A 57,671-nucleotide genomic window follows, 5' to 3' on the forward strand; every position below is an offset into this window, starting at 1 on the left:
ATTAATATATTTTAAATTATATTACATATTTGTATAAAATTAAAGACTGCTGACACTTTGTCAGCAGTCTGAAAAAAATCCAATAGATAATCTATTGGATTTTTATAAATATATTATATTAAATACTATAGAGCACCAATTCTCTTAAGTGTATCCGTAATATGTCTTCCTTCTTCAACACCTTCAATTATTCTTCTAGCTCTAACGCTATCTCCAATATTAACAACTTCAACATTCTTAGCTTGGAACTTTTCTTGTAATTCAGCCATTAATGGTGAGTATCCTCTCATTCCTAAACATACGAATCCATAATCGAATTCTATTTCTTCGTCTACGCCATCTTTGTTAACTATGAAGCTGCTATCTTTAATTTCTAATAATGAAGTTTCAACTCTTACATCTACTTCTTTCTTTTTAAGCATAGTCATGAAGTCAAGTTTAGTTATTACGTCCATTCCATTTCCTACAGCTGGCATTCTTTCAACTATAGTAACATTAGCACCTTTATGAGCGAAGTATTCAACTACATCTAGTCCAACAGCTCCTCCACCGATAACTCCTATCTTCTTTCCTTCTAAGTCCATTGCATTAAATTCTTTAATATTATTTATTAATCCAAATATTGATAATACTTTTGAATTTTCTTTATCAACTCTGTCATGTAATCCAGTTATTGGAGGTAATAATGGAGTTGATCCTGTAGCATTAACAATTACATCTGGTTTTAAGTTTTCTATTGCTTCAATAGTTGCAGTTGTATTTGTGAATAAATAAAGATTTCTCAATTTCTTAGCTCTATTAATTAAGTAATCTGGAAAATCATTAATTCTATCTTTAGCTGGTAATTTAGCTATTTCTCTAGCTAATCCACCTAAGTAAGGCTTAGCTTCAAATAAGAATGTAGTACATCCAACTTCAGCAGCTGTGCAAGCAGCTTCAAGTCCTGCTGTACCACCACCAATAACAACAACATTTACTGGTTTGTTAACTTTCATTGAAGTATGATTTTCTTCACCTAAAATAACTTCTGGGTTTATAGTACATCTTATTGGTCTGTTTAATCCTATTCTATGTCCGGCACATCCTATATTACAAGATATACATTTTCTTAATTCATCTTCTCTTCCGCTCTTAACTTTATTAACCCATTCTGGATCTGCTATAAGTCCACGTCCCATTGCTAATAAATCAGCATATCCTTCTGCTAATATCTTGTCCGCTACTTCTGGATTTCTAATATTTCCTGCTGTTATAACTGGCTTATTAAACTTTTCTTTGAAAGCCTTTGCCATATATGAACGCCATCCATCTTCTAAGTAGTTAGCATCTATTTGATATTGTAATGTATCATTAACTGCTGCTGAAACATTTAATATATCAATTTCATCAACAAGATATTCCATCATTTCTAGAGTATCTTCTAACTTATTACCACCTTCAATAAACTCATCTGCACTAAATCTAAAGCTTATTGGGAACATTGGTCCTACTGCTACTCTAACTCTTTCTAATACTAATTTAGCAAATCTTGTTCTATTTTCTAAACTTCCACCAAATTCATCAGTTCTCTTATTATATAGAGGAGATAAGAATTGACATAATAAGTATGAGTGTCCTCCGTGTATTTCTACTGCATCAAATCCAGCCATTTGGGCTCTTTTTGCTGCTTCTGCATACTTATCAGCTATTGCATATATTTCTTCTACAGTTAGAGGTCTTGGAATAGCTCCACCAGTTTTTGACGGTATATCTGAAGATGATACTGGAGTATTTCCCTCTATTCTTCCTGGTACAGCTGATGCTCCTGAATGGTTTATTTGTATAGCCACACAAGCACCTTGTCTATGTAATCTTTCTGTTAATCTATATAAATTCGGAATATATCTATCATGGTCTAATCTTATTTGAGTTGTACCGTTTGATCCCATTGGAAAATCAACACAAGCATTTTCTACTATGATTAATCCAGTTCCACCTTTAGCTCTTTTTTCATAATATTGAACATGCTCTTCAGTGAAATCACCCATAGCTCCACCATAATTTGTTCCCATAGGAGGCATAGCAATTCTGTTTCTAATAGTCATGTTTTTAACTGTTAGTGGCTTAAATATATTTTCGTATTTATTCATCTTCCATTCTCCCTACACTTAAATATTGATAAAGTTTTAACTTTTATATCTATAAAAATCATTAACTTAATTATAACCTTAAAATTTCTATAAATCTAATGAATGTTTTAATCATTTTTTATAGAAATAATCTATAATTAAATTTCATTAGATTTATATTTTTAATACCTTTATTAATCATTTATTTAAAAAGAGCCGTCTAAGACAGCCCTTCTTTAATGTAAAATGTATAATATAAATTACTTATTTCTTGTAATATAATCTTCTAAAGCTTCCATTGCAAGTACATATCCTTTTTCACCAAATCCACACATTTGACCGATGCAAGCTGGAGCTGTTTTAGATTCTTTTCTAAACTCTTCTCTAGCGTGTACATTTGATATATGAACTTCTACTGTTGGAATTCCAGTGTTACCTTTTATTGCATCATGTAAAGCTATGCTATAGTGTGTATATGCACCTGGGTTTATTACAACTCCATCAAACTTTTCAAAGTATGCTCTTTGTAAGAAGTCAATCATAGTTCCTTCGCAGTTACTTTGAAGAATAGTAACTTCATGTCCTCTCTTTTCCCCCTCTTCTTTTATATATTCACATATTTCAGTAAAGCTCTTTGATCCGTATATTCCTTTTTCTCTAACACCAATCATATTTATGTTTGGTCCATTAATAACCATGAATTTCATATCTTTTTCCTCCAAAACTTATTTAATAAAATCTTTTATCAAATATCTATTTATTATCTCCAAATAAGAATTCCTTCATATGTTCTATAGGCATTTCTTTACCAGTCCAACACTTAAATGCTTCCGCTCCTTGGAATAACATCATTCCAAGACCATTTATTGTTTTACATCCAACTTCTTCTGCTAATTCTAATAATCTAGTTTTTGCTGGTTGATATACAACGTCACTTACTATAAGATCTGGTCTTAACATATCTTTTTCTATATATGTTTGGCCTACATATGGTTTCATTCCCATTCCTGTTGCATTTGTAAATATTACAGAATCAGCAATTTCTCTTCTTAATACATCTTTGTCTTCTAGTCTATATAATTTAGCTTTACAATTTGTCTTTTCATTAATCTTCTTAACTGTTTCTTCTGCTCTTGCAAAGAATTCGTCATCTTGGTTAAATATTGAAAGTTCAGCTACTCCATCTAAAGCTGCTTGAATACATATTGCTGTAGCCGCCCCGCCAGCACCAACTATAGTCATCTTCTTACCGATAATATCAAATCCAGCATCTTTTAATGATGTCATATAACCAACCCCGTCAGTAATATGTCCTGTTAATACTCCATCATCATTTATAACTGTATTTACAGCTCCTGCAAGTTCAGCAGCTGGAGTTAACTTATCTAAATATTTATGAATTACAGTCTTATTTGGCATTGATACATTGCATCCTCTAGCTTGCATTGCTTTTAATCCTTTTACTGCATCCTCTAAACCGTCATTTCCAACTTCAAATGCAAGATAAGCATAATCTAATCCTAAATATTGAAATGCTTCATTATGCATCTTTGGTGAACTTGTATGTTTTATTGGTGTTGCTAATAATCCTATTAATGTAGTATAACCTGAAATACGTTTTTCCATTATATTCTCTCCTTTATATCTGGATATTCTATATATACCCAAACTTTATTTAAACTTCATTAGAATATTTTATTTCTTTCATAATATCTAAAACAAAAGGAACGTTAAATATTTAACACTTAATTTATTTTTATTATATTATAATAACTTATATTAATCCAATTGATTTTCACTGCATTATTTATAGATTAATTCTATATATATTTTAAATCACATTATTACTTTTTATAGATATACTAATAAACTTATGTTTCTTTCATTAATATAGTCTATACATTCACATTATCTTTATTCTTTTTTAACCAACTATAATATTTGTCTTTACACTCTGTAGAACAAAATTTGTTATCACTCCAGAAATCCACATAATTAGTTTCTTCATTACATACACTACATTTAAGTAAATCCTTACTTTTAATTAAATTATATTTCCTCATATTTTCATTATTAAACTTCATTTTTTCAGCCCCCATATTTATTTTTATTTATATTTTATCACTTTGCTTTGATCTTAGTAATAATATATAGAAATTTTCTATCAAATTTATAGATTTGTTTTATATATTACTGCTTTCTGCCATTAGTTTAATAGTTAAATTATTGACATATTTATTTATCTACTATATATTTATGCTGACGTTAAATAACTATATTTCACTAATACATTATTAAACACTTAATTTAAATATTAATTATTATTAGGAGATATTTTTATGAAATTTAATCTTACAAAGGAAAAAAGTGAATCTACTAAACTAGCCATAAAAATGGCTGTTTCGCTTGTACTTGCAGTAATAGTTGGTACACTTTTTATGTTATTAAGAGAATTTTTAATTAACAATGACAAGACTTCAATATGGAATTTTATAAATAGTCTTTTATTTCAAGATATATCTACTGAAGAGGGTAAAAATTCTATAGGTATTTTTTATATATTAGGTCAGTTATTTATTAATTGCCTTCAATTAATAATAATTCCAATGGTATTTTCATCAATTGCCCTTTCTATGTGCCATATTAGTGATACAAAAAAATTAGGAAGAATATCATCAAAAACCCTATTAGGTTTTTTAGCTACTTCTATATACTCTTTAATAATAGCATGTTTATTTGGATTTGTAGCTTATAATTTTGGACTATTTAGTGTGAATATTAATGCGGATATAGCTTCTTCATCAATTACTACTGGTGTTAGTAGTAATCCATTATTAGTTATTATAGATATGATACCAAACAATATTTCATCTACTTTATCTAATAATAGTATGGTGTTAGCAATAGTATTTTTAGCTGTAGTTGTTGGTCTATGTATTAATTCAGTTGGTGATAAAATATTGGTTTTAAAGAACTTACTTATAGATATTAATAATATTATTTCTGTTTTTTTAAATTTTATTATATCTAAATTTAGTCCAATTGCAGTATTTGTATTGATAACTAGAACTTTTGCTGTATATGGAATAAACCAACTTAGACCAGCTTTAATGTATATGGCTATAGTTTCCATATCATCAATATTTGTTTTCTTTACATGTTATCCTTTATTTATATATTCATTTACTAAGCTAAATCCTATGATATTTATAAAGAAATTTGCAAAAGTTGCTTTGCTAGGATTTTCTGCTGCCTCATCATCGGCAGCATTATCATTAAATGAAAAGACTACCGTTGAAGAGCTAGGAGCAAATAAAGATATATCTTCTTTTGTACTTCCATTAGGAATGACTATAAATATGAATGGTACTGCAATTATGCAAGTTATAGGAACTATTTTTATTGCAGCATCCTCAGGCTATAACTTAAATTTTCATAGTATATTATTAATAGCAGTTTTTGCACTTATAGCATCAATCGGTACTCCTTCAGCACCTGGATCATCAGCTATAATCCTATTCACAGTTTTAACGGGTATGGGCTTTAACAATAGTGCAACTTTAGTTGCTTATTCCTTAATTCTTGCCATAAACCGTCCAATGGATATGTTAGTAACTTGCTTAAATGTTGCTGGTGATTCTGCAACTGCTATAGTTGTTTCAAACTCTGAAGGATGTTTAAATAAAGACATATATATTAGTTAAAATATTACATAAAAAAAGCTATTGCATAATTACATGCATAGCTTTTTCTTTATTTAATTATCCAATTCTTATTTAGTAATTCTTTAATTATTTCTACTTTTTCTTTGCCTATGACATCTGATATTTCTTTCTCTAGTTCTTCCTTTAGGTCCTTACTTTTTTTACAATAATCTATTCCCTTATCTGTAAGTTGCATATACTTATTATTGCTTTCATTTATTACAAATTCTAAGTACCCTCTTACTTCTAATTTTTTTGCACATTTAAACATCGCTTGACGAGATATATTTGCCTGCCTAGCTACTTCTGCAATAGATATTTTTCCCATAGAAATCCTAGCTAAAAGAAATGCCTCTGTATGGGATATATCCTCTTCTTCGCTTGCTGCCCATCTATCTTCAACTTCACGCCTAAGAATAATATGTTTTTCACTTATTAAATCTATTATATTTAAATCCTTTTTCATTTCCTCACCTTACTATTTATTTTAATATATTGTACCACATATTTTATTATATTAAATTCTAACAACCTCATACCAACTCGTCAACTTAGTTGACTTTTTTTAAAATTATTGTTATACTTTGCAGGTCAACTTAGTTGACTATTTTTTATTTTTAGGAGGAAAATCTTTATTATGGGACAAACAAAATTTCAAAAATTTATTTTTACATTAATGATGTGCTTTTGCATGGTCCTCGGTATGACTATTTATAATATGCTTATAAACGATGGCTTTAGTAGCGACTTTTTTAACAATCTTATAAATGATTTTTGGCTTGGATTTTTTGTAGCACTTATACTAGATATATTTATCGTTGGAAAACTTGCAAAACCAATTGCATTAAAAATTGTTAAACCAAATGAAAATACAAAACCAATTAAAATAATATTGGCTATATCATGTTGTATGGTAGTTGGTATGGTATTATTCATGTCTATGTATGGTGCTATTGTTGCTGTTGGTTTTAATAGCACAGCTTTAAAAATTTATCCATTATGCATTGCTAGAAACTTTATAATGGCACTGCCACTTAACCTACTTATTGTATCCCCTTTAGTAAGAGTATCTTTTAATAAAATATTCCCTGTTTAATTACTTGACATTACTTTATCATAAATTTAAACTTAGAGTTAATTTTACTTATAAGAGAGGTTTGAAATTTATGAATTATACAATTAGTGAAGTCGCTAAAAAAATGAATCTTACTACTTATACACTTAGATATTATGATAAAGAAGGGTTACTTCCGTTTGTGGACAAGTCTACTAATGGAAGACGTATATTTAAAGACTCTGATATAGAATGGCTTACAATTATTGAATGTCTAAAATCATCTGGCATGCCAATAAAAGATATTAAAAATTTTATTGATTGGTGCATTGAGGGAGACAGCACATTACAGCAACGTTATGATATGTTTATTAAACAAAAACAAGCAATGGAAGAACGTATGGCAGAGCTTCAAAAAACTATGTCCATTATTGATTATAAGTGCTGGTACTATAAAACTTCATTAGATGCAGGTACTGAAAATATTCATAAAAGTACAAAATTAAGTAATATTAATACATATAAATAGATCTTTCTATTTTTTAGTATTTCCACTTGCTTCTTTTATAATTTATTTATTATAATCAATAAAACACCGAATAAAATATTATTTACTATTAACTTATAAATAATATTTTATTTGGTGCATCCTTTTTTACTTTATCTTATTGTATTCTTCGTCAGTAACTTCTTCAAGAGTAAGAGAAAAGTAATTATTCACTTATATTTACAACATAATTCTTAAATTTATTTTTTATTCTAGACGTATATTCTCCCTTATTCCATCCCATATAAATGCTCTTAAATCCTATATCATCTTTAATCTTAATCACAGAAATCTTATTTGTATTAATTGTAGGTGTATTCAAAACTATTGCAATACCCGCTCCAGCTGCAACTAATCCAGAAAGTATAGCACCTTCACTAGGTTCAGCTAGTACCTTAGGTGTATACCCTATTAAATCTGAGTATGATATCCTTTGGTCACAATATTTATCTTTATATGCTATAAAGTATTCATCTTTTAAATCCTTTAAATAAATTTCCTCTTTATTTGCTAAATGATGATTCTTAGGAACTATTAACACATACTCTACTTTCTTTACTAGAACATATTCTATTTTAGAATAGTATTTAAGAATTTCTATATCATCAAAAAACCCAAAGTCAATTCTTCCGTACTTTAAATCTTTAAAAATTTCCTCAGTAGGTTGATTATTAATATTAAATCTTACTTGCACATTATCGTTAAAGAAATTGCTTATTATAAATGGTATAAATGTTACTCCTATGCAATCAGTAGATGCTATTGAAATAACATTTTCGTTATTTTTCTTCATATTTTGAATCTTTTCTTTTCCCCTTTGAATTTCAATTAACGCTGAATCGGCATACTTTAAAAATGCCTCTCCAAACTTAGTTATTTTTATATTTCTTCCTTCCCTTTCAAAAAGCGAAACTTCTAATTCTTCTTCTAATTTTGAAATAGCTTTACTTAATGCTGGTTGAGTTACAGACAATATATTTGAAGCCGTTGTAAAATTTTTTGTTTCAGCTATTACTTTAAAATATTCTAGATGTTGTAAGTTCATTTTATCTTCTCCTTGTAATTACTGTATTTTAAATAGTTACAATCAATAACTTTTAGTTATATATTTATAATTTATTTTAATTAGACAAATAAATTAACATAGTGATACACTATCATTATTACATAAATAAATTATATTCAATAAGAAAAATATAATTTTTTTTTATATAAACATCAAACAAAACCATAGGAGGTATTTGTTGTGAATAATGTATCAAATCAATCAATAAAAGAATTAATTAAAACTAGACACTCGGTTAGAAATTATAATAGTACTCCATTATCTGAAGATGTAATAAATAAAATAGAGAATTATATTAAGAACTTACCAAATCCCTTCAATAAGGAAATACGAATAAAATTAATAAAAAGAGATTCAATTGGCAAAGATATAAAACTTGGAACCTATGGTGTTATTAAGGGTGCAAATTACTTTTTGGTATCAGCTTGTGAAAACGATGATTTATCTTTAATTTCATTAGGTTATTCTTTAGAAAAAGTTATCCTATATTGTACCTCTTTAGGACTAGGAAGTGTATGGCTTGGCGGGACTTTCAATAAAGGTGAATTTGCAAAGGCTATTACTCTAAAAGAAAATGAAATCTTACCTATAGTCTCACCTGTTGGTTATGAAGGTGGTAAAAAATCTGTTATAGCAACTTTATTTGGTAATAATACTAATAAACGAAAATTATATTCTGAACTATTCTTTAATAGAAGCTTTGATACTCCTCTTAATCCAAATGATTCTGATGAGTACTTAGAAGCACTTGAAATGCTAAGATTAGCTCCATCTGCAATGAATAAACAACCATGGAGAGTACTAAAAGAAGATAATACCTTGCACTTCTATATTACTTCTACTAAAGGTTTAACTAAAGTTGATATTGGAATAGCCCTTTGCCATTTTCATTTAGTAGCTATTGAAAATAATATAAATGGTGAATTTAAATCACTTATTTCTCAAAAAAATAAGACAAATAAGGATCTTACTTATATTACTTCTTGGACTAAATAACTATATTATTAAGGAGTGAATTTAAATGTTTAAAATAGATAGAAATAAATGTATAGCTTGTGAACAATGTATTAAAGATTGCCCTGCTAGTGTAATTTCTTTACAAGAAGGAAAAGCAGAAATTAATAATTCAAGTTGTATTAAATGTGGCCACTGTGTTGCAATATGCCCAGTAGAAGCAGTTTCAACTGATGATTATGATATGAATGAAGTAATCCCATATAATAAGGATACTTTCTCAATAAATTCTGATAATCTTTTAAACTTCATTAAATTTAGAAGAAGTGTGAGAAGATTTAAAAATAAAGAAATTGAAAAAGAAAAAATTATGAAAATAATAGACGCTGGAAGATATACTCAAACTTCAACTAATAGTCAAGATGTTTCATATACAATAGTTTCTGAAAAATTAAGTGAACTGAGAGATTTAGCATATAAAAGTTTAAAGAAAAAGGGCGAATATATATTAGAAAATTTAACACCTGAAACAGAATACTTAAAAAGATATGCTAATATGTGGCTATATAGCTACAATGAATATAAAAAAGACCCATTAAAAAATGATAGATTATTTTTTAATGCTCCATTAGCAATATTTGTTACTTCACCAACGCCAATAAATGGTGGTTTAGCTTCTTCAAATATGGAACTTATGATTGATTCCTTAGGACTTGGAACCTTCTTCAGTGGTTTCTTATTAGTTGCTGCCCAAGATAATAAAGAAATCTTAAATTTACTTCAAATAGAAGATGGCAAACAAATAATTTCTTGTTTAGTTATTGGTTATCCTGATGTAAAGTACCAAAGAACCCCTCCAAGAAAAGCTGCAAATATTAATTGGATATAATATCATAAAAAATAAAAAAGGTTGTATATTCATACAATATACAACCTTTTTTATATTAATTACCACTTACCGTTAGCCATATGTCCTGCAAGTTCTGCTTTACATCTTTGTTTTATAACCCAAGCTTCATTTTTTGCTTTTTCAAATCCATTTACACACTTTGGATCAAGGTTTATTTCTATACCTTCCTTAGCAAGCTTAGCAATCTTATCTGCTAATATAATCATTTCTGCATGTATACTATTAGTTCTATCTGAAGCATAGATTTTTTCAGCTTCTTCACTGCTAAGTTCAACAAATTTTTCTTTTCCTAAATTACATTTAGGACAAAATTCTGGTGCTTCCACTCCTTCATGAACATATCCACATATACTACATCTAAATAATTTTTTCATAATATTCTCTCCCTATATCTATAAAATTTATTTTTTCTATAATTACTATACATATATAATAACTCTAATAATATCTATTGTCAATTAATAATATTTATTATCAAATAATTATCTTTCTCATTTTATATTTAGTATATTGTAAAATTGAATTTACTTAACTATTTACGGATTTTAATCCATTTAAAATTATCTTCTCTGTTAATGTCGCCATATATTCAGGAGATTCATTAAGCCCATTTTTAAGCCAATAGTCTATTAACCCAATGGCTCCGTATAAAATAAAGGAATAATATTTATCAAAAAGGTCTTTATCATTTTTTTTGAAAATACTAGACCAACTACTATATCCTTTATCATATATTAAAGATACTATTTTTTTTATAAAATCCATATCTCCACTTTTACAAAGAACTACCATGCAAAAGTCGCTATTTTGAGCTATATAAGTAAATATATCTTTTAATATTGGTTTCGTCTCAATCTTATTTGGTAAAATCTCATGGGATAATATCATATCTTTAAATTCTTCAAAGAGTTCTTTTTCAATTTCCTCTAGCATATGAAAAACATCTTTATAATGTAAATAGAAAGTTCCCCTATTTATATCTGCTTCTTCACATAGCTCTTTTACTGTAATAGAATTCACACTTTTATCCTTCATAAGTTTTATTAAGCTTTTTTTTAATATTTCCTGAGTTTTTCTTACTCTCCTATCTTTATTAGCCATAAAAAAATCCCTTTCTGAACAATATTAATATTAAATGTTGATTAATGAACTAATTGAACAATATTGATTATTGTGTTCGGTATTTAATCTAATTATAATAAATATCAAATAAAAAAACAACACAGTGTTCAATAATTTTAGCTGATTATACTATTGGATACAAAATAAAATAGGAAGGTGATATTATGGATGACCTAAAACAAAATAAGTCTCAATTACTTAAAATTATCAAATTTATCGCAGTTATAGCAGTAATATTAATTCCTACGATTTATACTACTGTTTTCTTAGGGTCAATGTGGGATCCTTATGGAAACGTAGATAAACTACCTGTAGCTGTAGTAAATCTAGATAAAGCTTGTGATTACAATGGTGAAGAATTAGCTGTTGGAGATGAGCTCGTTAATAATCTTAAAGAGAATTCTTCACTTGATTTTAGCTTTGTAGACGAGAAAACCGCTCAGGAAGGATTAGATAATGGATCTTATTATATGGTAATTACAATTCCTGAAAATTTCTCTTATAATGCTACAACTCTTTTAGAGGATAACCCTCAAAAAATGGAATTGCAATATAAGATAAATCCAGGAAAAAACTATATTGCTTCTAAAATGAGTGAATCAGCTATTCAAAAAATTACAGCATCTATAGAAAATAGTGTTACTGAAGTTTATGCTAAAGCTGTGTTTGATGAGTTTACTTCTACAGGATCTAAGTTATTTGATGCTGCTGATGGTGCCTCTCAAATAAGTGATGGCTTATCATCTTTAAAAGAAGGTTCTGATACTATTAGTTCAAATCTAAAACTTTTATATGACAGTAGCTTAACCTTCACAGATGGAATAAATACATATGAAGCAGGAATTAATAATTATTTATCTGCTGTAGAAGAAATACAAACTGGTTCTAAAACCTTAAATACAGGAATTAGTACATTAAATGATAAAACTTCAACTCTTGCTGAAGGTGTAAATACCCTAAATAATGGTGCTAACAGTCTATATGCAGGTTTACAGAACTATACTTTAGGAGTTGCTTCATTAAAAGATGGTACTTCTCAACTTAATTCAAATTCTAATAATTTATTAACTGGTGCTAATACATTAAACTCTGGATTATCAGATTTACAAAAAGGAAGTGAAAATCTTCTTAGTGGACTAAATATTTTATCCTCTTCTATTGGCACTTCGGTAAATAGTGAGAATAGTAAAAACATCGAAACTTTAACTAATTCTTTAGACAGTCTAAATTCAGGTATTAATACTATTAATGATACTATTAAAAATAGTTCCAGTACTGATTTAACTTCTTCCTTCACAGGTTTAGGAGCAAATTTAACTAATGTAGGTAATTCAGTTCAAAATTCTTCAAACTATATTAGTGAAATTAATAATAAAATATCCTCAATTAAAGAGTCTAATTGGTTTAAGGCATTAGATCCTACAACTCAAGAAGATATTATAAAAGGTTTATCCGAACCTTTAAATAATTTAGGTACAGAATTAAATAATATAGCTACTGAAACTTCATCAGCTTCTAATAATTTAAATTCAGCTGTGAATGGAATATCTAATATATCTAACCAAGTAGAAGAAGTAAAAGCAGCTTTAGGAACTCTTGCTAAGAATTCAAACCTACTTCTTGAAAAAGCAAAATCTACTATAAGTAGTTTATATTCAGGCCTTGAAACTGTAAAAACTACTTTAGATAATCAAATAATACCTGGAGTTAAAACTATTAATTCTGGTATAACTTCTTTAAATAATGGTAGTGAAAAATTAGCTTCTGGAATTGAAACCTATACTTCTGGAGTTTCTAAGTTATATGATGGTGCTAATACATTAAATTCGAATTCTGAAGCCCTAGTAAATGGTTCAAAGAGTTTAGCAAATGGAACAACTACTTTAAATTCTTCAATTCCAACTTTAACAGATGGAATTGCTCAAATTGCTCAAGGATCAAATACTTTAACTCAAGGATTAGACACATTATCAGAAAATAATTCTTCATTAAAATCAGGAATTAGTACAATAAATTCAGCTTCTACATCTATTTCTGAAGGTGTATCAAAGCTTTATGATGGCTCATTAAAATTAAGTGATGGTGCTAATGAATTAAAAGATGGATCAGATACTTTAAAAGAAGCTCTTGAAGAAGGTGCAGAAGTTGCATCAAGCACTAAATTATCTGATGAATCAAGAGAAATGTTTGCTTCACCTGTAGAAGGTGTAGAATCATTTAATTCTTATATTGCTAATAATGGTAGTGCAATGTCAGCATATATGATGTGTGTAGGTTTATGGGTAGGCTGCCTAGCTTTATGTATCCTTTTCTCTACTGAAAAAGACCTTAAGAATGGAAAAGAAAATCCAAAAGCATTCTGGCCTAAGAAAGCATTAAAACTTTGCTGTATAGCAATTGTTCAGGCTGTTATTATGGTTAGCGCACTTATGCTATTTAACGGACTTGATCCAGCTTATTTAGGTAGAACATATTTAGTTGCAATATCTGCCTCATTATCATTTATGGCTATTGTTTACTTAATGAATCTACTTTTAGGTAAGGTAGGAAGCTTCATATTATTAGTATTTATGGTTTTACAATTAAGCGGTTCTGCAGGAACTTATCCAATAGAACTTTCAGATAATTTCTTTAAAGCTATTCACAATTATATGCCATTTACCTATGCTGTAGATGGATTTAGAAACGGAATATCTACAGGATTATCAATAGTTCCTCAAATAGCTGTTCTTTTAGGAATAGGTCTTGTTTGCTTAATACTTTCTATATTTGTAGTACTTAAGAAAAATAAAAATACTAAAACAAGCCTACCAGAATTACTAGATGCAGCAATATAAATTTTAAATCCTTTAAAATTTAAAAACTCCTATGTGTAACATAACTACACATAGGAGTTTTCTATAAATAAAATTTTGGTAATATTTTCTAATAAGTTCTCTTCCACATTGATTTACTAAACATAATAAGCATTGGATAAATTTCTAACCTACCAGCAAGCATACAGAATGATAGTACAATCTTACTTAAAGGTGAAAATCCTGAAAAGTTACCTGTTGGACCAACCATTTCAAAGCCTGGTCCTATATTGCTTATTGATGTTAATACAGCCGTTGATGTTGTAATTAAATCAAAACCATCAAAAGAAACAATTATAGTTCCAATAATGGTCATTACAGAATAGGCTCCTAAAAATAGAAACACACCCGATATTGTTTCCTCATCTACTACCTTACCATCCATTTTCACACTTTGTATTCTCTTTGGATGAAGTACCTTATCTATTCCACGTCTTATTGCCTTTAGCATTATTACTATTCTTGTTGTCTTTATTCCCCCACTAGTTGATCCAGCCATAGCTCCTGACATCATAAGAATTAATATTATAACCTTACTCAATGTTGGCCATAAATTAAAGTCTACTGTAGCATAACCTGTTGTTGTTATTATAGATACAACTTGGAAGGATGATTGTCTAATTGACTCTCCTATTTTCCCATTATTTAAGCTTAATATATTAATAGTGATAAAAACTATAGATACTCCAATCATCAATAAATAATATCTTAGTTCTTCGCTATTAAAGAAATTTTTAAAACTTCCTTTTAAAATTTGAAAATATAGGGCAAAATTAACTCCAAATAGTAACATAAATATTGTAATAATCCACTCAACTGCAGGACTATTAAAAGCTGCAACACTGGTATTCATATTAGAGAATCCACCAGTCCCAGCTGTTCCTAATGCATGTATTATAGCATCATAAAATGAGAGGCCTGCAAGCATTAATAATATTGTTTGTACTATAGTTAATATAAAATATATTATGTATAATATCTTTGCTGTTTCACTTATCTTTGGAACAATCTTACTAGGATTAGGCCCTGGACTTTCTGCCTTCAATAGATATATTGTATTAGACCCTAATGACGGTACTAAGGCCAATATAAATATTAAGAATCCCATTCCTCCTATCCAGTGCGTAAAGCTTCGCCAAAATAATATTCCTCTAGGTAGAGACTCAATCTCTGAAAGTAGAGTTGCTCCTGTTGTTGTAAAACCCGATACCGTTTCAAAAAATGAATCTACAAAAGATGGAATTGCTCCACTTATTACAAATGGTAAGGCTCCAAAAATTGATATTACAATCCATGATAATCCTACAGTAAAGGCTCCTTCCTTTGCATACATTTCCTTATCTCTAACTTTAATTCTACGTAAAACCAATGCTATAGGTAACATTAAAATTATAGTAAAAAGAAAAGCATTTGCATCTCCATCACCATAGTATAAGGCTACGCTAAATGGAATTATCATAAGCAACAATTCATATAATAATACATTTCCAATAAATCTTAAAACCACTTTATAATTCATTTAAACTACCACCTACGAAATATGTCATCAATTTGTAATAGCTTCTTATGCTTAGATACAATAATTACCCTATCGTTTACCTTTAAGCAATCATCACCTGTGGGAATAATAATCTTATTATCTCTAACAATTGTAGCTACTAGTGCATTTTCATTGAATTCTATATTCTTAAACTTCTCATTTATATTAGTTGTATCATTACCTACTATAAACTCTATCGCCTCAGCCTTATCATTACAAATTCTATATATATTTTCTATAAAACTTTTTTTCTTGTTTTTTAATGATCTTACATATTTCAATATTTTATAGGCAGTAACTAACTTTGGATTTACCATCGTATTTATTCCAACAGTTTTTCCTATATTTCTATAATTATCTCTTGTAATTTTTGTAATTACATTACTTACAGATCTATTGTTAGCTAAAATAGAGGCTATTATATTATCCTCATCCCTACCTGTTAATGTAATAAAACTATCCACTTCTACTAAACTTTCAGATAATAAAAGTTCTTCATCCATACCATCACCATTTATTACTATTGAGTTTGGTAAAAGCTCATTAAGCTCCTCACATACACTTAAATCTTTTTCTATTATTTTGCAGCTAACTCCTACATCATTTATTATCTTAGTAAGGTAATATGCTATCTTACCTCCACCTACTATCATAGCTCTCTTAACTTTTTTCTTATACTTCCCAAGCTTATTAAATAAGTTTTGAATATCTTTATGCTCACCTATTACATACACCCTATCATCTTTTTGGAAAATGTAATCCCCCTTAGGCATTATAAATTCATCATTTTTTTCTACACCACAGAAGAGCACATTTCCTCTAATAAAACCAATATCACTTATCTTCTTTCCTTCAAGCGCTGTATCCCCAACCTTAAATCCAACTAAATTTACCTTTCCATCAGAAAAATTATCAATACTACATACTGATGGATATTTAATAAGTTTAGCTATCTCTATAGCTGCAGCCTTTTCTGGATTTATTACTAAATCTATGCCAACAGCTTCAGTTAACAGTGTTATTTCTTCATCGTAACTTGGATTTCTTACCCTAGCTACTGTATATTTAGCACCTAACTTTTTTGATGCAAGAGAGCAAAGCATATTCAATTCATCACTATCTGTAACAGATATTAATAGGTCTGCCTCCCTTACTCCAGCCTCTTCAAGTACCTTTAAACTAGTTGCATTCCCCTTAACACACATTACATCAAGATTATTGTTTACATGCTCTAAAGCTAAATCCTTCTTATCTATAATGGTTACATTATCTCCATCAATAGATAGGTATTGAGCTAGAGTATACCCAACCTTACCAGCACCAACTATAATAACGTTCATTTCATATCTCCTTATAATTTCAATACAATCCTTTGTGCAATAAATCAATTATACAATACAAAAATTATTAATTCTATCTATAAAATATTTTTAAATATATACTTTTTTGTAATATTAAATAAGATTTTCCCTAAAAAATTTTTAACATAAATGAAGAAGGAGTATATTTAATAAATACTCCTTCTCCATAATTTATATAATCAACTAGACAATGCTTTATCTTAAGTTTTATTTAATATATTTATCTAAATTTTTTTATAGTTCTTCACCATTAGTTTCTATTACTTTCTTATACCAAAAAAAGCTCTTCTTTCTTGACCTATCTAAAGTACCTGTTCCATCATTATGTTTATCTACATAAATAAATCCATATCTTTTTTTCATTTCACCAGTTCCTGCACTTACAAGATCAATACATCCCCATGGAGTATATCCCCATAGTTCAACACCATCATCAATAGCTTCTTTCATTTGTTCAATATGAGCCTTTAAGTAATTAATTCTATAATCATCATTAATTGATCCATCATCTTCTATAGTATCAACAGCACCCAATCCATTTTCTACAACCATCATTGGAATTCTATATCTATTATATATTTTATTTAAAGTAATTCTTAACCCAACAGGATCTATTTGCCATCCCCAATCACTTGCTTCTAGGTAAGGATTTTTTAATCCCATACTTAAGTTTCCACCTGTAGTCTCAACATCTGTATTGTTGCTTACACAGTTTGACATATAATAACTAAATGTATAGAAGTCAACACATCCATCTTTTAATATTTCTAAATCTCCGTCTTCCATATTAATTTTTATATTATTTTCTCTGAAATAACGTTTTGCTGCACCTGAGTACTCTCCTCTTACTTGTACATCTCCACATAAATAGTTTGATAACTCCTCTTGTTGTTGAGCCATTAATACATCTTCTGGATTACAAGTATATGGGTATAAAGCTCCATAAGCTATCATACATCCAATTTTAAAATCCTTATTTATTGAATGCCCTAACTTAACAGCCTTTGCACTAGCAACAAACTGATGATGTAATGCTTGGAAGCACTCTTGTTTATGATCATTTTCATAATGTCCAAACTTTATTTCTCTTATTTCATCAAACATAACTCCAGCACCCATAAATGCAGCAGCTGGTCCATGTGTTAATATATTAATTTCATTAAATGTTAACCAATATTTAACTACATTCTTATATCTATTAAATATTGTTTCACAATATCTTAAATAGCAATCTATAGTTTCTCTACCTAACCACCCATTATATTTTTTAGTTAACCCAAATGGTGTTTCATAATGAGAAATAGTAACTAAAGGTTCTATATTATATTTTTTTAATTCAGCAAATACATTATCGTAGAACTTTAATCCTTCTTCATTTGGCTCTAATTCATCTCCATTTGGAAATATTCTTGTCCAGTTTATAGACATTCTAAATGTTTTAAATCCCATTTCTGCAAATAATGCAATATCTTCCTTATATCTATGATAAAAATCTATTCCAACATGACTTGGATAATATGTTCCTTCTTCTAATTCAGATGTTATTCTTCTAGCTGTTGTATGTGTTCCACCAGTTAACATATCTGATGTACTCAGCCCTTTTCCACCCTCTCTATATCCACCTTCAAATTGGTTGGCAGCTGTAGCTCCTCCCCATAAAAAATTTTCTGGAAATTTAACATTACTCATAATTTACCTCCATAATCATATAAATATCTATTTTAAAATTCCACCATTAGTTTCTATAACCTCTTTATACCAATAGAAACTCTTTTTCTTATATCTTTCTAATGTTCCAGTTCCATCATCATGACGATCTACATAAATGAACCCATATCTTTTTTTAAGTTGTGCAGTAGATGCACTTACTAGGTCAATACATCCCCAAGTAGTGTATCCCATAACTTCAACTCCATCTTCAATAGCTGCTGCTACTTGAACTAAATGATCATTTAGATATTGAATTCTATAATCATCATTTACTGTTTTATTTCCATTTTCATCAATAATTAATTCATCTACAGCTCCTAATCCATTTTCAACAATAAATAGTGGTTTTTGATATCTATCATATAAGAAGTTAAGAATATATCTTAATCCCTTTGGATCAATTTGCCATCCCCACTCAGATGCTGATAAGTATGGATTTGGTACACCTTGAATAAGGTTTCCTGCTCCAGCTTTCTTTTTTTCTTCATCTGCTGTAACACAAGAACTCATGTAGTAAGAGAAAGAAATAAAATCAACAGTATTCTTTAATATTTCTTCATCTCCATCTTCCATTCTTATTGATATTCCATTTTCTTTAAAGTATTTATTTAAATATTTTGGATACGAACCTCTTACATGAACATCCGCAAAATAAAGATTTTGTCTATCCTCTAACATTGTTTCAATAACATCATCAGGATTTGGTGTTAAGGGATAATTTGGTATAGCAATTATCATGCATCCGATTTTGAATTCTGGATTTATTTCATGACCTATTTTAACTGCTAAAGCACTTGCTACTAATTCATGATGAATTGCTTGATAAAGATCACTCTTGCTAAGTTTTGATTTATCAGTTAATATACCACCACTCATAAGAGGAGCATGTAATACTGAGTTTATTTCATTAAAAGTTAACCAGTACTTTACTTTGTCCTTATATCTTGTGAATACGGTTCTTACATAATTTTCATAAAAACCTATTAGTCTTCTATCTACCCATCCATCATATTTTTTTGCAAGATTTAATGGAGTCTCATAGTGAGATAATGTTACTAACGGCTCTATTCCATATTTAGCTAACTCATCAAATACTTTGTCATAGAATTCTAATCCCTTTTCATTTGGCTCTGCATCATCCCCATTTGGGAATATTCTAGACCAAGCTATTGAAAGCCTAAAAGTTTTAAATCCCATTTCTGCAAACATCTTAATATCTTCTTTATATCTATTATAAAAATCTATTCCTACTAATTTCATATTGTCTTCTGTTGGTACTTCTGTTGGTACTGACATAATACCTTTTGGCATTATATCTTGAATTGATAATCCTTTACCATCTACATTATAAGCACCTTCACATTGATTAGCTGCAGTAGCACCACCCCATAAAAAATCTTTTGGAAATCTATTATTCATTTTCTTATCCTCCATCCTAATTTTTAAGATTAAGACTCCCTCGTCTAATTAGCTTTGGAGTCCTAATCTCATCGTAATTTTTCTTATATCATTACTTTAATTAATTCTTCTTTACATTCTATTTCTTTTTTATCTGTTTCAATTACATCTAAGTAATTATCTGAATTTGTAATTATTACTGGTGTTGTAACTGAAAATCCAGCTTCTTTAATAGCATTTATATTAAATTCTAATAATAATTGTCCTGCTTTTACCTTATCTCCTTGTGCGATTTTAGGAGTAAAACCTTTTCCATTTAATTGGACTGTATCCATACCTATGTGAATAAGTATTTCAGCTCCATTATCACTTGTAATTCCTATTGCATGATATGTTGGAAATAATGTTGTTATAACTCCATCCACAGGGGATACTACTTTACCTTCGCTTGGCTCAATAGCTATACCTTTACCTAATAGACCCTTTGAGAATACTTCATCTTTAACCATTTCTAAAGGTAGAACTTCTCCTTTTACTGGACTAACTAAAACTTCTTTGCTTATTAATTCTGTAGATTTAATTGAATCTTTATTTTCATTTTTTAAACCATATTCTTTTTCATCATCCTTATAAATAACAAACATTGTTATACATCCTAAGACTAATCCTACAACCATTGCTATTAACATTCCATAAAATCCCTTATCAATTCCTGATGGACTAATATAGCTTGGAAGAGCAAATATACCAAGACCACCTACCATATATCCTGTTGTTCTAAAGAAACCAATTATTCCACCTGTAACAGCTCCAACTATACAGCTTAATATAAACGGTTTCTTCTTTGGTAATGTAATACCATAAATAGCTGGTTCAGTAACTCCAAAGAATCCTGAAATAACTGAAGGAATACATAATGATCTTAATTTTTTATTTTTTGTTTTCATCATAATACCCATAACTACACCTGTTTGAGCAAAACATACTGCTACTGTTGGTGCTAAAACTGGATCTCCGCCTAAAATTGCTAAATTATTCATAGCTATTGGAACTAATCCCCAATGTAATCCAAACATAACAAATACTTGCCAAAAACCACCTAGGAATATTCCTGCTACTAAAGGACTAAAATTATAAATACTCATTGTTACATCACCTAAAAGATTAGATGCCCATGTAGCAACTGGTCCTATTGCCATGAATGTAAGTGGAACAACAATTAATAATGTAAAAAATGGAACTAGGAAAGCTTTAACTACATCTGGAATAATCTTTTTAAATATCTTTTCTGCTTTAGATGCTATATATATTGCTAAAATTATTGGAATAACTGTTGATGAATACCCACTTGCTGGCATCACCATTGGAATTCCAATAAAATCTAAAGTTTGTCCAGCTATTCCTGTAATTGTTGGATATACTAATGATGCTCCAATAGCCATACCTGTGAATTGATTTAATTTAAACTTCTTAGCTGCTGTAAACCCTAAGAATATTGGGAAGAAATAAAATAAACAATCTCCAATTGCATTTAACACCATATATGTTGAGCTTGTATCTTCTAATAACTTTGTTGCTACTAATACTGCATTTAATCCCTTAATCATACCTGTAGCACAAAGTACACCTAGTACAGGTTGGAATACCCCTGAAACAATATCTATAAAAGCATTTAATGGACTTAACTTTTCTTTTTCTGCATTTTCTGAAGCAGTAGAAAATCCACCTATTGAAACTACATCAGCATAAACATCAGGAACATGATTTCCTATTACAACTTGATATTGTCCACCACTTTTAACAACAGTAACAACCCCATCCATATTTTTTAATACTTCTGTATTAGCTTTACTCTCATCTTTCAACTTAAAACGTAGTCTTGTAATACAGTGAGTCAAACTGTTTACGTTTTCTTTTCCTCCAACATTAGCTATAATATCTTTTGCTAATTTTTCGTACTTCATAAAATACACTCCTTTATTTTAAAAACTAATTATTACTGAAAATAAAAAATAGCGAGACCTAATATGATAGAATTTGAATTCCATTCTATCTAAATTATAGTCTCGCCTGCATTACCAGTAACAATCATTATTTAAATGTAAACCTTTAATATGCCTTAATTTTATATCACAATCTCTAACTTGTCAACATTTTTTTATAAATTTATTTCATTGTTATTCTTTGTATATGAACTGTTAAATATAATTTTTCTTCATCATCAAGTTCTTTATCTAGATAATCCTCTATTTTTAACATACATTTATATGCATCTGCATATTTTTCTTTTACTTGCTTCAATAAAAAATCCTCATTATTATCTGACTTTTCTTCTTTATTATGATTTTTTTTATTTAATCTTTTAAAGAAAAATCTTAAATGTGTAATAAATCTATCATAACTTAAAGAGTCTTCATCGAGTTTAATATTATATGTATACCTTACAATATTTAAAATATCATTTATCATTTTAGTTTGCTTAGTAATATCTCCTACTTCTTTAAAGGAATTATTTACTTGTGCATTCACTAAATGTAAAGCTATGTTAGCAGCCTCATCTTCTGGTAACTTAACGCCTACCTCATCTTCAATAAAATCCAAAGCTTTTAAACCTATTTTGAACTCTTTAGGATAAAACTTTTTTATTTCCCAAATTATTGGATTGTTTATATTAAAACCCTCTTTGTATAATTTAATTGTATTACTTATATGATCTGTGAGTGTTACATATATATATTCACTTATTTCTACATCTAATATATTTTTAGCATATTCTATAATATCATAGCATACATATATTATTTCCTTAGGCATGTCATCTAAAAGCATTTTAAATTTTTCTGAAGCTGCCTTTTCTTTAAGAATAAAAGTTTTCTCAACCTTTTCTAAATCTATATTATCTCCTACATTCTTCTTAAATCCGATTCCACGGCCCATTACTACAACTTCATGTTTATTTGAGTCTAATGCTAATATTGAATTATTATTAAATATCTTTTGTATTACCATATTGCCTCTCCTCTTACACTGTTATTTAGTAACATTATATTATTAATCTATTTTATTAACAATTCAAAATAATAAAAAAATTTTTTAAGTCCTTTAAAATTTCTTCTGTTGATTGAATATTGATATTATTAAGTAATATTTATAAATATTTAAGATAAAAGAAAAAAAGGCTTAAATGCCTAAACATCAAGCCTTCCAGTATATATAATGGTAGTCCCTAGGGGAATTGAACCCCTGATTCCACCGTGAGAGGGTGGCGTCTTAACCCCTTGACCAAGGGACCATATTACAATCACTATACCATATTTTTAATAAATATCCAATTTTTATTTATGGTAATTTCACTTTTATTTCATTGGTTATACCACATTTTAGAAACGAATCCTAATATTCTCTTTAATTTACTACCTATATTATAATTCTAAGCATAATTTAGCCATAATACTATATATATTTAATAGTTTTTATATTCAAAATAAGTACTTCAAAGCTAAAGAAAGAAAATTATAAAATATTATTCAAATCATATCATACTAATAATTTCTTAAATATAAAATATTAGCCCTAGCCATGTAATAGCTAAGGCTAAAAAACTATATTATTTTTATCCTATAAATATATAATTCTCTACTTCTTCCATTGTAGGAATGGATGTTATAGCACCATAACTTGTGCAAGTTATAGCTCCAACTTTATTAGCAAACCCAACTATTTCTTCCCACTTTTCAAATGACACTTCATTTTTATTATCTATTTTAGATAATTGTGATAATACAGCTCCTACAAATGCATCTCCTGCTCCAGTTGAATCCTTTTGATGTATTTTAATTGATCCTACAATAGTTGTCTTTCCATCTTTAATTATCATAGTTCCTTCTTTTCCTAAAGTAATTGCTATTGTATTCAATTTACTATCTATAAGAGATTTAACAGCTAATTCTAGAGAATTTGTCTCAGTTAAAAGCATTGCCTCTTCATCACTTATTTTTATAAATTCAGCTTCTCTCATAAAATTCCAACAATCATCTTTATATCGCTTCATTATATCATCTGTTATTAAAACATCTCTATAGTTAGGATCAAATGTTATAATAGCCTTTTTATTCTTAGCTTCTTCTAAAGCTTTATAATAAGTATTTCTAAGCTTTCCTGGTAAAAATGCTGTTGCTGAACCGAAATGAACTATAGTGTCATTATCTATTAATAATTCTTCTATATTAACATCATATTCGCCGTCTCCACCTCTATAAAAATCAAAGTTTCTTTCCCCTGACTTATCTAGTGATACTATAGCTATAGTTGTTTTTCCATCTCTTTTTAAATACTTTGTATTAACAGAATTACTTATCAAAACTTCTTCTAAATATTTACCGAAGTTATCTCTACCTACTTGTCCTAAAAAATAAGCCTTTCCCTCTAATTTACTAATTGCTACTGCAACATTTGCTGGAGCACCACCTGGTTTCTTGCTATAATCCTCTCCATCTTTTGATACTAAATCTATTAATAACTCTCCTATACAATACACTTTCTTCATTGTACTTCTCCCCTAATCTAAAATTCCTGAATTCAACATATACTTAGTATAATTATACTCTATTTTATCATCTGTATATATTTCTATTCCTGTAGATTTTTCTAATGGAAATACCCTTGTACTCATAGTTATCTTTCCACCATCTATAAATATTTCAATTATACTTTTATCTACTATAACTTCTATATCTATATTTTTACCTATATTTATTTCAGCTTCTCTAACTAATCCATATTCCTCAATAAATTTATGTTTCATTTCATTTCTATCAAGAGAAACACTATTAAGCTCTTTATTGAAGTTTAAATTTAGACTTTCTTCATTAGAAGAACATAGTTTTATACCAAAACTATTTGCTTTATCTAATGATAAATTTATTTTTAAATAATATGTATTACTCTCATTTTCTATTATTTCATTTTTATTTACAACTCCGTTTTGGTTTACTATTACCTTACTTAATTTTTCTATTTCTTTTACTGGTTTTTGTATTAATTTATTATTATGAATTGATAATTCTCTAGGGAAGGTTAAGCAATGAGCCCACAATTTTTCATCTGTTGGGTATTTAAATTCTCCCATTCCAGCCCATGCAAGTAATAATGTTTGTCCGTCTTTTCCCTTAAAACTTTGTGGTGCATAAAAATCAAAACCCTTATCTAATTCTTCATATACATCTACCCTAAATTTTAAATTATCTATATCTAATTTTCCTATTGCATATATTACATTAAATATATTGTTATACTTATTTCCTTGTTTTTCTATACCTTGTGGTGAAAATATTAAAACATCCTTACCATCTATACTTGTATAATCTGGACATTCCCACATGTAACCAAATTCCTTAGGGAAGTTTTCTAACTCTAATTCCCCCATAAACCCCCATGCTATTCCATCATTAGATTTGTACACAATAAATGTTCCTGTTTCATCTATTCTTTGTGCTCCAAGAATCATGTAATACTTATCTTCTATTTTAAATACCTTAGGGTCTCTTACATGTCCCGTATATCCACTAGGCACACCTTCAATTATAGGGTTTCCTTCATATTTTTTTATTTCTCCATCTTTATTCATTATGGCTAAACATTGATTTGCACTTCTATTTTCTTTATCAAATTTTATATTTCCAGTATAGTATAAGTATAACTCTCCATTTATCTCAATTGAGTTTCCTGAATAAGCTCCATGGGATTCATATTTTTCAGTTGGAATTATCGCAACCGGAAGTCTTTCCCATGTAACTAAATCATCTGATTCTAAATGGGCCCAATGTTTCATTCCATGTGTAACTCCAAAGGGATACCATTGATGAAAAACATGATATTTTCCATTAAAATAAGCCAATCCATTTGGATCATTTAACAATCCATATTGAGGATGTATGTGATATATAGGCTTCCATAACTTATCTTGTGCCTTATTTTTTAAATCTAATAATTCTTCTTCTGTTGCTTCTAATATAGTTCTATGTTTTGGTTCCTTAAAAATATCCATCAATATTTCCTTTCCTTAATTAGCTACCTTATCTTCACCTTTTATTTTACCATATGCAATTGTTAGTATTGCTCCTGCAACTAATGCTATTACATGAGCTATTAAATAATTTAAATGTCCATGATTTTCAGCTGCTACAATAGCAATTCCAGGAATAGCTGTAGCTCCAAATCCTATTGCCGATACCTTAGTTATATAAATATAAGCTCCACCTAAAGTAGCTCCTATGCAACCTGCTATTAATGGGAATTTATTCTTTAAAGTTACCCCAAATATTGCTGGCTCTGATATACCAAACAAAACTGATCCAAATGATGATATACATATTTGTTTTACTTTATCATCTTTCCATTTTAAGAATAAATATCCTAACACAGCTCCACCTTGTGCAATTAATGCTACTGACATTAAAGGCATTATGAAATTTCTGCCTGTATCAGCTATTAATTGAGCTTCTACAGCTCCTATAACGTGATGTAATCCTGTTATAACTATTATTTGTTGAACTCCTGCAAATAACATATATCCAAATATTCCCAAGTTTTCTGTAGACCATAATAATGATGCTGTTACAATATTAGCTAATTCACGTCCTGCTGGTCCAACTACTGTAAATAATAAGAATGTTGCTACTATAACTGTAGCTATAGGTGATAAAAATAGCTTGACCATATCTGGTATATGCTTATTAAAGAACTTATCTAACTTAGCAGTTACGAATCCAATCATTAATGCTATTATTATTCCACCTTGGAATGCAACTAATTCTACATTTAATCCAAATAAATTGATTACTTCTGGTTCTACACTTCCATTACCAACTGAATATGCATTAGCCAAATCTGGATGTAACATTATAGCACCTATAACTAAACCCAATACTGGAGAACCACCATAACGTTTAGTTGCTGAATATGCTACTAAAAGTGGTAATATTGTAAATATTCCTGTAGAAGCAATTTGTATAAATCTATTTACTCCTGCTAATGATGGAAACATTTCTATTATCGACTGTTCCCCAAATATACCTTGCTGACTTAATAATCCAGTAAGCCCCATTAATAAAGCTGCTGCTAATAATCCTGGAATTATCTCTACAAAAACATCTGATAATGATTTTATTGATTTTTGTAACCAATTTTGTTTTTGAGATGCTACTGCTTTTGCTTCTCCTAATGACATTTCTCCTTTTCCAGTTTCTTTAATAAATGCATCATAAACATTATTTACAGTTCCAGCTCCAAATATTATTTGTAACTGATCTCCAGCAATAAATACACCTTTAACTAAATCGATTTTTTCTATTGCATCTAAATCCGCACTATTATTATCATTTAATACTAATCTTAATCTAGTAGCACAGTGTGCTGCACCCTCTACATTTTCTCTTCCTCCAACAAATTTTAATAACTCTTTAGAAATTGATTTATACTGTTCGTTATTTTTACTCATTTTTTCTCCTCCTACTATAGAAACCGGTTTCCACACTCTATAGATAGAATATATCACTATTCTTTTTATAATTCAATACTTTTAGAAAACTTTTTCATAAAGAATTTTATTGTTATAAAATTGTTTACATTGCAACCACCTTATAATTTCTAAAAAATAAAAAGAAAAGAAATATCACACAATGAAAAATTAATAAAAAAATTATTTACAGGATAATATCTTTATAATTTCCTAAAGAGTAAAAAAACTCCCAAAGGAGTTTCGAAAAGAAATTAATTTTAGTAATTCTCTAATAACTACATCAATAATTTTTAATTCTTAATTTTTCTCTTTGTATGACAACCTCTTATAATTGTTATTTCATACTTTTAATGCTATTCCCTTTAATTAGATTAAATCCTATTGTTTGAATATCTGGTACTTCTGCTCCATCTATCATTTTTATTATACTATTTGCTGCAATCTTTCCTACCTCTTCATTATGAAATTTAATTGTAGTTAAACTCGGTGTAATTATTTCTGACACATCATATCCTCCAAAACCAGATAATGATATATCCTCCTTAACCTTTTTACCTAATGAATTCATTGCTTTTATTACACCTAGGGCTATGTTATCTGTAGCACATATTACCATGGTTGGATCATAATTTTTTAATACATTATATGATACTTTTTCTGATGTTTTTGCGGTGAAATCTGTAATTTCAACTCTAATATCTTTGATATTATGCTCTTTTAGCTTATCTATTATACCAGCTTTACGCTTTACTCCAACAGCTATATCAAATTCATCTACTCCCAAATATAATATTCTCTCATGTCCTAAACTCGCTACATATTCTCCAATAGCTGCTCCAGCATTATAGTCATCATTTATTATTGATTTAACACCCTTACATTCCTGCCCTATTATTAAAACAGGTATTTTAAGCTTATTTATAATTTCTTTATGCCTACTGGTAATCTCAGTAGCAACTAAAATTATTCCATCAACCTTTAATCTGCTTAAACTCTCCAAATTATCTATTTCTAGATTCTTATTATGGCTAGTATTTAATATTAACGGGTTATACAAATTTTCTCTTAAAGTACTATCTATAGACATTATAACTCTTGATGTAACAATAGAATCTAAACATGGTGCTATAACCCCTATAAATCTACTTCTTTTTGCCTTTAAACTTTGTGCAAAAGCATTGGGTTCATAATTATTTTCCTCTATAACCTTTTTAATCTTTAACTTTGTTTCATCACTAACACTTCCACCATTTAAATACTTAGAAATTGTACTTTTTGCTACTCCTGCTAATTCAGCAATATCCTTAATAGTTAAATTACTCATTTTTTCTCCTATATTAATCTTACTTCTATAATATTAACCTTTTTTAAATTTAGCATGTATTAATTATAAGATAAAAATATGCTTATGTAAAAAAACATATTTTCTATTAAAGATAAAATTTCATAAAAATGAGGATTCAAAATATGAATCCTCACTCTTATGAATTAATATTAAAAATTATTTTTATACTTACCTTTTATATTTGTCTTCATATATTACAAATAAAATCATAGTAATTTGCTTTATTCAACTGACTTTAGAGCTTCAAGCATATCAACATTCTTTAATTTATTGTTAACATAATATTTTAAAACAAATACAATAATTGTAATTAATATAAATGGAATTGCATAAACTCCAATCCAACGATTTGGATTAAACATAACATCATCTGGTGGAACAACATTTAAAATATAACTATGCAATAGTATACCAAATCCCCATCCGATGATAATTCCAATAAATGATAATAGGATTGTTTCTCTATAGATATACATAGTCACTTCTTTATCAAAAAATCCTAAAACCTTGATTGTTGACAATTCTCTAATTCTTTCTGATACATTAATATTAGTTAAATTATATAGAATAACAATTGCTAATAGTGTTGCCACAATAATTAATACTTCCATAATTTTATTTAGTGAAGTAACTATAGTATCAATTTGTGAAGTCAAAGTTGTATTTTGAACAACTCCCTTAACTGCTGTTAATTCCATAAATTTAGATGCTTCTTTATTTGTGTTATCTACACTTGCATCTTTTAAGATAACAAGCTTAGCATTACTATCATAAGATTTACCATAAACATTTTCATATTCTTTTGAGTTCATAAAAATAAAATGTCCCATATACATTTCACAAATATTAGATACCTTAACTGTTTTTTCATTATTCTCACTATCTGTAAAAGTAAAAGTGTCGCCTTCTTTAACATCTAATAATTCAGCTAAACGTTCTGATATAACGGCACCATCATCTGTTAATCCTAGTTTCTCATTACTCATTCTATCTTTAAGAGAAATGTAACTATTAAAATCATTTTCATCTTCAGAAACAATCAATTTTATCTCCTGACGATCATTATTTTTACCAGCTACTTTCGATACTGTTTCATAATATATATTAGAGTAACTATCTATTCCATTTGATTTTAATAAATCTGAAAATTCATTTTTATCGCTTTCTTTTATATTACTATTTTGAGCAACAATAATATCATACTTGATAATATCTCCAAATTGACTATCTTTCATTCCAGCAATAGAATTCTTAACTCCGAATCCTGTAAATAATAGTGCTACTGATCCAGCTACACCAAAAATAGTCATGAACATTCTTTTTTTATACCTAAAGATATTTCTTGCTGTAACCTTATGAGTAAAACTCATTCGATTCCATATTACTGTAATATACTCCATTAAGATTTTAGAACCAGATACTGGAGGTTTAGGAAGTAATAATGTAGCAGGTTTATCTTTTAATTCTTTGCTTGCTACTATATGAGCAGGAATGACAGCACTTATAATAGATAAAATAATAGCTGCTAGTGTAACTCCCCAATGAAAATGCAATTCAATTTTAGGGATTGTAAATCCTTTACTATATGCATTATAAACAATATACGGTAACAATGTATGTCCTAAAACTATTCCTATAACAGTTCCAAGCATTCCTGAAGTAGCGCCATAGATAGTAAATTTTTTGATAATATCAAAATCATCATAACCTAATGCCTTTAAAGTTCCTGAGTTTATTCTTTCTTCATCAACAAAACGAGTCATTGTAGTAAGGGTTACTAAAGCTGCTACTAAATATAAAAATATAGGGAACACCTTCGCTAAAGAATCTACAATGGATGAAACTGTATTATAAATTTTATACCCTTCACTTCCCAGAATCTCTCTACGACTATTTAATGAATAAATAGGATTTGATAAATCATCAAGTGCTTTTTCTGCATCTTTTAATTTTTCTTCATTTTCATTAATTTCTTTCTGTGCTTTTGGTTCTTCTTCTTGGAATTCCTGTAATTTTTCATTATATTCTGTTTCTTTAGATGTAAGTTCACTCTTGGCTGCTTCAAGTTGACTTATTCCTGAACTATATTCACTCTTGGCACTTACCAGTTGCTGTTTAGCATTCTCTAATTGAAGATTTCCTTCATCAAGCTGTGACTTTGCTAGTGCCAATTTTCCCTCTGCCTGTGTTATCGCTAACTGTCCATTTTGCAATTCTTGATTTTTTGCATCAATTTGTGCCTGTGCTTCATTTACTTTAGCAATACCTGGATTGTAAGTCCCTTCTATAAAAGTATTATACTCACTTTCAATTTGTTGAAGCTGTGCCTTATATTCTAATATTTTCTGTTCCAACTGATTTTTTTCTAATTCAGAAATATTAGGATCAGCTATGGCTGATTCCATTTGACTAATTCCTACTTTTAGAGAAGCAATACCTTCTTCATATTGTTGTTTACCACTTTGAAGTTGTGTTTTAATATCATTAACTTCTTTTTGTTTAGTACTTATTTCTTCTTTACCTGACTCTAATTGATTCTTCTTTACTGCCAGTTCACTAATTCCACTATCATATTCAGATTTCTTCTGATTAAGATAATTCTCATTTTCAGCTATTTCTGCTTCCCCTTTTTCAATCTGACTCTTAGCGTCATTTAGTTTTACTTCATTTTCCTCAATCTGAATTTTAGCTGATTCAATTTGACTATTAGCGTCATCTAGCTGAGACTTAGCATCTTCTAATTGTTTCTTAGCATCTTCTAATTGCTTTTTACCATCATCTATCTTACTTTTATATTCTTCTTGAATAGATTCCATTCTGATTTCTGGCTGATCTTCCAACAACTCAGATAAATTATCCTTATGTGCTTGAATCAAATCAACGTATTCATCGCTATATGGATCAACTCCTTGAGTATCTTCAAAAGTAATCTTTGCCATCATATACACATCAGAATCAAAAACTTCTTCATTCACCACTGCAAAGCTATTTAATTCTCCTGTTCCAGCAGTAGTTTGTCCACGGTTTATACTAGATAAAATCTCACCTGAATTAATATATCCAACAATTTTAAAATCATGTATCTTTAAAATCTTTGCTCCAGTAATATCAGCTTTTTCAGTAAAATTAATAGTATCTCCTATTTTATAATCATCACTATAAGTACTATCAATAGCAATTTCATCATCCGATATTGGCATTCGCCCTTCAACTATTTCATATTGTGAAACTAATTCGGGTTTAGAAAATATTCTGAAGCTTATATTAGTATTTTCAACAACAACATCCTTGAGATAAATATATTCAATATCTTTAATGTCCTCGGCTTTTTCAATAGTACTTTGATCAATTTCATTAATCCCATAATCCCCAATTATTGTTATATCGGCAATATTAAGATTCTCAAAATAACCTTTTCCAGTTGCTCTCATATCTGGTCCCGTTACAAATAGACCAACCAATGCAAAAGAACCTAAGGCCATTAGCATCATAATTGAGAAGAATCTTCCCCATGAATTAGAGAATGACTTTCTGATGTCTTTCCATAACATTCTTTTTCTCATCCATATCACCTACCATTCGATATCAGCAATTTTTTTCGGATTTGGATTTATATCGATTTTTTTAACTTTAGCATCGTGCATATGAATCACACGGTCAGCAATTTCAGCAATAGCAGCATTATGAGTTACAATAATAACAGTTGCTCCATGTTCTCGGCTCATATCCTGAAGTATTTGCAGAACCTGCTTTCCTGTATTATAATCAAGTGCTCCTGTCGGTTCATCACATAAAAGGATTTTCGGATTTTTAGCAACTGCCCTGGCTATCGCTACACGTTGTTGCTCTCCTCCTGAAAGCTGTGCTGGGAAATTATCAATACGCTTCTCTAGACCAACATCTTTTAAAACCTCAATTGGATCCCTTGCATCCTTAAGAATTTCGGAAGCCAACTCAACATTCTCCTTAGCGGTAAGATTAGTAACCAAATTATAGAACTGAAAAACAAACCCAACATCACTACGTCTATATGCAGTTAACTGCTTGAGATTATAATTGGAAATGTCCTTACCATCAATGATTACCTTCCCCTCACTATTAGTATCCATTCCTCCAAGAATATTTAGAACAGTAGATTTACCAGCGCCTGATGAGCCTAAAATAACTACTAATTCTCCTTTTTCAATAGAAAAACTAACATCATTATTAGCAACAATTTCTGTATCACCAGTTTTATAACGTTTATAGCTATGAATCATTTCTATATAGCTCATGTTCTTTTCCCCTCTCTTAAATAGACAACATGTTGATTTATTTATGGATTTATTTTATACTATGCCTATAAAACAATCAATAATCACTTTTTTAAATGTGTTGATTTAAGGAGGAAAAATTAAATATGACTCAGAAACGAAAGACACAAACTAAAACCATAATTAAAAATGTCTTTACGCAACTTCTTATTGAGAAAGGATTTAATTCTTTAACAGTGAGTGATATTACTAGAATATCAAATATCAACAGAGGAACTTTCTACTTACATTATGTTGATAAATATGATTTACTTGAGCAATTAGAAAATGAAATAATCAGTGAACTTACTAATATTTTATTAAAAGATTCAGAATACAATTTAAATAATCCCTTGGAATTAATTCCTTATTCCTCAATTTTAAATGCTCTATATTACGTAAAAGAAGATTTTGAATTTATCATGGCTTTAATAGGTAATAAAGGAGATTCTGCTTTCGTAGAAAAATTTAAAGATATTATAAAAAAGTTAATAGAGTCCAGAGTAAATAAATCCAATAGCTTAAGTTTATCTATGAAAGGAATCCCCAATGATTACGCCAATGAAATTTTACTTAGCAGTATAATATCCGTTATTTTACTTTGGATAAGAAAAGGTGGAGTAGAATCTCCAGAAGATATTGCTAAAATTATTAGTCAAGCAAAAGAAATTGCCCCTTATGAGTTGTTAATTTAGATTTACATTAATTTAAACTACTATAGTAAATACTTCTTCATTTTACAAAAAGGATGTGAGAAGATTTATGTAAAAACAAATTTTCTACATCCTTAAATATACCTAAAAAAATCATTAAGTCTATTTTCTCATTCATAGAAGCCATATTATTAATATTAATTCGTATGTGTCCAATGTGTGTAAGTTCGCCTTGCCAAATATAAAATTTGGAGGCAATATATGTAACACCTACTCACATTCGTTCCTAGGTGTAAGTTCGCCTTGCCAAATATAAAATTTGGAGGCTTACTTATGGTACGGTTCTCCGTATCGGTAATAAGTGAGGTTTTAAATTATAAATTATTTATATAAAATATATCTTAAATCCTAATAACATTCATCACTTATTATTTTACCATCAACAATTTTTATTATTCTTGAACATTGTTTTGCAATATTATAATCATGTGTTACTATGATAATTGTTTTACCTAATTTATTTATTTCTAAAAGTAATTCCATAATATCTTGTCCTGTTTTTTGGTCTAAATTACCTGTAGGCTCATCTGCTAGTATAATTTCTGCTTCTGTTACCAATGCCCTAGCTATTGCTACTCTTTGTTGTTGTCCACCTGATAATTTATTAATTTTTTTATCTTTATGCTCTAAAAGCCCAACTTTCTTAAGATAAAACTCTGATTTAATTATTCTTTCCTTGTTACTACATTTTCTATATGTTAAAGGAAGCATAACATTTTCTAAGACCGTATATTGCTTTAATAATGCAAAATATTGAAATATAAAACTAAAAAAACTATTTCTTAATTTATTAGGTTTATTTTTTATTAATTCTTCTACTTCTTTTCCATTAATATAATAATTTCCACTAGTCTTACTATCTACTATTCCTAATATATTTAATAAAGTACTCTTTCCTGAACCAGATGGTCCCATTATAGCAATTAATTCACCTTTTCTAATCTTTAAATTAATATTATCCAAAACTATAGTATTATTATCATATATTTTTGATATATTCTCTAATTTTAAAAGCTCCATTATTCAGTACCTCCAATTAACTCTTTAGGTTGAACCCTTTTTAATATTTCAAATAGTATTAAACTAGTAAAAATATTTATTATTATAATAGTTAATACAATAGGTATAAAAAATGTCATATTAAAATTTATAAAAACAATATTTTCAACTGTATTATATCTTGTCGCTTTTATAAAATTTATATTTATTATATAAGTTAAAAATATAGTTAATATAGATGCTATAATCGATAATATAATATTCTCTGAAATAACCTTCAAACAAATTGCTTTAAAGTTTTCTCCTAAAACTATTCTTATGCCAAACTCTCTTCTTCTAAAAGTTATAGATAATATAGTAGATATGATTACCCCTATTAATGCAATAAATACTGAAATAATTAAAAATGGTACCCATTGTTTATTTGATTCAAAAAATCCATTTAAATCACTTTTTATAGCTTCTTTCATATTTTTAATAATAATTTCGTCTGAATTTATAATTTTTTCTTCATTATCATTAAATTTTATAAAAAATTCTTTACTTCCAATAGGAGGACTATTTTCACTCATTGGTATAATGAAAGAATTTTTAGAATTTATATAAGAAGATAAATAGTAATTACTTTCTATAAAGTATTTATTTGCTTTCAAAAAACCTACTACAATATATTTTTGTCCTGAATATTTATCTTCAAAAACATCATTTATTTTACATTTATTCTTGTAATCATTTCCTAATATAATTGGAATTGGATTTGATGGATTAAACAAAAAATCCTCTCCATTAAAGCCTTTACCTTGAATAAAATTTTCATTTAACATATTGTAATAATCTTCATTAATACTTACTCCAATAATATCGTAATCATTTAAACTCTCTATATATAATGATATCGTTGAATAAGCTCCTATAAGTCCTTTTTCTTCTTCATTTATTTTTTCTACAAGTTCAATATATAAATCATTATCTCTTCTAACTATTGAATCATCTTTAGCATTTATTAAATATATCTCTTCAATATCATTCAAAGCCCATCTATTACTTGAATTAACTATAGCACCATCAAAATATATATTTAATATGCTATAAGAAATAAATAATGTAAAAGTTAATTGTATCACTGTCAATATAGCACTATTTTTTCTAGTTTTAATTCCATATAAAATATCTTTTAAAATAAACATAGTTTTACTCCTTTAAAATATATGATATATTATCATTATTATTTTTAGGATAAATAAATTTTACTATTATAAAAACTAATAAAATAGTAATAATAGGAACCACTATAATATTATTGATTGAAATTTTCATTGGAATATTCCTTGTTTTTATATTATTTATATCTAAAATTTGTTGAATACTCAATCCCAAAGTAGATGCAATTATTGCACAAATTGATAGTTTTGAAAATTCACTTATTATAATACTAAAATTACTTGCTCCTAGTACACTTTTTGTGTAAATCTCTTTTCTTTTTGAAAAACTAAAATATGAAATAAATAAAACTAAATTTATTAAACTTATAAATATAAGACATAATGAATATAAGACTCTTGTAAAGAAATATGTGTTTACCTTAAATGAATTTATTAAAAATTGAAACTTTTTATTTATTATATTTATTTTTAAATTATCATTGTTTTCTTTTAAAAGTTTTTTGATTAATCCTATTTCTATATTTATTTTCCTATTGCTAGAAATTAGTATAGATAATACTCCATCTTTAATAGCAATATCATATCCTAACTTATCCCTATTATTATCATATGGAATGTAAATATATTTTTCCAATTCCGGGAAATTATTAAAATCTAATTTTCCTATGATATTATAGCTATTAGGATATATATTAATTAAATCTCCTATTTTAAAATCCTCTCCACTAACAACTACATTTTCAGTATTATTATCTAGTTTATTTCCATCTATAATTTCATTATTCCATCCATTATAATTAAAAACATATATCTTAAATATACCATTAAAAATATTAATATCAGTAATTATATTAATATCATTTAAATTTTTCTGTCCAAACTCACTTAATTCTTTTAAATCTTCATCTGTAACTCCATATAAAGACATTTCATATATATACTTTGATTTTCCAACTAAACTTCCTAAATATTTTTCATAATAATCTTCAAACGATGTTATTGATATTGATATTGCAAAGCTAAATATCATCAAAGAAAAAGTTATCAATATATAATATATTTTATTTGCTTTAAAATCTCTTAATAAAAATCTCATAAAACCTCTCCTTAAATATAAAAGTAATAGAAAAATTTCTATTACTTTTATATTTATTAATTTTAATCAAGATAAAGACTTTTAGATATTTCTTCACTTTCTGTAGGATATGTCCAAATATGGTCTGAATAAATACGAGAAGCATTGCTACCTGTTAATGAAACTGAAACCGTATTCCCAGAGTAAGGATTATAAGAAACTTTTTCTTTATAATGTCCTGCATTAGATGATACATTAGTTAATATTTTTTTTAAACCTTGAGATGGTGCTGTAGTTGTTGATTGTGCATAAAAGTTACTTCCATCTGTATAATATCCTTTTAATGAACAATAATTTGAAACTGAAGAAGCTGCAAAAGCATTAACCCCCATTATTGATAACCCAACTAAACTTAATGATATTATTTTCTTTTTCAATTTAATCACCTCTAACCTAATATTGTTATGCATAACTCATTATTATTTTGCCATTTTTTTCTTTATTTTTCAATTTTTATTAACAAATTTTAACATACATTAATTTGCTTTTAACAAAATTTGTAAATAATCTATAAATACTATTAAATACTTTATTTTATATAGCAATATCTAAGTTCAATATACTTACTCCAACACTTCTCAACATAAAAGAAGAAGGAGTACCCTTTATAGATACGCCTTCTTCTTTGCTTATATAGTCAACCAAACTATCATTTATTTTTAGTTTTATTGAATCTATTTCTCTTGATTCATTTATAGTTATTTCTGATATTATCATATGAAGCAATTTCTTCTGTTGCTCTCTTGTTGCACTTTCTGTTAGTACTTTTCCAAAACTCTCTAGTATACTCTTTATGAACTCATATAGTATTTCTTCACTCACATCATCTGAAAGTGTAACCAGCAATGGTTCTTTTTTCTCTTGAAGACTTTTTACTCTTTTGTTTAGTTATTCTTTTCTTTATTCTATATGAATTTAACTTACTTATGATACGGTATTTTTGCTAATAAAAACATTCTTAACCATTGAAATTACTGGCTTAAGACCACTTTTCGCATTTATTTATGGTACGGTTCTCCGTATCAGTATTAAGTGAGGTTTCTTTATATTCATTTATTAGCTAAACTATAATTTATACTATTCTTTTTTGTTCTTATAAAAATTAAAATCAAAATAATGTGTCTTTTTATTCACAAGTATTGTGCCTATTTGCCCTTTTTCACATTTTTTGACCGGTATAGCATTTGCACCATTTAAACATTCTAATGTACCAAAGTATACAGAATAATAATTCATATCAAATTGAATAGCCATCCAATACGCTTCTGCATTATATTTTTCAGATGCCCTTTTTGCTTTTTCGTAAGCATTAGTTCCGAGATTATAGTAACCATTAAGTTTCCCATCCACTCCAAATTTATTTCGTGCCTTAACACTTATTATTAAACGCCTATCCCCTTTTTCACAATATATATCAGCATATTCTTCATTCATATGCTCATCATTTAAATTTCGAATTTTATCGTATTGTTCATCAACTAATGTTTTAATTGCGAATAATTCACCAAGCTCTCCTAATGACTTTTTTCTAGCAGCTTCTTTTTTGTTTTCTATATCCATTTCTCCATCTCTCCATGCTCAATATATCAACCTTATAATTTATATTTTCTAAATCTATAAATATTATAATATTTACTAATTATAATCTCAATATTTTATCTTATTGTTATATAGCAATATCCAAATTCAATACACTCATTCCAACATTTCTTAACATAAATGAAGAAGGAGTACCCTCTATAGATACTCCTTCTTCTTTACTTATATATTCAACCAAGCTATCATTTATTTTTAGTTTTATTGAATCTATTTCTCTTGCTTCATTTATAGTTATTTCTGATATTATCATATGAAGCAATTTCTTCTGTTGCTCTCTTGTTGCACTTTCTGTTAGCAATTCACTGAAATTCTCTAGTATGCTCTTTATGAACTCATAAGGTATTTCTTCACTTGCATCATCTGAAAGCGTAACTAGAAATGGTTCTTTCTCCCCTTGAAGACTTTTTGCTCTTTTGTTTAGCTCATCTTTTCTCTCCTTGAACTCTTCCTTAGATATTAGTTCTTCTTCATATGCCTCGAAAAGTTTAGTTTTCTTTCTATCTATCTTTTCAAGCTCTTTATCTATTCTTTCTAGCTCTTTCTTAGCTGGACTTATCTTTTTATGTCTTTCTTTATTAATGTTATTTACTATAGATTTAACCATTTTCTCATTAGAAAGTAATTCTGAAATCTTATTAAATACATACTCATTAGCTTTATCAACTCTTATTGTATTAGAGTTACATACACTTGTACCTTTATTCTTCCATGCTCCACAACAGTAATAAGCTATTCTCTTCTTAGTTCCATCAGCTAACTTATTGGTAGTTCTTGAAATCACCATACCAGCTCTACATTTAGGACATCTTAGTATTCCTGTTAGTGGATATTCACCATCATATATTCTTGATGGTTTACCTTTCTTACTTTCCATGATTGCTTGTACCTTATCCCATAACACTTCATCTATTATAGGTTCATGTATTCCATCTGTTATTATTGGATTAGCATTTATATTTCTTCTTCTCTTTTCTGACCAGTTTTGTCTTACATTATACCTAACCTTTCCTATGTATACTGGGTTAGTTAGAATTTCTCTTATTGAACCTACTGAAAAATCATTACCTTTCTTAGTCTTATAACCTAGCTTATTTAGTTGATTAGTAATAGCCTTATATCCTTTTCCACTAACATATTCATTGAAAATAAATCTTACTGATTCTGCTTCCTTTTTATTTATTGTTAGCTTACTCTTTCTTCTCTTTGCTCCCTCTTGATTCTCCATAGGAATTAAGTCATACCCTAAGACTCGTCCTCCACACCATTCTCCTGATTTTGCTTTTGCACACATTCCCATTTTTACATTTTGAGCTATTGTTCCTCTCTCGAATTCTCCTATCAATGCCATCATCTGAAATTGCATTTTTCCTGCTGGAGTACTATTGTCGAACTGCTCTGAATAATAATTGAAAGCTATATTATTCTGCTCTAGTATATCTACTATCTTTAGAACATCTGAAAGCTTTCTACTTATTCTATTAATTTTCCAAGAAATCACCATCTGAAACTTTCTTTCCTCTGCATCCTTTAGAAGTTCCTTTAGTGCTGGTCTATTTTTTATATCTTTACCACTTATTCCTCTATCTGAATACACTTTATATACTGAATAGTTCATTTTATTACACCAATCTCTTAGAAGTCTTTCTTGTTCATCTATACTATATCCTTCTTCTGCTTGTTCTATTGTACTTACTCTACAGTATATAGCAACATATTCTATCTTATTTACTTTATCTATATTCATTTTTATTCTCCTATAATCATTAACCTATTTCTACTGAAAATATCGACACTATCGGTACTACGGTTATGACGATATTCTCTATTACAATTATTCTTGGATAGTAAGGGGTAAAGGTAGATAAGTAGATAAAAAGTTTTATTTATAAAAAATAAATTTTTATTTTTTAATTTTATTTAGCTCTACTACTTTACCCCCTTTACCCCCAATCATTTATTATTTTCTTATTATTGTATTCATCTTACTTCCCCGCTTTTCCCATAATCCCGTAAGATTTTACTATTGTTATAAAAACTTATTTATTTTTAGTTTTCTTTTTTATTTATTATAGACCTATTATTTTTTACGGGTTTACGGGATTTACGGGAATTATACATCTTGGTGTTGATTCTGCCTCTATTTAGGACTTATTACCTTCTTCTTCTATTATTTATTTCATTTCCCTTGGACGTATGGTCGCATAGAGCTTTCACTCTTTTCTTACTTACATTCTCTTTTTATGTAACTCTTTTTACTCCTATTTAGAAATTTAATATGTCCTTACGTCCAACTTATTGATTTTCTTTACTTCTATTCAACCTAAGTTAGCCCTACTTACAACCTCTATCAGTCCAATACTACATTAACTAAATTCAATCTTATTTAACATCTTCCTCAACCAATTAGTTGTATAATCTAGCTTCTTAGATAATTCTTTCAAGTTCTTACCATTGTAATTTTTTATAAGATACTCTTCTATGTACTCCTTAGAGTATAATCTCATTGGAAAGTTTACTTGTTGACCTCTAAAATGTTTATGTATTTTTAATGTATTATCTAATCCTAGTAATTCAACTAACTCTTCGTATACTCCATTATAATCTGACTTATTCATATAACACTTCCTCCTAAAATATAAAAAAGAGTTAATGCTTCTTTTTATTAGAAACATTAACTCTTTAATCAGATTTATAATATATATTTGACTACATCATTTAAAACAGTTGATTTACTATTTCTTTGTTGTTTTTATTTTGAGTGTTATTATTTATTCTCAATTTCTGAAATCTCTGCTTTCTAGTATGTTATTGTTGCTTTCTGATGTATTTCTCTTTATTGGTAGATTAGATTTTTATCTCTTTCTATTGTTATTATTTTATTATCTATTGTAATTTATTAGACTTTCTTAATTCTATCTATATCAATTGGTATAGTTTTCTTCATCCATTCCTTTTGTTGTTATATTATCTTAATTGTATCATTATATATTGATTAGATTTTCTTCATCTTATTGTATCTATTTCTTATCACTTTATATCTTCTTTATTATTATTAACTTTATTTGATATAATTTTTATTATTACTTTATATTATTGAAATTTCTTAATCAATTATTTTTAACTTGTATCTATTCTTAATTATCTTCTTATTGTAATGTTATTATATACTTCTTCCTATCATTTTTATTTATTGTATTTACTCTTATCATTCTTATTATTTATTTTATTTTTTATTGAAATAGATTTTTATTAATCTATTCCAATTCTTATTTTTATTATAAGGCTTTAGCCCCCCTATCCCCCCGTTACTCTTTCCAAGTTCCAAGTTCCAAGTCCTTAGTTCCTATTCCCTAGTTCCAAGTTTCATTATTTTTATGTTTTATCATTTCAATTCTTTTTATTTTTTAGTGAAATTAGATTTTCCTATCACATATTATTTGTTATGACTTATCCTTGATTTCAAGTGGAATTATTGAGCCTAGGATTTCCTGTACCTTCAACATCACATGGTCTTTCATGCCTTGTTATCCTAGGTTGTAATGTTATGAAGCTATTATTTACTGATTTTTCTTTATTACTTACCATCTTATTTAGAAAACATTCAATTTATCCTCTCTTCGCAGTTTTTTATTCCTATGGCTACATTTATTCACATTTTCTAAAATCTCTGCTTTATGATGTGCTATCGTTGCTTTTTAGGTGTACTTAGATTGATTGTAGTTACAATTTTTCTCTTTATCCTATGTTCAAGATAAATTATATCTTTACTTAGACTTCTTCTATTCTTTCTCCTCAATCTTATTCTTACTGAAAATATCGTCACTATCGTTATATCGATACTACTATTACAACGATATTTTTCAGTAGTTTATTATTGCTATAAAAAAAATTAGCTTATTGTTATAATATCATCACAATGAATTTATTATTCTTAATTGTGATGATATTATATATTAATTCTTACACTTCTTAATTATTAGACAACTTCTTAGATTTTTTAATTGTAAAACATTCACTAGATATTTATTTAAAATCTAATGAATACTTAATAAAAATTTATTTATAGAAATTTTCTTATGAAATCCTTAGACACTCCGAACATAGCTGATGCTTTAGATACTGCTTGTGCTTCTGATAAACCTGATGATATCATATCCAAGACTACACTTATTATCTTCAATATAAGTAAAAGATTCAACTATTTCACCTCCTTTAAGTAAGTGTAAATATATGAGTAACTATCCCTTACTGGTATAAGCTTGATTACATATTTACTTAACTCTAAATCAACATATAATAGAGTTTCATTATCATATCCTGTACCATTACATAGGCTAACTATATTATTAAAATTATCTATCAACTCGAATTGAATATAATTAAGTTCTTGTTGTAACTTTCTTAAATCTATTTCTCTTTTATTATTTAATTCAATTATTAACTCTCTTGGATTCCATTGATTAGACAACCTTCCATCGTAGAAGTCGAACCTCATTACTCCAAGAAGTTCTTTACTATCATAATTAAAATACTTTTCTTTACTTAGCTTATTTATCATTTACTTGAACCTCCTCGATTAGTATTCTGATGGAAAAAGCATTGTAGAATATTCTCCACTATCTATTACATATAACTTAATCTCATTATCTATCTGAATATCTTCTATCTCTATTTCATATGTGCATGAGTATTCAGGAACTTCTTGGCTTTGATTTATTACAATCTTATTTCCTTCTTTTCTTATCTTGAAAACCTGTAAGTAATCTAGTTCAACATCTCCTTCATACTTAAGCTTATCAATCATGCTCCACATTATAAGTTGTAATCTTATATCTACTTCTTCATTTACACCTCTAGTTACATACCTATTATCTTTCTTGAACATATTTCTTTATCTCCTTTTCATTACAAGTTTTTATAATCACTTTTCCTTTTCTTATTACCCCTACACATAGAACTCTCTTCATTCCCTTTTACCTCCCTACAATAGAAAAAGTCTTAATCACTATCCTTATAGCAATTAAGACTTTTAGATTTTACTTATTTCTTGTTTTAACATTTCAATGAATCCTTCTGAAAATACTTTTCTACTTATTGATTCTTTTATTAGCTCTATTAGTTCTAGCTCTGTTACATCAAGACTTCTTGGAATATATGTTTCATCACCTCTTCTAGTAGCTTTGTAGACGCAGAACCTTACTTCATCTCGCTTTAGCTCTTTGATGTAGATTTTCTCTATTGAGTATGTGTACTCTCCTTCTCCAACTTTTCCTTGGCTTTTTATCTTGCAGTACTTAGTTTCCTTGATTATCTTTTCTTCACTCTTCTTACTCACATTAATTCTACCTCCTTATCTTATTCCAGTAGGAACTTAGAAAGTTCTTCAGTACATACTACTACAATTGCATAATCACTTGAAAGCAAGTATAAGCTTGAAGTGTAATTTTTTCCATTTACAACCTCAATTACATCAGTATATTCTGGTATCAACCCTTGTAACTTTTCTTGTTTCAATATTTCGATATCTACGATATTTTCTGCTATAACTATATATCCACCTAAGTCATTATGTATATCTCTATTTGTTCCATAATTTTCATTCAGTGCATCTATTGTTACTTTCATACTTTCAATTATTTCTAATGATATATTATTCACTTCTAGTAATTGACTTTCTTTATAAACTTTTTTCACTCTATATTCTCCCTTCTAAATATTAAAAACTCTTACCTATATGTAAATACAAGTAAGAGTTTTTTTATCATTCCATATAATAATATATATTTAAAATTCTATTCCTATACTATCTTAGTTAATTGTATTATCCAATTAACCCATCCAGTTACTGTTGAAGCCCTTCTTTCATATGTACTATTCGCTTGAACTTTATATAAATTTGACTCTTCCATAATTCTTACAACATCTTTCCTCGCCGGAATCTCACTATATTCCAAGCACTCCTTAAAACACTCTCTAAAAGCTTTATGTTTAAATATTAATTCCACATATTTTAACTGTCTTTCTTTATATCTTAACTTAAACATATTTCTTCCTTCTGATGTCAAAAAAAATTTTACTCCATCTTTTCCTCTTTTTTTGTCTATAAGACCAAGATATCTTCCTGCATCAGTATAATAGTTTGTTTGTCTAGGATTAAAGTCATAATTTACAGTTATTTCTTCTTTAGTCATTTCATTTTTATATAATAATTCACATAAATTAATAACCCTATTAAAGCTATCTGCTTGTGGAAATGGTATTTCAGGCTCGTCCAAAACTTCTGTATTGTTAAACTTTTCTATAATATCATTTATTTCTATATCTATATTTTCAATTGTATAGTTTTTTTGCTTTACTAATACTAATGAATTATAATTTTCTTTATCTTTAAATTCATACTCATACAAATTATAAATACCATTTGAGTAAACCATAAATATTGGTTTTACTTTTTTATCTATTTTATTGCTCCATAATCTATATGGATAATAAAGCTGTCTTATTATAAAATCATCTGAAAGTGAGTTTTTTGCCTCAATTAAACTTAAAGTTTTAATTCCCTCATAACCACCATCTATTTCTATTTGAGAGTTTTCAACCTCAACTTCCATCTCATCACTATTAATATCTTTAATTTTGAAGCTAAATAAATCTGAACTCATTCTTCCACTTACTGTTGGAACTATTTCATCATCGTCTACGAAATCATGTATTATTCCAGAAACATATGCACAATTAATTGCCATAGCTTCACTGCTAATATTTTCATAATCTATACTTGTAATATATTCCGGAAATTGTACTCTAACAACCTCCGGATTTATATTTTCAAAATTACTATATGCTTCAAATTTAGAAATTATATAATTTCCTCTAGTAATTGGTAATATTGAAAGCTTATTATCAGCAAAAATTTTAGGTAAATTTACCTTATGGTCAAATTTAGTCATTAACCTAGCTTCTCTTACCTCATTAATTTGTTTAGCTGTAATTTCAAACTTACCTTTCTCATTAATTTCAGAAATTATATTATACTTATTAAATAAAAATTCCCAAGCTATATCATTTTTACCCTTACTCATAATTTCTCACTAACACCTCATCTACTTCGCCTCTAGCATTACCATTTGAATTTATAGCTCTTTTAGCTTTAACTATTTTGATATTATAATCCTTATATAAATCTTTTATAAAGTCTGTTGCAGAGTTTGATAATAAAAATTTAACACCCTTTTTATCTAACTTGTCACATAATTTTTTCAATCTGATTTGCTCATCTCTATTAAATCCTCCCTTATCATACCCAGTAAAGTTAGCACTATTTGAAACTGGGTCATATGGTGGGTCTAAATATACAAAAGCACCTTTTCTAATTCCTTTTAAACTTGCCTCAAAATCACCATTTAAAATCTTTATATCAGCTTTGTTAAAATATTTACTTACAGCCTTAAGCGTTACCTCATCAACAATATTAGGATTTTTATATTTTCCAAAAGGTGAGTTAAACTCTCCAGCCTTATTAACTCTAAATAATCCATTAAAACAAGTTTTATTTAGATATACTATCCTTGATGCTTTTTCAACATTCGATAAGTTCTCATATTTATCTTTTTTTCTATCTAATTCTCTTATACTATAAAAATATTCTGGTGTATTTTCATGTTTTTTTAAATCTTCTATTAATAACTCTACATCATCTTTTATTACATTATATAAATTTATTAATTCACCATTAACATCATTAATTACAGCCTTGTCTGGTTGTAGCTCAAATAATACTGCTCCTCCACCTATAAATGGTTCATAATATGTAGTATATGTTTTTGGCAACACTTTTTCTATTTCACTCATAAGTTGTCTTTTTCCACCTACCCATTTTAACACAGGTGCTGCTAATATTATTTTATTTTTTTTCATAGTTAATCCTCCAAAGTATTATATATTTAAGTATAAATCAAATACGACCATAAGAACATATGTTTCCATAAAATTTTATATTAAATATAAATAACCTCTGAAAAAATCAAAGGCTATTTATTAATTAATAAATTTATTTTTCTATTTCACTACATAGTACTCCATTAGGATAGATAGATTTTGAAAATCTGCAACTTTCACAATGACTTTGTGGTCCATCCGGTCTATTACTTGATGCTCTCTTTGGAGTTGTTCCAAAATCTTCAGGATATGAATAATAAACATGTTCTACTCCATTTTCAATAGAGCATCTTGGACACGATTTAAACTTTCCATCCTTACTATATTGAGAGCGATTTAATGATTTACCACATACTCTACATAATTCACCCATTATAATACACCTCTTATAAATATAATTAACTATAAAGTAATTATATTATAATAAATGTATTTTTTAAACATATATTATTCACTATATTATAATATTATACTATTAATTATTAAATATATATATATTTAATCAAATCCAATTTAAGTAAAAACCTCATTTACTTATGGTACGGTTCATTCTTCATTATTCTAAAGCTTCTATAGATTTGTTCTAAAAGCATTACTCTAAATAATTGATGTGGAAATGTCATTTTTGAGAAACAAAGTTTGTAGTTTGCTCTTTTTATTACTTTTTGTGAAAGTCCTAAGCTTCCGCCTATTATGAATGCTATATTAGAATTACCCATAACTCCGCAGTTTTCTATGTATGATGCAAATTGTTCTGATGTTAGGTTTTCTCCCTTTAAATCCATAGCAACAACATGCATATTTTCTTTTATTTTAGAAAGAATCAAATCTCCTTCTTTATCTTTTATTTGTTGTTCTTCTTTTTCTGACGCGTTATCTGGTGTTTTTTCATCTGGTAATTCTATTATTTCTAACTTACAATACCTGCTTAGTCTTTTTGAATATTCATCTATTGCTTGTTTTAAGTATTTTTCTTTTAGTTTTCCAACTGAAATTATAGTTAAATTCATTCCCATTTTCTCCTCATAGGTTAATTTATTATTTTATTGAATTTCTTGATTCTGTAGTATAATCTTCTACATCTATTATTTTAGTTCCTTCCTCTGCTTCTGGTAACTTCTTTAAATATATTCTTAGTACATCTGCATTGTATACTGCTTGAATCCTTTTTGCATCTACTCTTGGCACATAGAAACTTTTCTCAATATAATCTCTATCTTTATTCATTACTAACAATAATCCACTTTTTCTTAATGCATCTATACTAATTTTTATGCTTATATGATCATTATCATAATCTATATCTATATCCTGTTTATTTACACCTTCGATCTTTCCTTCTATAAGATACCTATCTCCATAGTCTCTAAATTCTAATTTTAATTCTTCTTCCTCTTCTCCTTCAATTATAGAATTTACCATATCACTACTTAAAACTGAGTCTACTATACTATTAATTAAACTTTCGTTATTAATTAGCGAATTAAATACGTCATTAAACATACCATTGAATGTACCCATAAAGCTACCACTAACCACATTAATTATATCATTTCCATTAGTAAATGTACCATATTTATAGCTTCCATTATCAGTGCTTCCACTATATACATTTCCATTTAAATTATTATTGTTTATATTATTAACATTACCTATTTTTCCATTAGGGTTATTACTCATTAAATTATTGAATAAAAACGGAAACATCTCAAACATTATAATCTCCTACCTTTTTAATTCCTATATAATATAATTATTTTAGATTATAATTTTTGACACTATATTACTCTGCATAAAATAAATAAATTCCGCTTAAGCAGCGGAATTTATCCTTAATTTTTATTTTTAATTTTTTATTCTTAATTTATCCTAATATCCAATATCTTCATTCATAAAGATTACATGTATCCTATCTTTATTACTTTGACTTGATATTACTGTAAATTCTCTGCATATTTTATCATTACTTTTACAGTCCATACAATATCCAACTTTAGCACAAGGTGTCATCTTATTTAATCTTTTTGCATTTGCAGGAGCTGATATTTCTCTATTTCTTATAACTGCTTCGTCTATATTTTTGACTATCTTATTAACTCCAACTACAAGAATTACCTTTTCTGGTCCAAAAAGCATTGCTGCAACTCTATTGCCGTTACCATCTATATTGTAAAGTTTACCATCTTCAGTTACTGCATTACTACTTGCAAAATAAGCATCTGCAAAGAAGCTCTCCTTAAATAATTTTGTTAATTCTTCTCTACTCAATCCTTCTTTATATCTATCTAAGAAGTTATATCTTTCACTTCTTAAATGATCTATAACACCTGTTTCAAATAAAGACATTGATCCACCGCATGCAACTGTAGAATTTTCTTTTACTAATTCCATTATTTTTTCAATTAATTCTTCTTTAGTATTAACTAGATACCCATTCATATTATTTTTATTAAGGGCTCCAATAGTTCTTAATATCCTTTGCTCATTAACCCATTGTAAATTACTATCCATTCTATATCCCCCAGATATTTTATTTTAATCTTATTATAATAAATATATATATTAAAGGAAAGAGACCTATAATTTATAGGCCTCTCTATAATTCAATTACTTTCCACAACACTTCTTATACTTTTTTCCACTTCCACATGGACAAGGATCGTTTCTTCCTATTTTATTTTCATTTCTTACCATTACAGACTCTCTGTATTGCTTTTGAATTTCTTTTCTCTTTTCAGCTGAGAAAATCCCTTCCCATTGTGGTAAGCTATATAAATATTCAGCTTTAGCATCTAACATATTAAAGTATAACTTTTCTAAATCAACATCTAATGTTATTTCTTCTTCAGCTGTTAAGTTTTCTAAATCTAAAGGATTCTTTAAGCTATCATTAACTCCATCAACAAATCCCATAACAAATTCAACTGTTGTCTTTTGTTTTTCAGCTAAATCTTTAATTGTAAATTTAAAATTTTCTGCATGCTTTGATAATATTTCTTTGTATATAGACTTTTCTATTTCCATATACTCATTCCAAAAAGCTTGTTCTCCTTTTACTTTTACATATTCAACTACCATATCAGTCCATTGCTTATATAAACTCATATTTCATTCTCCTTTTTATACGGTTATTTTATAAGTATTTTATTTTAATTGATTAAACAACTATTACTTCACTAGGACAATGCCTATTAGCCATAGTCAAATCAACATCTTCTTTTTGTATAATGTTATTTTCACGTAAAACTTCACTAACAGTTTCTAATGCTAAGTCTGGGTGATTATTAGTTCCGCTTAAATGTCCTAAAATTATTCTCTTATTTGACTTATATTTTATTAAGTCTACTAATGCCTTACCACAATCCTCATTAGATAAGTGACCAACTTCACTTAATATTCTTCTTTTTAAAGCATATGGATATGGTCCAAACTTCAACATATTAACATCATGATTACTTTCTAATAATATAACTTCTGAATCCTTTATATTATCTCTTATTTCTTCAGTATATATTCCAAAATCAGTCGTAACACTAGCTCTTCTTCCATTGCAGTGAACTGTATATCCAACTGGTGCTACAGCATCATGTGGTATATTATATGAAATTACATCTAAGTCCTTTATAGACATAGTAGATCTTCTATCCATTATTCTTATATTATGTTCTTTTATTTTTCCTATTAATCCTTCCATTACAGTCCAAGTATCTGCATTACTATAAATAGGAATATCGTATTTGCGAGATAAAACTCCTATGCCTTTAATATGGTCTGAATGCTCATGAGTTACAAAAATTCCGTCCAATTGTCTTGGATCTTCACCAATACTTTTTAAAGCTTCATCTATCTTTTTCCCTGGTAATCCTGCATCTATTAGTATCCTTGCATTTTCAGAAGCAATGAAAATACTATTTCCACTGCTTCCGCTATATAATGAACAAAATTTCATCTCACTATCCCCCATCAGACATTACTCTTCTATAACTACTCTAGTAATATCTGCTCCTAAAGCTGAAAACTTATTTTCAATATGAGGATATCCTCTATCAATATGCTCAATTTCTAATATTTCAGTAACACCATCTGCTACTAATCCTGCTATAACCATAGCAGCTCCAGCTCTTAAATCTGTTGCTATTACCTTAGCTCCAACTAAGTTATCTTGGCCTTCTATTATTGCAGTTCTTCCTTCAACCTTAATAGTTGCTCCCATTTTTTTAAGTTCGTCTATGTGTTTATGTCTACTTTCCCAAATACTTTCTGCAATTAAACTCTTACCTGGTACTATGCTTAATAAAGCTGACATTGGTTGTTGAACGTCTGTTGGAAATCCAGGATAAGGAGCAGTTTTAACATTAACTCCCTTTAAGTCTCCGTCAACATACACTCTAACACTATCATCGCCCTCTTCTACTATAGCTCCCATTTCAGTAAGTTTAGCTGCAATAGGTTCTAAGTGTTTAGGAATAACATTTTTAATAGTTACATCACCTTTTGTTGCAACTGCCGCAATCATAAATGTTCCAGCTTCAATTTGATCTGGAATAACACTATAATTACATCCTGTTAACCTTTCTACTCCTTTAATTCTAATTACATCTGTTCCAGCACCCTTAATATCAGCACCCATAGAATTTAAAAAGTTAGCTACATCAACAACATGAGGCTCCTTTGCAACATTTTCAAGTATAGTAGTTCCTTCTGCTAATGTTGCTGCAATCATAACATTTATAGTTGCTCCAACAGTAACAACATCAAAGAATACATTAGCTCCTTGAAGCTTTTCTGCCTCAACTGTAACAGCACCATGTTCAATAGTAACCTTAGCACCTAATGCCTCAAATCCTTTAATGTGTTGGTCTATTGGTCTAACACCTATAGGACATCCCCCTGGAAGCTCTACTCTAGCCTTTTTAAATCTTGATAATAAAGCTCCTATAAAATAATATGAAGCTCTCATTCTTCTAACATCACTTGTACAAGCTTCAACTCTTGTAACATCTGTTGCATCTATCTCTAAAGTATTATTATCTAATTTATTTACTGTACATCCAAGACTAGTTAGTATTCTTTCAAGACAGTGTACATCTTCAATATCTGGCACATTATCAATAACACACTTACCACTGCTTGACATTATAGCAGCTGGAAGTATAGCAACTGCTGAGTTTTTAGCACCATTTATATCAACTGAGCCTTTTAAAACTCTTCCTCCATTTATGACTAATTTTTCCATCCGTTTCACCCTTATCATAATTTATATATATTAATCTTTCCTATTATTTCAACATTTATCCATTCTATGTAACTTTCTTAAAACTTACATTTTACATTATAACATAAAAATAATTTAATTAAATAGAGATTTTTCTTCCAAAAGGCATTTTTGCTTACTTTTAGCCTAAATAGCCAATAAAATTTTTCAATAATATAATCTTTTTTAATTTTCTGTAATATGCTATAATTTATAACAAAGTTTGTATACATTTAAAATGCATATAAATTAATATATTTTGAGAGGCTGAAGCTATGAAATATTACTTAGTTGCATTATTTGATGATGAATCATATAAAAATTTAAATCCTATACAAAAGAATCTTTCTAAAAAGTTTAGGGCAAATAGGAATTCTCCAACCCCTTATATACCTTTAGAAGTAATTGAAAATCCTAATATTGATAAATTAGATGTTGTAGTGGATAAAATTATTAAACCATATAAAAACTTTAAGGTTCAGTTATCTCCGGAAGTTTCTATTTCAGAAACTAATAAAACCCTTAATATGAAAATTCAAGAAGTTGGTTATATTAAAAGAATAAATAGATTAATGAACGATACTTTAAGACTACATGGATTTAATGTTCAGGAGACTAGCGGCAATTCATCCATGCATATATCTTTAGCTAACCTTAATTTTATCCCAAAAGATATGAAAAGAATTGATGGCGAAATTAAGTTTAAATCTAAGTGTGATACTTTAAAGGTAGATAGAATAGAGTTATGGAAAATTTCAAACAATAAAAGAGAAACCTTAATAAAAAGTTATCCATTAAAAAAGAATTTATATTTATAATTTAGAAATTAGAAGCTAAAAACTTATACGCTAACTGTTAGTTTTCAATATAGCTTCTTTTTTTACTATTTAGGAAATTATAAAGATGTTACCCTGATAATAACTTTTTTTATAATTTCCTTCCTTCAGCTTTGAAGTGCTTCTATTAATTTTGCGATGACTTGGAGCTTGCGACAGAATAAGCAAAATTATATAGAAGTACTTTTTTATTTTCTAATTTTATTAAAATATTTAAAATTTATTTTTTGTATTCGTTTACTAAGCTTTTCAACTTCAATTTATTTCTGTAAAATAGAATATAATAAATCCTTAAAAATAGGGGGATCTTTATGAACATTAAATCTTTTTTTGAAGCTCAAAGAGAGAGAAATAAACAAATTATTATTGATAACAGCTTAAGCGAATATAAAATTTGGGCTAGAAAGCACCTAGAGTTACATACAAAAATAAGCCATCTTGCTGATGAGACAAAATGTTATAAATATTGGATCTCAGAAGATGAAATTTTAAATAATTCAGCTCTATTTGAAAAGTACTTAGATTGTTTTGCCCTTATAATAACTGTAGGCATAGACAAAAAATATGATGCTGTAGAGGAAATCGCTATAAAGCCAAATGATTATTGTCTAAGCGATCAATTCTTAAATTTATTTATAGATTTAAATGATTTAATTATATCGCCTTCAGAAGATCATTATATAACTCTTATTGAGGACTTCATTAGCTTAGGAATTACTTTAGGATATTCAGTAACTCAAATTGAAGAATCATTTTAAGAAAATCACCTAAAAACCTTCTATATATTATAGAGGGTTTTTTAATATTTATTTCATCTCATGGTAATAATATTTTTGAGGTGATATAATGCTATCAATAATTTTTGCAATAATTTCTGGAATTTCTATGACCTTGCAAGGGATATTTAATACAAGGCTTGAAGAAAAGGTTGGAACCTGGGAAACAAATGTAATAGTTCATGGCACAGCATTAGTTTTAACTGTTATAATTGTTATGTTTTTTGGAAAAGGAAGTTTTAGAGCTGTAAAAGAAGTAAATAAGCTATATTTATTAGGAGGTATCCTTGGAGTCATTATAACTTTCACAGTTATGAAAAGTATTGGTTCTATGGGTGCAACCTTAGGTATTGGTATAATATTAATAGCTCAATTAGCTTCTGCAGGAATAGTAGATGCCTTTGGACTTTTTGGTACAGAGAGAGTTACATTTGGATTTAGAGAATTTCTTGGAATTGGAATCATGATAATTGGAATAATTATTTTTAAATGGAGGGGCTAAAGTTCAATGTCATTTAGTCAAGACTTATTTCTTATCCAAAGCACTTAAGAATATCAAATATTTAATAAAGAGCAATTATACAATTTTATTGTACAATTGCTCTTTTAATAAACCATTTATTTTAATTATCTTTTTTCAATGCTCCCATCAGGATAATAAGCTATTCTTCCTTGATTTTTATCATGGACAGGATCATCCTTTTCCCAAGGCCATCCTCCAAATTCTGTTTCTTGATAATCTCCTATAGCTTCTTGGATTTCTTCCCTTGTATTCATAACGAAAGGTCCGTATTGAGCTACTGGTTCTAATATTGGCTCCCCTTCTAAAATAAGAATATAAGACTCTTTATCTTCATTCACAATTTCAATTTCATCGTTTCCTGAAAGTTTTACTCTATTTGAAGGTTTAATATTATAACCATCAACATTAATATTACCTTCTCCTTGATAAAAATAAAGATTTCTTATTAATGATTCTGATACAGCATCTAAGGATATAGACGAATTAGGTTCCATATGAATTAAGTATATTCCTACATTATTATTTCTATCTTTAGCCCAAGAATTATTACAAGGTTCTAAACTCTTTATTCCTTTCATATTTCCAGCAATTACTTTTACCGTAGCCTTTTTACCTTCTTTATTTACAGCTTCTAATAATGGAATATCTTCAGCCCACATCATTTTGTAATCCGGATTTACGAATTTATCTTTTTTAGGTAGGTTAACCCATATTTGAAACAACTCTGCTGGATTTTCCTTATCTTCATTTACAAGGGGAAACATCTCTGAATGTTGACATCCAGCCCCTGTAGTAAGCCATTGAACATCGCCCTTAGCATAACGTCCATGAGCACCCTTAGAGTCAAAATGATCTACTACTCCATCTAAAACTATCGTTACTGTTTCAAAACCTCTATGAGGATGTACTGGAAATCCTGGTACATTGTCTCCATGATACATGCTAAAACCATCTTTTCTTGAAAAGTCATTATGAATGTCTCTTCCTTTCAAAGATACCGCTACTCCTTGCTCTTTATTTCCTCTTGGATAAAAATCTTTGTGATGTGCACAAAATAAAAATGGGTTCTCTACTTGCCATTGAAAATCTATTGCTTGTATTCCTATAATTTTATTATTCATATTAATTTTTATATTCTTAGTAAGATTCTACATTTGAAATTAATATCACAATTTTTCTCTTAATTAAAATACATTCTTCCTACTAAGACATCCTCCTCTTCATATATTCTCTATTTTATTATTTCTAATTTCTATATTATCTCTATTAGTATTTTTTCTATCAAAATAGTTAATTTTTGAATCATATATTAAAATTACTCGTATATTTCCAATTCACACTTATCTTGATTTCAAGATAAGTATACCTCTTATATATCTCGAAATCAAGATATATAAGTAAATTAATAAATTTATTAAATTTTATATTTTTATATATTTAAATACTTTTTTATATAATTTAAATATATTATTATGATTATTAAAAGAAAAATACAACAGCTAAAATTAACATCTTAACTGTTGTACATTTTCAAACTTTATATATTTACTTATTAATTATATTATATTTTAATAAATTTATTTACCAAGTTTATATTACTTACTCATATAAACCATAGGTTTTGTTTATATCTTGAGTGTAGATAATACCTTTTCCAGGTTCATCTATTTTCATTTCCTCTTTAATTGAAGCAACAATTTTATCTGTATCTTCTGTCTTAGATAAAATTATGACAATTTCTTTTTCAGGTTCAATTTCCATAGCAAAAAGCTTACTAGTCTCATGCACTCCAGCCCCTCTAGCGTTTATTATAGTTCCGCCTTTAGACCCTGCCTTGGTAGCAGCATCAATTACATCTTCTGCTCTACCTTTATCAACAATTACTGTTATAGCTTGATACATAATATTATCTACACCTCTTTCTTCACTGTTACTAATTTTACAATTTCTTGTTCCTAATATATTTGAAATTGAAGTAGTAAATGCTATACCATGATTTGGTTTTTCAAATTTAAATTCTTCATTTAATTTCTCTAAAGCTTTATATGCTTTATCTACTTCACCTACCATTAATACTATTTCTTTTCTTACATCTGTCAGACCAAAAAAACTTAGAACTTTATTATTTACTGTACCTCTGCATAAAGTTATAGTACCTCCAAAAATACCTTCTTGCTTAGCTTTGTGTATAATTTTACTTCCTAATCCGAAGTTTACTACAACACAAACAAGTTCAATATTTTTGCACCCACAATTATCCAATGTCACTTTCGATTCCTCCTTTTTTAGATTTTATTTTAAAAATAAAACCTAATACTTGTAAAGCAATTATAGGGGTCATTGCAACCATTGCAATCATTCCAAATCCGTCTACTAGAACATTTGCTCCTTCAATTGCTTCTGCTGCTCCTTGAGCAAATGCCAATATAAATGTTGCTGTCATTGGTCCTGATGCAACTCCACCTGAATCAAAAGCTATCCCAACAAATAGCTTTGGAACAAAATAAGTCATTGCTATAGAAATTATATACCCTGGTAGTAAATAATGCCATAGCTTTATTTCAGGAATCACAATTCTAAGCATTGATAACCCAACAGCTATCCCAACTCCTACTGATAGAGTAATCATAACAATATTTCTTTTTACATATCCACTTGTAACATCTTCAATTTGTTGAGTCAATACGTGTACAGCTGGTTCTGCTAATATAGTTACAAAACCTAGTGCAAATCCTACTATAATAACATATGCTTTATTGTCTAAAGAAGCTATTTTATATCCTAATGCTGTTCCTAAATCCATAAATCCAGCATTTACACCAACTAGGAATATAACTAATCCTACAAAGGTAAATAGTATTCCAAATAAAACTTTTTTAACTGACCTTTTTGAAAGCTTGAAAGAAACCTTTTGAAATATAAGAAAAATTAATACTATTGGTAAAAGAGCAATGAATATCTCTTTAGATATTGTAGGTATCTTTTCTATAAATGGGGCAATTATCAAATCAGATGAATTAGTATTAATATCTAAACTTCCTGATATCTTGTCCATTCTTGATATTATACTCATAACCATGACAGCTATTATTGCTCCTGAAGAAGCTATTGCAACCAATCCAAAACTATCTTTTTCTGAAGACTTACTATCCTTTTTAAGAGTTGAGACCCCCATAGCAAGGGCTAATATAAACGGCACCGTAAGAGCTCCTGTTGTCGCCCCTGATGCATCAAAAGATATTGCTAAAAA

55 protein-coding genes and 1 tRNA gene (1 of these 56 running past the window's edge) are annotated in these 57,671 nt (G+C 28.1%); 10 read left to right on the top strand and 46 right to left on the bottom strand.

Annotation, left to right across the window (positions count from 1 at the left end; genetic code table 11):
* Nucleotides 1-125: 125 nt before the first annotated feature.
* The 4 genes from ACQPVP_RS13020 to ACQPVP_RS13035 form a co-directional block, all read right to left on the bottom strand.
* Nucleotides 126-2,129, bottom strand: coding sequence for an FAD-dependent oxidoreductase (locus ACQPVP_RS13020; protein WP_430850615.1), 2,004 nt, complete (start codon nucleotides 2,127-2,129; stop codon nucleotides 126-128).
* A 239-nt stretch (nucleotides 2,130-2,368) separates the two neighbouring features.
* Nucleotides 2,369-2,815, bottom strand: coding sequence for a type II 3-dehydroquinate dehydratase (gene aroQ / locus ACQPVP_RS13025; protein ID WP_430850617.1), 447 nt, complete (start codon nucleotides 2,813-2,815; stop codon nucleotides 2,369-2,371).
* A gap of 46 nt (nucleotides 2,816-2,861) precedes the next feature.
* Nucleotides 2,862-3,734 (bottom strand): shikimate dehydrogenase, encoded by an 873-nt coding sequence (locus tag ACQPVP_RS13030; protein ID WP_430850619.1) that lies wholly within the window; start codon nucleotides 3,732-3,734, stop codon nucleotides 2,862-2,864.
* 269 nt (nucleotides 3,735-4,003) lie between these two features.
* Entirely contained in the window at nucleotides 4,004-4,192 is a 189-nt protein-coding gene (locus ACQPVP_RS13035) for a hypothetical protein (protein WP_430850621.1), read from the bottom strand.
* 255 nt (nucleotides 4,193-4,447) lie between these two features.
* Between ACQPVP_RS13035 and ACQPVP_RS13040 the strand changes: the two genes are divergently transcribed.
* Nucleotides 4,448-5,812, top strand: a complete 1,365-nt coding sequence (locus ACQPVP_RS13040) for a dicarboxylate/amino acid:cation symporter (RefSeq protein WP_430850623.1) — start codon at nucleotides 4,448-4,450, stop codon at nucleotides 5,810-5,812.
* 49 nt (nucleotides 5,813-5,861) lie between these two features.
* On the opposite strand, the gene ACQPVP_RS13045 is transcribed toward ACQPVP_RS13040, so the two are convergent.
* Complete coding sequence (locus ACQPVP_RS13045; RefSeq protein WP_430850625.1) at nucleotides 5,862-6,278, bottom strand: MarR family winged helix-turn-helix transcriptional regulator; 417 nt, start codon at nucleotides 6,276-6,278, stop codon at nucleotides 5,862-5,864.
* Between the two features lie 171 nt (nucleotides 6,279-6,449).
* On the opposite strand from ACQPVP_RS13045, the gene ACQPVP_RS13050 reads away from it, so the two are divergent.
* Together ACQPVP_RS13050 and ACQPVP_RS13055 are read left to right on the top strand one after the other, a co-directional pair.
* Complete coding sequence (locus tag ACQPVP_RS13050; RefSeq protein WP_430850627.1) at nucleotides 6,450-6,908, top strand: DUF2798 domain-containing protein; 459 nt, start codon at nucleotides 6,450-6,452, stop codon at nucleotides 6,906-6,908.
* 70 nt (nucleotides 6,909-6,978) lie between these two features.
* Entirely contained in the window at nucleotides 6,979-7,395 is a 417-nt protein-coding gene (locus tag ACQPVP_RS13055) for a MerR family transcriptional regulator (RefSeq protein ID WP_430850629.1), read from the top strand.
* Between the two features lie 184 nt (nucleotides 7,396-7,579).
* Here the strand turns inward: ACQPVP_RS13055 and ACQPVP_RS13060 are convergent, their stop codons facing one another.
* Nucleotides 7,580-8,458 carry a LysR family transcriptional regulator gene (locus ACQPVP_RS13060; protein WP_430850632.1) on the bottom strand — a complete coding sequence of 293 codons (879 nt, stop codon included), beginning with the start codon at nucleotides 8,456-8,458 and terminating at the stop codon, nucleotides 7,580-7,582.
* Nucleotides 8,459-8,659: 201 nt separating this feature from the next.
* Between ACQPVP_RS13060 and ACQPVP_RS13065 the strand changes: the two genes are divergently transcribed.
* Entirely contained in the window at nucleotides 8,660-9,475 is an 816-nt protein-coding gene (locus ACQPVP_RS13065) for a nitroreductase family protein (protein ID WP_430850634.1), read from the top strand.
* A gap of 25 nt (nucleotides 9,476-9,500) precedes the next feature.
* Nucleotides 9,501-10,322, top strand: coding sequence for a nitroreductase family protein (locus tag ACQPVP_RS13070; RefSeq protein WP_430850636.1), 822 nt, complete (start codon nucleotides 9,501-9,503; stop codon nucleotides 10,320-10,322).
* A 59-nt stretch (nucleotides 10,323-10,381) separates the two neighbouring features.
* Here the strand turns inward: ACQPVP_RS13070 and ACQPVP_RS13075 are convergent, their stop codons facing one another.
* Both ACQPVP_RS13075 and ACQPVP_RS13080 read right to left on the bottom strand, forming a co-directional pair.
* Nucleotides 10,382-10,717, bottom strand: a complete 336-nt coding sequence (locus tag ACQPVP_RS13075) for a rubredoxin-like domain-containing protein (RefSeq protein WP_430842019.1) — start codon at nucleotides 10,715-10,717, stop codon at nucleotides 10,382-10,384.
* Between the two features lie 154 nt (nucleotides 10,718-10,871).
* Nucleotides 10,872-11,444, bottom strand: coding sequence for a TetR/AcrR family transcriptional regulator (locus ACQPVP_RS13080; RefSeq protein WP_430850638.1), 573 nt, complete (start codon nucleotides 11,442-11,444; stop codon nucleotides 10,872-10,874).
* Between the two features lie 185 nt (nucleotides 11,445-11,629).
* On the opposite strand from ACQPVP_RS13080, the gene ACQPVP_RS13085 reads away from it, so the two are divergent.
* Nucleotides 11,630-14,302 (top strand): YhgE/Pip family protein, encoded by a 2,673-nt coding sequence (locus ACQPVP_RS13085; RefSeq protein ID WP_430850640.1) that lies wholly within the window; start codon nucleotides 11,630-11,632, stop codon nucleotides 14,300-14,302.
* 88 nt (nucleotides 14,303-14,390) lie between these two features.
* On the opposite strand, the gene ACQPVP_RS13090 is transcribed toward ACQPVP_RS13085, so the two are convergent.
* From ACQPVP_RS13090 to ACQPVP_RS13150, 13 genes are all read right to left on the bottom strand, one after another.
* On the bottom strand, nucleotides 14,391-15,839 hold the full coding sequence (locus tag ACQPVP_RS13090; RefSeq protein ID WP_430850642.1) for a TrkH family potassium uptake protein: 1,449 nt from the start codon (nucleotides 15,837-15,839) through the stop codon (nucleotides 14,391-14,393).
* A 5-nt stretch (nucleotides 15,840-15,844) separates the two neighbouring features.
* On the bottom strand, nucleotides 15,845-17,200 hold the full coding sequence (gene trkA / locus ACQPVP_RS13095) for a Trk system potassium transporter TrkA (protein ID WP_430850644.1): 1,356 nt from the start codon (nucleotides 17,198-17,200) through the stop codon (nucleotides 15,845-15,847).
* A 255-nt stretch (nucleotides 17,201-17,455) separates the two neighbouring features.
* Nucleotides 17,456-18,910, bottom strand: a complete 1,455-nt coding sequence (locus tag ACQPVP_RS13100) for a glycoside hydrolase family 1 protein (RefSeq protein ID WP_430850645.1) — start codon at nucleotides 18,908-18,910, stop codon at nucleotides 17,456-17,458.
* A 27-nt stretch (nucleotides 18,911-18,937) separates the two neighbouring features.
* A complete protein-coding gene (locus ACQPVP_RS13105; RefSeq protein ID WP_430850647.1) occupies nucleotides 18,938-20,350 on the bottom strand; it encodes a glycoside hydrolase family 1 protein in 1,413 nt (470 codons plus the stop codon).
* Nucleotides 20,351-20,433: 83 nt separating this feature from the next.
* Nucleotides 20,434-22,293 carry a beta-glucoside-specific PTS transporter subunit IIABC gene (locus tag ACQPVP_RS13110; protein WP_430850649.1) on the bottom strand — a complete coding sequence of 620 codons (1,860 nt, stop codon included), beginning with the start codon at nucleotides 22,291-22,293 and terminating at the stop codon, nucleotides 20,434-20,436.
* 202 nt (nucleotides 22,294-22,495) lie between these two features.
* Complete coding sequence (gene licT, locus ACQPVP_RS13115; RefSeq protein WP_430850651.1) at nucleotides 22,496-23,338, bottom strand: BglG family transcription antiterminator LicT; 843 nt, start codon at nucleotides 23,336-23,338, stop codon at nucleotides 22,496-22,498.
* A gap of 208 nt (nucleotides 23,339-23,546) precedes the next feature.
* Nucleotides 23,547-23,621, bottom strand: a tRNA-Glu gene (locus ACQPVP_RS13120).
* A gap of 321 nt (nucleotides 23,622-23,942) precedes the next feature.
* Nucleotides 23,943-24,875 (bottom strand): carbohydrate kinase family protein, encoded by a 933-nt coding sequence (locus ACQPVP_RS13125; RefSeq protein ID WP_430850653.1) that lies wholly within the window; start codon nucleotides 24,873-24,875, stop codon nucleotides 23,943-23,945.
* 12 nt (nucleotides 24,876-24,887) lie between these two features.
* Nucleotides 24,888-26,375 carry a glycoside hydrolase family 32 protein gene (locus tag ACQPVP_RS13130; protein ID WP_430850655.1) on the bottom strand — a complete coding sequence of 496 codons (1,488 nt, stop codon included), beginning with the start codon at nucleotides 26,373-26,375 and terminating at the stop codon, nucleotides 24,888-24,890.
* A gap of 15 nt (nucleotides 26,376-26,390) precedes the next feature.
* Nucleotides 26,391-27,827 carry a PTS transporter subunit EIIC gene (locus ACQPVP_RS13135; RefSeq protein ID WP_430850657.1) on the bottom strand — a complete coding sequence of 479 codons (1,437 nt, stop codon included), beginning with the start codon at nucleotides 27,825-27,827 and terminating at the stop codon, nucleotides 26,391-26,393.
* 355 nt (nucleotides 27,828-28,182) lie between these two features.
* The gene (locus ACQPVP_RS13140) at nucleotides 28,183-29,172 is read right to left on the bottom strand and encodes a LacI family DNA-binding transcriptional regulator (protein WP_430850659.1); all 990 of its coding nucleotides are present in this window, start codon (nucleotides 29,170-29,172) and stop codon (nucleotides 28,183-28,185) included.
* A 242-nt stretch (nucleotides 29,173-29,414) separates the two neighbouring features.
* Nucleotides 29,415-32,756, bottom strand: coding sequence for an FtsX-like permease family protein (locus tag ACQPVP_RS13145; RefSeq protein ID WP_430850661.1), 3,342 nt, complete (start codon nucleotides 32,754-32,756; stop codon nucleotides 29,415-29,417).
* Between the two features lie 9 nt (nucleotides 32,757-32,765).
* A complete protein-coding gene (locus ACQPVP_RS13150; RefSeq protein ID WP_430850663.1) occupies nucleotides 32,766-33,467 on the bottom strand; it encodes an ABC transporter ATP-binding protein in 702 nt (233 codons plus the stop codon).
* Between the two features lie 125 nt (nucleotides 33,468-33,592).
* Here ACQPVP_RS13150 and ACQPVP_RS13155 point away from each other — a divergent pair, with 125 nt between their 5' ends.
* Nucleotides 33,593-34,180 carry a TetR/AcrR family transcriptional regulator gene (locus ACQPVP_RS13155; protein ID WP_430850665.1) on the top strand — a complete coding sequence of 196 codons (588 nt, stop codon included), beginning with the start codon at nucleotides 33,593-33,595 and terminating at the stop codon, nucleotides 34,178-34,180.
* Nucleotides 34,181-34,546: 366 nt separating this feature from the next.
* On the opposite strand, the gene ACQPVP_RS13160 is transcribed toward ACQPVP_RS13155, so the two are convergent.
* From ACQPVP_RS13160 to ACQPVP_RS13265, 22 genes are all read right to left on the bottom strand, one after another.
* The gene (locus tag ACQPVP_RS13160) at nucleotides 34,547-35,218 is read right to left on the bottom strand and encodes an ABC transporter ATP-binding protein (RefSeq protein WP_430850667.1); all 672 of its coding nucleotides are present in this window, start codon (nucleotides 35,216-35,218) and stop codon (nucleotides 34,547-34,549) included.
* On the bottom strand, nucleotides 35,218-36,384 hold the full coding sequence (locus tag ACQPVP_RS13165) for an ABC transporter permease (protein WP_430850669.1): 1,167 nt from the start codon (nucleotides 36,382-36,384) through the stop codon (nucleotides 35,218-35,220). The genes ACQPVP_RS13160 and ACQPVP_RS13165 overlap by 1 nt, the downstream gene beginning before the upstream one ends.
* Nucleotides 36,385-36,388: 4 nt before the next feature.
* Nucleotides 36,389-37,456, bottom strand: coding sequence for a hypothetical protein (locus ACQPVP_RS13170; protein ID WP_430850671.1), 1,068 nt, complete (start codon nucleotides 37,454-37,456; stop codon nucleotides 36,389-36,391).
* Between the two features lie 62 nt (nucleotides 37,457-37,518).
* Nucleotides 37,519-37,872 (bottom strand): hypothetical protein, encoded by a 354-nt coding sequence (locus ACQPVP_RS13175; RefSeq protein ID WP_148324341.1) that lies wholly within the window; start codon nucleotides 37,870-37,872, stop codon nucleotides 37,519-37,521.
* A 157-nt stretch (nucleotides 37,873-38,029) separates the two neighbouring features.
* Entirely contained in the window at nucleotides 38,030-38,341 is a 312-nt protein-coding gene (locus ACQPVP_RS13180) for a hypothetical protein (RefSeq protein WP_430850673.1), read from the bottom strand.
* 231 nt (nucleotides 38,342-38,572) lie between these two features.
* Complete coding sequence (locus tag ACQPVP_RS13185; RefSeq protein ID WP_430850675.1) at nucleotides 38,573-39,055, bottom strand: hypothetical protein; 483 nt, start codon at nucleotides 39,053-39,055, stop codon at nucleotides 38,573-38,575.
* Between the two features lie 106 nt (nucleotides 39,056-39,161).
* Complete coding sequence (locus tag ACQPVP_RS13190) at nucleotides 39,162-40,838, bottom strand: recombinase family protein (RefSeq protein WP_430850677.1); 1,677 nt, start codon at nucleotides 40,836-40,838, stop codon at nucleotides 39,162-39,164.
* A 619-nt stretch (nucleotides 40,839-41,457) separates the two neighbouring features.
* Nucleotides 41,458-41,709, bottom strand: coding sequence for a Mor transcription activator family protein (locus ACQPVP_RS13195; RefSeq protein WP_304358551.1), 252 nt, complete (start codon nucleotides 41,707-41,709; stop codon nucleotides 41,458-41,460).
* Nucleotides 41,710-43,154: 1,445 nt separating this feature from the next.
* Complete coding sequence (locus ACQPVP_RS13200; protein ID WP_430850679.1) at nucleotides 43,155-43,292, bottom strand: hypothetical protein; 138 nt, start codon at nucleotides 43,290-43,292, stop codon at nucleotides 43,155-43,157.
* Nucleotides 43,293-43,652, bottom strand: a complete 360-nt coding sequence (locus ACQPVP_RS13205) for a hypothetical protein (protein ID WP_430850681.1) — start codon at nucleotides 43,650-43,652, stop codon at nucleotides 43,293-43,295.
* Nucleotides 43,653-43,670: 18 nt separating this feature from the next.
* Nucleotides 43,671-43,979 (bottom strand): DUF960 family protein, encoded by a 309-nt coding sequence (locus ACQPVP_RS13210; protein WP_430850683.1) that lies wholly within the window; start codon nucleotides 43,977-43,979, stop codon nucleotides 43,671-43,673.
* A 144-nt stretch (nucleotides 43,980-44,123) separates the two neighbouring features.
* Nucleotides 44,124-44,429: a hypothetical protein gene (locus tag ACQPVP_RS13215; RefSeq protein WP_291682319.1), complete on the bottom strand. Its 306-nt coding sequence runs from the start codon at nucleotides 44,427-44,429 to the stop codon at nucleotides 44,124-44,126.
* A gap of 20 nt (nucleotides 44,430-44,449) precedes the next feature.
* Complete coding sequence (locus ACQPVP_RS13220; RefSeq protein ID WP_412656495.1) at nucleotides 44,450-44,788, bottom strand: hypothetical protein; 339 nt, start codon at nucleotides 44,786-44,788, stop codon at nucleotides 44,450-44,452.
* Nucleotides 44,789-44,892: 104 nt separating this feature from the next.
* Entirely contained in the window at nucleotides 44,893-46,176 is a 1,284-nt protein-coding gene (locus ACQPVP_RS13225) for a type II restriction enzyme (RefSeq protein ID WP_430850685.1), read from the bottom strand.
* Nucleotides 46,169-47,011, bottom strand: a complete 843-nt coding sequence (locus ACQPVP_RS13230; protein WP_430850687.1) for a DNA adenine methylase — start codon at nucleotides 47,009-47,011, stop codon at nucleotides 46,169-46,171. Before ACQPVP_RS13230 ends, ACQPVP_RS13225 begins: the two co-directional genes overlap by 8 nt.
* Nucleotides 47,012-47,144: 133 nt before the next feature.
* Complete coding sequence (locus ACQPVP_RS13235; protein WP_412656499.1) at nucleotides 47,145-47,405, bottom strand: hypothetical protein; 261 nt, start codon at nucleotides 47,403-47,405, stop codon at nucleotides 47,145-47,147.
* A gap of 157 nt (nucleotides 47,406-47,562) precedes the next feature.
* On the bottom strand, nucleotides 47,563-48,042 hold the full coding sequence (gene rlmH / locus ACQPVP_RS13240; RefSeq protein WP_430850689.1) for a 23S rRNA (pseudouridine(1915)-N(3))-methyltransferase RlmH: 480 nt from the start codon (nucleotides 48,040-48,042) through the stop codon (nucleotides 47,563-47,565).
* Nucleotides 48,043-48,070: 28 nt separating this feature from the next.
* Nucleotides 48,071-48,748 (bottom strand): Hsp20 family protein, encoded by a 678-nt coding sequence (locus ACQPVP_RS13245; RefSeq protein ID WP_430850691.1) that lies wholly within the window; start codon nucleotides 48,746-48,748, stop codon nucleotides 48,071-48,073.
* A 153-nt stretch (nucleotides 48,749-48,901) separates the two neighbouring features.
* Complete coding sequence (locus ACQPVP_RS13250) at nucleotides 48,902-49,543, bottom strand: lactate utilization protein (protein WP_430850693.1); 642 nt, start codon at nucleotides 49,541-49,543, stop codon at nucleotides 48,902-48,904.
* Between the two features lie 96 nt (nucleotides 49,544-49,639).
* The gene (locus tag ACQPVP_RS13255; protein WP_430850695.1) at nucleotides 49,640-50,137 is read right to left on the bottom strand and encodes an SEC-C metal-binding domain-containing protein; all 498 of its coding nucleotides are present in this window, start codon (nucleotides 50,135-50,137) and stop codon (nucleotides 49,640-49,642) included.
* Nucleotides 50,138-50,189: 52 nt separating this feature from the next.
* On the bottom strand, nucleotides 50,190-50,981 hold the full coding sequence (locus ACQPVP_RS13260) for an MBL fold metallo-hydrolase (protein WP_430850697.1): 792 nt from the start codon (nucleotides 50,979-50,981) through the stop codon (nucleotides 50,190-50,192).
* A gap of 21 nt (nucleotides 50,982-51,002) precedes the next feature.
* A complete protein-coding gene (locus tag ACQPVP_RS13265) occupies nucleotides 51,003-52,268 on the bottom strand; it encodes a UDP-N-acetylglucosamine 1-carboxyvinyltransferase (RefSeq protein WP_430850699.1) in 1,266 nt (421 codons plus the stop codon).
* Nucleotides 52,269-52,561: 293 nt separating this feature from the next.
* Between ACQPVP_RS13265 and ACQPVP_RS13270 the strand changes: the two genes are divergently transcribed.
* From ACQPVP_RS13270 to ACQPVP_RS13280, 3 genes are all read left to right on the top strand, one after another.
* On the top strand, nucleotides 52,562-53,104 hold the full coding sequence (locus tag ACQPVP_RS13270) for a hypothetical protein (protein ID WP_430850700.1): 543 nt from the start codon (nucleotides 52,562-52,564) through the stop codon (nucleotides 53,102-53,104).
* A gap of 329 nt (nucleotides 53,105-53,433) precedes the next feature.
* Nucleotides 53,434-53,880, top strand: a complete 447-nt coding sequence (locus ACQPVP_RS13275; RefSeq protein WP_430842081.1) for a dUTP diphosphatase — start codon at nucleotides 53,434-53,436, stop codon at nucleotides 53,878-53,880.
* An 88-nt stretch (nucleotides 53,881-53,968) separates the two neighbouring features.
* Nucleotides 53,969-54,400 carry a DMT family transporter gene (locus tag ACQPVP_RS13280; RefSeq protein WP_430850702.1) on the top strand — a complete coding sequence of 144 codons (432 nt, stop codon included), beginning with the start codon at nucleotides 53,969-53,971 and terminating at the stop codon, nucleotides 54,398-54,400.
* Nucleotides 54,401-54,525: 125 nt separating this feature from the next.
* Here the strand turns inward: ACQPVP_RS13280 and ACQPVP_RS13285 are convergent, their stop codons facing one another.
* The 3 genes from ACQPVP_RS13285 to ACQPVP_RS13295 all read right to left on the bottom strand — a co-directional run.
* The gene (locus ACQPVP_RS13285; RefSeq protein WP_430850704.1) at nucleotides 54,526-55,542 is read right to left on the bottom strand and encodes a pirin family protein; all 1,017 of its coding nucleotides are present in this window, start codon (nucleotides 55,540-55,542) and stop codon (nucleotides 54,526-54,528) included.
* 478 nt (nucleotides 55,543-56,020) lie between these two features.
* On the bottom strand, nucleotides 56,021-56,689 hold the full coding sequence (locus ACQPVP_RS13290) for a P-II family nitrogen regulator (RefSeq protein WP_430850706.1): 669 nt from the start codon (nucleotides 56,687-56,689) through the stop codon (nucleotides 56,021-56,023).
* Nucleotides 56,676-57,671, bottom strand: partial view of a DUF1538 domain-containing protein gene (locus ACQPVP_RS13295; protein WP_430850708.1) — the 3' portion only. Its footprint extends 498 nt past the window's final position; the window shows 996 of its 1,494 coding nt (coding positions 499-1,494); its start codon lies beyond the right edge, outside the window; its stop codon occupies nucleotides 56,676-56,678. Before ACQPVP_RS13295 ends, ACQPVP_RS13290 begins: the two co-directional genes overlap by 14 nt.

The organism is Clostridium nigeriense, from assembly GCF_050585265.1.
In the GTDB taxonomy this organism is placed as follows: Bacteria; Bacillota; Clostridia; order Clostridiales; family Clostridiaceae; genus Clostridium; species Clostridium nigeriense_B.

What these genes read in the sequence shown, in the direction of transcription:
- ACQPVP_RS13020 (WP_430850615.1), bottom strand. Translation starts at nt 2,129, where the DNA reads ATGAATAAATACGAAAATATATTTAAGCCACTAACAGTTAAAAACATG.
- aroQ (WP_430850617.1), bottom strand. Translation starts at nt 2,815, where the DNA reads ATGAAATTCATGGTTATTAATGGACCAAACATAAATATGATTGGTGTT.
- ACQPVP_RS13030 (WP_430850619.1), bottom strand. Translation starts at nt 3,734, where the DNA reads ATGGAAAAACGTATTTCAGGTTATACTACATTAATAGGATTATTAGCA.
- ACQPVP_RS13035 (WP_430850621.1), bottom strand. Translation starts at nt 4,192, where the DNA reads ATGAAGTTTAATAATGAAAATATGAGGAAATATAATTTAATTAAAAGT.
- ACQPVP_RS13040 (WP_430850623.1), top strand. Translation starts at nt 4,448, where the DNA reads ATGAAATTTAATCTTACAAAGGAAAAAAGTGAATCTACTAAACTAGCC.
- ACQPVP_RS13045 (WP_430850625.1), bottom strand. Translation starts at nt 6,278, where the DNA reads ATGAAAAAGGATTTAAATATAATAGATTTAATAAGTGAAAAACATATT.
- ACQPVP_RS13050 (WP_430850627.1), top strand. Translation starts at nt 6,450, where the DNA reads ATGGGACAAACAAAATTTCAAAAATTTATTTTTACATTAATGATGTGC.
- ACQPVP_RS13055 (WP_430850629.1), top strand. Translation starts at nt 6,979, where the DNA reads ATGAATTATACAATTAGTGAAGTCGCTAAAAAAATGAATCTTACTACT.
- ACQPVP_RS13060 (WP_430850632.1), bottom strand. Translation starts at nt 8,458, where the DNA reads ATGAACTTACAACATCTAGAATATTTTAAAGTAATAGCTGAAACAAAA.
- ACQPVP_RS13070 (WP_430850636.1), top strand. Translation starts at nt 9,501, where the DNA reads ATGTTTAAAATAGATAGAAATAAATGTATAGCTTGTGAACAATGTATT.
- ACQPVP_RS13075 (WP_430842019.1), bottom strand. Translation starts at nt 10,717, where the DNA reads ATGAAAAAATTATTTAGATGTAGTATATGTGGATATGTTCATGAAGGA.
- ACQPVP_RS13080 (WP_430850638.1), bottom strand. Translation starts at nt 11,444, where the DNA reads ATGGCTAATAAAGATAGGAGAGTAAGAAAAACTCAGGAAATATTAAAA.
- ACQPVP_RS13085 (WP_430850640.1), top strand. Translation starts at nt 11,630, where the DNA reads ATGGATGACCTAAAACAAAATAAGTCTCAATTACTTAAAATTATCAAA.
- ACQPVP_RS13090 (WP_430850642.1), bottom strand. Translation starts at nt 15,839, where the DNA reads ATGAATTATAAAGTGGTTTTAAGATTTATTGGAAATGTATTATTATAT.
- trkA (WP_430850644.1), bottom strand. Translation starts at nt 17,200, where the DNA reads ATGAACGTTATTATAGTTGGTGCTGGTAAGGTTGGGTATACTCTAGCT.
- ACQPVP_RS13100 (WP_430850645.1), bottom strand. Translation starts at nt 18,910, where the DNA reads ATGAGTAATGTTAAATTTCCAGAAAATTTTTTATGGGGAGGAGCTACA.
- ACQPVP_RS13105 (WP_430850647.1), bottom strand. Translation starts at nt 20,350, where the DNA reads ATGAATAATAGATTTCCAAAAGATTTTTTATGGGGTGGTGCTACTGCA.
- ACQPVP_RS13110 (WP_430850649.1), bottom strand. Translation starts at nt 22,293, where the DNA reads ATGAAGTACGAAAAATTAGCAAAAGATATTATAGCTAATGTTGGAGGA.
- licT (WP_430850651.1), bottom strand. Translation starts at nt 23,338, where the DNA reads ATGGTAATACAAAAGATATTTAATAATAATTCAATATTAGCATTAGAC.
- ACQPVP_RS13125 (WP_430850653.1), bottom strand. Translation starts at nt 24,875, where the DNA reads ATGAAGAAAGTGTATTGTATAGGAGAGTTATTAATAGATTTAGTATCA.
- ACQPVP_RS13130 (WP_430850655.1), bottom strand. Translation starts at nt 26,375, where the DNA reads ATGGATATTTTTAAGGAACCAAAACATAGAACTATATTAGAAGCAACA.
- ACQPVP_RS13135 (WP_430850657.1), bottom strand. Translation starts at nt 27,827, where the DNA reads ATGAGTAAAAATAACGAACAGTATAAATCAATTTCTAAAGAGTTATTA.
- ACQPVP_RS13140 (WP_430850659.1), bottom strand. Translation starts at nt 29,172, where the DNA reads ATGAGTAATTTAACTATTAAGGATATTGCTGAATTAGCAGGAGTAGCA.
- ACQPVP_RS13145 (WP_430850661.1), bottom strand. Translation starts at nt 32,756, where the DNA reads ATGAGAAAAAGAATGTTATGGAAAGACATCAGAAAGTCATTCTCTAAT.
- ACQPVP_RS13150 (WP_430850663.1), bottom strand. Translation starts at nt 33,467, where the DNA reads ATGAGCTATATAGAAATGATTCATAGCTATAAACGTTATAAAACTGGT.
- ACQPVP_RS13155 (WP_430850665.1), top strand. Translation starts at nt 33,593, where the DNA reads ATGACTCAGAAACGAAAGACACAAACTAAAACCATAATTAAAAATGTC.
- ACQPVP_RS13160 (WP_430850667.1), bottom strand. Translation starts at nt 35,218, where the DNA reads ATGGAGCTTTTAAAATTAGAGAATATATCAAAAATATATGATAATAAT.
- ACQPVP_RS13165 (WP_430850669.1), bottom strand. Translation starts at nt 36,384, where the DNA reads ATGTTTATTTTAAAAGATATTTTATATGGAATTAAAACTAGAAAAAAT.
- ACQPVP_RS13170 (WP_430850671.1), bottom strand. Translation starts at nt 37,456, where the DNA reads ATGAGATTTTTATTAAGAGATTTTAAAGCAAATAAAATATATTATATA.
- ACQPVP_RS13185 (WP_430850675.1), bottom strand. Translation starts at nt 39,055, where the DNA reads ATGGATATAGAAAACAAAAAAGAAGCTGCTAGAAAAAAGTCATTAGGA.
- ACQPVP_RS13190 (WP_430850677.1), bottom strand. Translation starts at nt 40,838, where the DNA reads ATGAATATAGATAAAGTAAATAAGATAGAATATGTTGCTATATACTGT.
- ACQPVP_RS13195 (WP_304358551.1), bottom strand. Translation starts at nt 41,709, where the DNA reads ATGAATAAGTCAGATTATAATGGAGTATACGAAGAGTTAGTTGAATTA.
- ACQPVP_RS13205 (WP_430850681.1), bottom strand. Translation starts at nt 43,652, where the DNA reads ATGATAAATAAGCTAAGTAAAGAAAAGTATTTTAATTATGATAGTAAA.
- ACQPVP_RS13210 (WP_430850683.1), bottom strand. Translation starts at nt 43,979, where the DNA reads ATGTTCAAGAAAGATAATAGGTATGTAACTAGAGGTGTAAATGAAGAA.
- ACQPVP_RS13225 (WP_430850685.1), bottom strand. Translation starts at nt 46,176, where the DNA reads ATGAGTAAGGGTAAAAATGATATAGCTTGGGAATTTTTATTTAATAAG.
- ACQPVP_RS13230 (WP_430850687.1), bottom strand. Translation starts at nt 47,011, where the DNA reads ATGAAAAAAAATAAAATAATATTAGCAGCACCTGTGTTAAAATGGGTA.
- ACQPVP_RS13235 (WP_412656499.1), bottom strand. Translation starts at nt 47,405, where the DNA reads ATGGGTGAATTATGTAGAGTATGTGGTAAATCATTAAATCGCTCTCAA.
- rlmH (WP_430850689.1), bottom strand. Translation starts at nt 48,042, where the DNA reads ATGAATTTAACTATAATTTCAGTTGGAAAACTAAAAGAAAAATACTTA.
- ACQPVP_RS13245 (WP_430850691.1), bottom strand. Translation starts at nt 48,748, where the DNA reads ATGTTTGAGATGTTTCCGTTTTTATTCAATAATTTAATGAGTAATAAC.
- ACQPVP_RS13250 (WP_430850693.1), bottom strand. Translation starts at nt 49,543, where the DNA reads ATGGATAGTAATTTACAATGGGTTAATGAGCAAAGGATATTAAGAACT.
- ACQPVP_RS13255 (WP_430850695.1), bottom strand. Translation starts at nt 50,137, where the DNA reads ATGAGTTTATATAAGCAATGGACTGATATGGTAGTTGAATATGTAAAA.
- ACQPVP_RS13260 (WP_430850697.1), bottom strand. Translation starts at nt 50,981, where the DNA reads ATGAAATTTTGTTCATTATATAGCGGAAGCAGTGGAAATAGTATTTTC.
- ACQPVP_RS13265 (WP_430850699.1), bottom strand. Translation starts at nt 52,268, where the DNA reads ATGGAAAAATTAGTCATAAATGGAGGAAGAGTTTTAAAAGGCTCAGTT.
- ACQPVP_RS13270 (WP_430850700.1), top strand. Translation starts at nt 52,562, where the DNA reads ATGAAATATTACTTAGTTGCATTATTTGATGATGAATCATATAAAAAT.
- ACQPVP_RS13275 (WP_430842081.1), top strand. Translation starts at nt 53,434, where the DNA reads ATGAACATTAAATCTTTTTTTGAAGCTCAAAGAGAGAGAAATAAACAA.
- ACQPVP_RS13280 (WP_430850702.1), top strand. Translation starts at nt 53,969, where the DNA reads ATGCTATCAATAATTTTTGCAATAATTTCTGGAATTTCTATGACCTTG.
- ACQPVP_RS13285 (WP_430850704.1), bottom strand. Translation starts at nt 55,542, where the DNA reads ATGAATAATAAAATTATAGGAATACAAGCAATAGATTTTCAATGGCAA.